Origin of the sequence: cf. Phormidesmis sp. LEGE 11477, from assembly GCF_015207105.1 — a bacterium.
In the GTDB taxonomy this organism is placed as follows: domain Bacteria; phylum Cyanobacteriota; class Cyanobacteriia; order Phormidesmidales; family Phormidesmidaceae; genus Phormidesmis.
Window position 1 is genome coordinate 1 of record NZ_JADEXO010000010.1, and the last position, 55,648, is coordinate 55,648.

At 49.3% G+C, this 55,648-nt stretch carries 58 protein-coding genes, 1 tRNA gene and 1 pseudogene (1 of these 60 cut by a window edge); 28 read left to right on the forward strand and 32 right to left on the reverse strand.

Annotation, left to right across the window (positions count from 1 at the left end; all coding sequences use genetic code 11):
• From IQ256_RS05070 to IQ256_RS05095, 6 genes are all read left to right on the forward strand, one after another.
• The coding region (locus IQ256_RS05070) for a glycosyltransferase family 4 protein (protein WP_193854474.1) at nt 1-737 on the forward strand (737 nt) is incomplete at its 5' end.
• 156 nt (nt 738-893) lie between these two features.
• Complete coding sequence (locus IQ256_RS05075) at nt 894-1,346, forward strand: PqqD family protein (RefSeq protein ID WP_193854475.1); 453 nt, start codon at nt 894-896, stop codon at nt 1,344-1,346.
• A 3-nt stretch (nt 1,347-1,349) separates the two neighbouring features.
• Nucleotides 1,350-2,039 carry a glycosyltransferase family A protein gene (locus IQ256_RS05080; RefSeq protein WP_193854476.1) on the forward strand — a complete coding sequence of 230 codons (690 nt, stop codon included), beginning with the start codon at nt 1,350-1,352 and terminating at the stop codon, nt 2,037-2,039.
• Between the two features lie 64 nt (nt 2,040-2,103).
• Nucleotides 2,104-3,129, forward strand: coding sequence for a nucleotidyltransferase family protein (locus IQ256_RS05085; RefSeq protein WP_193854477.1), 1,026 nt, complete (start codon nt 2,104-2,106; stop codon nt 3,127-3,129).
• Nucleotides 3,130-3,146: 17 nt separating this feature from the next.
• Nucleotides 3,147-4,418, forward strand: coding sequence for a serine kinase (locus IQ256_RS05090; RefSeq protein ID WP_228024588.1), 1,272 nt, complete (start codon nt 3,147-3,149; stop codon nt 4,416-4,418).
• 119 nt (nt 4,419-4,537) lie between these two features.
• Nucleotides 4,538-5,350 (forward strand): glycosyltransferase family A protein, encoded by an 813-nt coding sequence (locus IQ256_RS05095; RefSeq protein ID WP_193854478.1) that lies wholly within the window; start codon nt 4,538-4,540, stop codon nt 5,348-5,350.
• Nucleotides 5,351-5,377: 27 nt separating this feature from the next.
• Here the strand turns inward: IQ256_RS05095 and IQ256_RS05100 are convergent, their stop codons facing one another.
• Nucleotides 5,378-6,115, reverse strand: a complete 738-nt coding sequence (locus IQ256_RS05100; RefSeq protein WP_193854479.1) for an ABC transporter ATP-binding protein — start codon at nt 6,113-6,115, stop codon at nt 5,378-5,380.
• A gap of 47 nt (nt 6,116-6,162) precedes the next feature.
• Nucleotides 6,163-6,984: an ABC transporter permease gene (locus tag IQ256_RS05105; RefSeq protein ID WP_193854480.1), complete on the reverse strand. Its 822-nt coding sequence runs from the start codon at nt 6,982-6,984 to the stop codon at nt 6,163-6,165.
• A gap of 108 nt (nt 6,985-7,092) precedes the next feature.
• Between IQ256_RS05105 and IQ256_RS05110 the strand changes: the two genes are divergently transcribed.
• The gene (locus IQ256_RS05110; RefSeq protein WP_193854538.1) at nt 7,093-9,456 is read left to right on the forward strand and encodes a Tex family protein; all 2,364 of its coding nucleotides are present in this window, start codon (nt 7,093-7,095) and stop codon (nt 9,454-9,456) included.
• Between the two features lie 6 nt (nt 9,457-9,462).
• On the opposite strand, the gene IQ256_RS05115 is transcribed toward IQ256_RS05110, so the two are convergent.
• The 3 genes from IQ256_RS05115 to IQ256_RS05125 form a co-directional block, all read right to left on the reverse strand.
• Nucleotides 9,463-9,819, reverse strand: a complete 357-nt coding sequence (locus tag IQ256_RS05115; protein ID WP_193854481.1) for a phage holin family protein — start codon at nt 9,817-9,819, stop codon at nt 9,463-9,465.
• A gap of 104 nt (nt 9,820-9,923) precedes the next feature.
• Nucleotides 9,924-10,586 carry a PD-(D/E)XK nuclease family protein gene (locus IQ256_RS05120; protein WP_193854482.1) on the reverse strand — a complete coding sequence of 221 codons (663 nt, stop codon included), beginning with the start codon at nt 10,584-10,586 and terminating at the stop codon, nt 9,924-9,926.
• Nucleotides 10,587-10,597: 11 nt separating this feature from the next.
• Nucleotides 10,598-11,302: a Uma2 family endonuclease gene (locus IQ256_RS05125; RefSeq protein WP_193854483.1), complete on the reverse strand. Its 705-nt coding sequence runs from the start codon at nt 11,300-11,302 to the stop codon at nt 10,598-10,600.
• 100 nt (nt 11,303-11,402) lie between these two features.
• Between IQ256_RS05125 and rmuC the strand changes: the two genes are divergently transcribed.
• Nucleotides 11,403-12,803, forward strand: a complete 1,401-nt coding sequence (rmuC, locus tag IQ256_RS05130; protein WP_193854539.1) for a DNA recombination protein RmuC — start codon at nt 11,403-11,405, stop codon at nt 12,801-12,803.
• An 86-nt stretch (nt 12,804-12,889) separates the two neighbouring features.
• Here rmuC and IQ256_RS05135 read toward each other — a convergent pair whose 3' ends face one another.
• The gene (locus IQ256_RS05135) at nt 12,890-13,216 is read right to left on the reverse strand and encodes a hypothetical protein (RefSeq protein WP_193854484.1); all 327 of its coding nucleotides are present in this window, start codon (nt 13,214-13,216) and stop codon (nt 12,890-12,892) included.
• A 149-nt stretch (nt 13,217-13,365) separates the two neighbouring features.
• The gene (locus IQ256_RS05140; protein ID WP_193854485.1) at nt 13,366-14,415 is read right to left on the reverse strand and encodes a PstS family phosphate ABC transporter substrate-binding protein; all 1,050 of its coding nucleotides are present in this window, start codon (nt 14,413-14,415) and stop codon (nt 13,366-13,368) included.
• Between the two features lie 521 nt (nt 14,416-14,936).
• On the opposite strand from IQ256_RS05140, the gene IQ256_RS05145 reads away from it, so the two are divergent.
• Nucleotides 14,937-15,887 (forward strand): aldo/keto reductase, encoded by a 951-nt coding sequence (locus tag IQ256_RS05145; RefSeq protein WP_228024589.1) that lies wholly within the window; start codon nt 14,937-14,939, stop codon nt 15,885-15,887.
• A gap of 50 nt (nt 15,888-15,937) precedes the next feature.
• On the opposite strand, the gene IQ256_RS05150 is transcribed toward IQ256_RS05145, so the two are convergent.
• The 3 genes from IQ256_RS05150 to IQ256_RS05160 all read right to left on the reverse strand — a co-directional run bounded on the left by IQ256_RS05150 (nt 15,938) and on the right by IQ256_RS05160 (nt 19,224).
• Nucleotides 15,938-16,492 (reverse strand): RidA family protein, encoded by a 555-nt coding sequence (locus IQ256_RS05150; protein ID WP_193854486.1) that lies wholly within the window; start codon nt 16,490-16,492, stop codon nt 15,938-15,940.
• Between the two features lie 13 nt (nt 16,493-16,505).
• Nucleotides 16,506-18,035, reverse strand: coding sequence for a flavin monoamine oxidase family protein (locus tag IQ256_RS05155; protein WP_370623347.1), 1,530 nt, complete (start codon nt 18,033-18,035; stop codon nt 16,506-16,508).
• 397 nt (nt 18,036-18,432) lie between these two features.
• Entirely contained in the window at nt 18,433-19,224 is a 792-nt protein-coding gene (locus IQ256_RS05160) for a DUF1350 family protein (RefSeq protein ID WP_193854488.1), read from the reverse strand.
• A gap of 164 nt (nt 19,225-19,388) precedes the next feature.
• Here IQ256_RS05160 and IQ256_RS05165 point away from each other — a divergent pair.
• From IQ256_RS05165 to IQ256_RS05175, 3 genes and pseudogenes are all read left to right on the forward strand, one after another.
• Nucleotides 19,389-19,462 (forward strand) — tRNA-Val (locus IQ256_RS05165).
• Nucleotides 19,463-19,656: 194 nt separating this feature from the next.
• Nucleotides 19,657-20,357: pseudogene (locus IQ256_RS05170) on the forward strand (IS6 family transposase).
• A gap of 65 nt (nt 20,358-20,422) precedes the next feature.
• Entirely contained in the window at nt 20,423-20,725 is a 303-nt protein-coding gene (locus tag IQ256_RS05175) for a hypothetical protein (protein WP_193854546.1), read from the forward strand.
• Nucleotides 20,726-20,727: 2 nt separating this feature from the next.
• On the opposite strand, the gene IQ256_RS05180 is transcribed toward IQ256_RS05175, so the two are convergent.
• From IQ256_RS05180 to IQ256_RS05210, 7 genes are all read right to left on the reverse strand, one after another.
• Complete coding sequence (locus IQ256_RS05180; RefSeq protein WP_193854489.1) at nt 20,728-21,423, reverse strand: urease accessory protein UreF; 696 nt, start codon at nt 21,421-21,423, stop codon at nt 20,728-20,730.
• Nucleotides 21,424-21,439: 16 nt separating this feature from the next.
• Entirely contained in the window at nt 21,440-21,994 is a 555-nt protein-coding gene (locus IQ256_RS05185; protein ID WP_193854490.1) for an urease accessory protein UreE, read from the reverse strand.
• 15 nt (nt 21,995-22,009) lie between these two features.
• Complete coding sequence (locus tag IQ256_RS05190; protein WP_193854491.1) at nt 22,010-22,984, reverse strand: urease accessory protein UreD; 975 nt, start codon at nt 22,982-22,984, stop codon at nt 22,010-22,012.
• Nucleotides 22,981-23,595 carry an urease accessory protein UreG gene (gene ureG / locus IQ256_RS05195; RefSeq protein ID WP_193854492.1) on the reverse strand — a complete coding sequence of 205 codons (615 nt, stop codon included), beginning with the start codon at nt 23,593-23,595 and terminating at the stop codon, nt 22,981-22,983. The genes IQ256_RS05190 and ureG overlap by 4 nt, the downstream gene beginning before the upstream one ends.
• Nucleotides 23,595-23,912: an urease subunit beta gene (locus tag IQ256_RS05200; RefSeq protein WP_193854541.1), complete on the reverse strand. Its 318-nt coding sequence runs from the start codon at nt 23,910-23,912 to the stop codon at nt 23,595-23,597. The genes ureG and IQ256_RS05200 overlap by 1 nt, the downstream gene beginning before the upstream one ends.
• A gap of 66 nt (nt 23,913-23,978) precedes the next feature.
• The gene (gene ureA / locus IQ256_RS05205; protein ID WP_193854493.1) at nt 23,979-24,284 is read right to left on the reverse strand and encodes an urease subunit gamma; all 306 of its coding nucleotides are present in this window, start codon (nt 24,282-24,284) and stop codon (nt 23,979-23,981) included.
• A gap of 189 nt (nt 24,285-24,473) precedes the next feature.
• A complete protein-coding gene (locus IQ256_RS05210; RefSeq protein WP_193854494.1) occupies nt 24,474-25,454 on the reverse strand; it encodes a hypothetical protein in 981 nt (326 codons plus the stop codon).
• Between the two features lie 73 nt (nt 25,455-25,527).
• Here IQ256_RS05210 and IQ256_RS05215 point away from each other — a divergent pair, with 73 nt between their 5' ends.
• Complete coding sequence (locus tag IQ256_RS05215; RefSeq protein WP_193854495.1) at nt 25,528-25,845, forward strand: hypothetical protein; 318 nt, start codon at nt 25,528-25,530, stop codon at nt 25,843-25,845.
• 65 nt (nt 25,846-25,910) lie between these two features.
• Here the strand turns inward: IQ256_RS05215 and IQ256_RS05220 are convergent, their stop codons facing one another.
• Together IQ256_RS05220 and IQ256_RS05225 are read right to left on the reverse strand one after the other, a co-directional pair.
• On the reverse strand, nt 25,911-26,543 hold the full coding sequence (locus tag IQ256_RS05220; protein WP_193854496.1) for a hypothetical protein: 633 nt from the start codon (nt 26,541-26,543) through the stop codon (nt 25,911-25,913).
• 24 nt (nt 26,544-26,567) lie between these two features.
• Nucleotides 26,568-27,647: an alpha/beta hydrolase gene (locus IQ256_RS05225; RefSeq protein WP_193854497.1), complete on the reverse strand. Its 1,080-nt coding sequence runs from the start codon at nt 27,645-27,647 to the stop codon at nt 26,568-26,570.
• A 95-nt stretch (nt 27,648-27,742) separates the two neighbouring features.
• Here IQ256_RS05225 and IQ256_RS05230 point away from each other — a divergent pair, with 95 nt between their 5' ends.
• The 7 genes from IQ256_RS05230 to IQ256_RS05255 all read left to right on the forward strand — a co-directional run bounded on the left by IQ256_RS05230 (nt 27,743) and on the right by IQ256_RS05255 (nt 34,369).
• Nucleotides 27,743-28,123: an SDR family NAD(P)-dependent oxidoreductase gene (locus tag IQ256_RS05230; RefSeq protein WP_228024590.1), complete on the forward strand. Its 381-nt coding sequence runs from the start codon at nt 27,743-27,745 to the stop codon at nt 28,121-28,123.
• 40 nt (nt 28,124-28,163) lie between these two features.
• Nucleotides 28,164-28,334, forward strand: coding sequence for a hypothetical protein (locus IQ256_RS29445; protein WP_228024591.1), 171 nt, complete (start codon nt 28,164-28,166; stop codon nt 28,332-28,334).
• Between the two features lie 241 nt (nt 28,335-28,575).
• Complete coding sequence (locus tag IQ256_RS05235) at nt 28,576-29,712, forward strand: YbaY family lipoprotein (protein WP_193854498.1); 1,137 nt, start codon at nt 28,576-28,578, stop codon at nt 29,710-29,712.
• A 5-nt stretch (nt 29,713-29,717) separates the two neighbouring features.
• Entirely contained in the window at nt 29,718-29,888 is a 171-nt protein-coding gene (locus IQ256_RS05240) for a hypothetical protein (protein ID WP_193854499.1), read from the forward strand.
• Between the two features lie 359 nt (nt 29,889-30,247).
• Nucleotides 30,248-31,129 (forward strand): YihY/virulence factor BrkB family protein, encoded by an 882-nt coding sequence (locus IQ256_RS05245; protein WP_193854500.1) that lies wholly within the window; start codon nt 30,248-30,250, stop codon nt 31,127-31,129.
• A 22-nt stretch (nt 31,130-31,151) separates the two neighbouring features.
• Entirely contained in the window at nt 31,152-33,554 is a 2,403-nt protein-coding gene (locus tag IQ256_RS05250; RefSeq protein ID WP_193854501.1) for an FUSC family protein, read from the forward strand.
• Between the two features lie 107 nt (nt 33,555-33,661).
• A complete protein-coding gene (locus IQ256_RS05255; protein WP_193854502.1) occupies nt 33,662-34,369 on the forward strand; it encodes a phosphatase PAP2 family protein in 708 nt (235 codons plus the stop codon).
• 43 nt (nt 34,370-34,412) lie between these two features.
• Here the strand turns inward: IQ256_RS05255 and IQ256_RS05260 are convergent, their stop codons facing one another.
• Genes IQ256_RS05260 through IQ256_RS05270 form a run of 3 tightly spaced genes read right to left on the reverse strand, consistent with a single transcriptional unit; the run spans nt 34,413 to nt 37,341 of the window.
• Entirely contained in the window at nt 34,413-35,369 is a 957-nt protein-coding gene (locus tag IQ256_RS05260; RefSeq protein ID WP_193854503.1) for a YegS/Rv2252/BmrU family lipid kinase, read from the reverse strand.
• Between the two features lie 46 nt (nt 35,370-35,415).
• Nucleotides 35,416-36,270, reverse strand: a complete 855-nt coding sequence (locus tag IQ256_RS05265) for an endonuclease/exonuclease/phosphatase family protein (protein WP_193854504.1) — start codon at nt 36,268-36,270, stop codon at nt 35,416-35,418.
• Between the two features lie 39 nt (nt 36,271-36,309).
• Nucleotides 36,310-37,341, reverse strand: a complete 1,032-nt coding sequence (locus IQ256_RS05270) for an AI-2E family transporter (protein ID WP_193854505.1) — start codon at nt 37,339-37,341, stop codon at nt 36,310-36,312.
• Nucleotides 37,342-37,618: 277 nt separating this feature from the next.
• On the opposite strand from IQ256_RS05270, the gene IQ256_RS29450 reads away from it, so the two are divergent.
• The 4 genes from IQ256_RS29450 to IQ256_RS05285 all read left to right on the forward strand — a co-directional run bounded on the left by IQ256_RS29450 (nt 37,619) and on the right by IQ256_RS05285 (nt 40,957).
• Nucleotides 37,619-37,969 carry a DUF389 domain-containing protein gene (locus IQ256_RS29450; protein WP_228024592.1) on the forward strand — a complete coding sequence of 117 codons (351 nt, stop codon included), beginning with the start codon at nt 37,619-37,621 and terminating at the stop codon, nt 37,967-37,969.
• Between the two features lie 215 nt (nt 37,970-38,184).
• Nucleotides 38,185-38,451, forward strand: a complete 267-nt coding sequence (locus tag IQ256_RS29455; protein ID WP_228024593.1) for a hypothetical protein — start codon at nt 38,185-38,187, stop codon at nt 38,449-38,451.
• Nucleotides 38,452-38,589: 138 nt separating this feature from the next.
• Entirely contained in the window at nt 38,590-39,003 is a 414-nt protein-coding gene (locus tag IQ256_RS05280; protein ID WP_228024594.1) for an HdeD family acid-resistance protein, read from the forward strand.
• A gap of 4 nt (nt 39,004-39,007) precedes the next feature.
• Nucleotides 39,008-40,957, forward strand: a complete 1,950-nt coding sequence (locus IQ256_RS05285; protein ID WP_193854507.1) for a hypothetical protein — start codon at nt 39,008-39,010, stop codon at nt 40,955-40,957.
• Between the two features lie 131 nt (nt 40,958-41,088).
• Here the strand turns inward: IQ256_RS05285 and IQ256_RS05290 are convergent, their stop codons facing one another.
• The 8 genes from IQ256_RS05290 to IQ256_RS05325 form a co-directional block, all read right to left on the reverse strand.
• Nucleotides 41,089-41,607, reverse strand: coding sequence for a universal stress protein (locus IQ256_RS05290; protein WP_193854508.1), 519 nt, complete (start codon nt 41,605-41,607; stop codon nt 41,089-41,091).
• Nucleotides 41,608-41,853: 246 nt separating this feature from the next.
• Entirely contained in the window at nt 41,854-42,384 is a 531-nt protein-coding gene (locus IQ256_RS05295; RefSeq protein ID WP_193854547.1) for a hypothetical protein, read from the reverse strand.
• Between the two features lie 212 nt (nt 42,385-42,596).
• The gene (locus tag IQ256_RS05300; protein WP_193854509.1) at nt 42,597-43,247 is read right to left on the reverse strand and encodes an ABC transporter ATP-binding protein; all 651 of its coding nucleotides are present in this window, start codon (nt 43,245-43,247) and stop codon (nt 42,597-42,599) included.
• Complete coding sequence (locus tag IQ256_RS05305) at nt 43,234-44,163, reverse strand: ABC transporter ATP-binding protein (RefSeq protein WP_193854510.1); 930 nt, start codon at nt 44,161-44,163, stop codon at nt 43,234-43,236. Before IQ256_RS05305 ends, IQ256_RS05300 begins: the two co-directional genes overlap by 14 nt.
• 2 nt (nt 44,164-44,165) lie before the next feature.
• On the reverse strand, nt 44,166-45,032 hold the full coding sequence (locus tag IQ256_RS05310) for an ABC transporter permease (RefSeq protein ID WP_193854511.1): 867 nt from the start codon (nt 45,030-45,032) through the stop codon (nt 44,166-44,168).
• Nucleotides 45,029-46,042: an ABC transporter permease gene (locus IQ256_RS05315; RefSeq protein ID WP_193854512.1), complete on the reverse strand. Its 1,014-nt coding sequence runs from the start codon at nt 46,040-46,042 to the stop codon at nt 45,029-45,031. Before IQ256_RS05315 ends, IQ256_RS05310 begins: the two co-directional genes overlap by 4 nt.
• A complete protein-coding gene (locus IQ256_RS05320; RefSeq protein ID WP_228024596.1) occupies nt 46,027-47,664 on the reverse strand; it encodes an ABC transporter substrate-binding protein in 1,638 nt (545 codons plus the stop codon). Before IQ256_RS05320 ends, IQ256_RS05315 begins: the two co-directional genes overlap by 16 nt.
• A gap of 46 nt (nt 47,665-47,710) precedes the next feature.
• Nucleotides 47,711-48,085, reverse strand: a complete 375-nt coding sequence (locus IQ256_RS05325) for a metal-sensing transcriptional repressor (RefSeq protein ID WP_370623348.1) — start codon at nt 48,083-48,085, stop codon at nt 47,711-47,713.
• A gap of 406 nt (nt 48,086-48,491) precedes the next feature.
• On the opposite strand from IQ256_RS05325, the gene IQ256_RS05330 reads away from it, so the two are divergent.
• Nucleotides 48,492-49,742: a glycosyltransferase gene (locus tag IQ256_RS05330; RefSeq protein ID WP_193854513.1), complete on the forward strand. Its 1,251-nt coding sequence runs from the start codon at nt 48,492-48,494 to the stop codon at nt 49,740-49,742.
• A 153-nt stretch (nt 49,743-49,895) separates the two neighbouring features.
• Nucleotides 49,896-50,213, forward strand: coding sequence for an alpha/beta fold hydrolase (locus IQ256_RS05335; RefSeq protein WP_370623349.1), 318 nt, complete (start codon nt 49,896-49,898; stop codon nt 50,211-50,213).
• A gap of 59 nt (nt 50,214-50,272) precedes the next feature.
• Here IQ256_RS05335 and IQ256_RS05340 read toward each other — a convergent pair whose 3' ends face one another.
• On the reverse strand, nt 50,273-50,488 hold the full coding sequence (locus IQ256_RS05340) for a hypothetical protein (RefSeq protein WP_193854514.1): 216 nt from the start codon (nt 50,486-50,488) through the stop codon (nt 50,273-50,275).
• 89 nt (nt 50,489-50,577) lie between these two features.
• Between IQ256_RS05340 and IQ256_RS05345 the strand changes: the two genes are divergently transcribed.
• Nucleotides 50,578-50,895 (forward strand): hypothetical protein, encoded by a 318-nt coding sequence (locus IQ256_RS05345; protein WP_193854515.1) that lies wholly within the window; start codon nt 50,578-50,580, stop codon nt 50,893-50,895.
• 1 nt (nt 50,896) lies between these two features.
• On the opposite strand, the gene IQ256_RS05350 is transcribed toward IQ256_RS05345, so the two are convergent.
• Complete coding sequence (locus tag IQ256_RS05350; RefSeq protein WP_228024597.1) at nt 50,897-52,348, reverse strand: cytochrome P450; 1,452 nt, start codon at nt 52,346-52,348, stop codon at nt 50,897-50,899.
• 177 nt (nt 52,349-52,525) lie between these two features.
• Between IQ256_RS05350 and IQ256_RS05355 the strand changes: the two genes are divergently transcribed.
• Nucleotides 52,526-55,648, forward strand: partial view of a GAF domain-containing protein gene (locus tag IQ256_RS05355; RefSeq protein ID WP_193854516.1) — the 5' portion only. The gene runs 312 nt beyond the window's last position; only the first 3,123 of its 3,435 coding nucleotides appear in the window; the start codon lies at nt 52,526-52,528; its stop codon lies beyond the right edge, outside the window.

A 55,648-nucleotide genomic window follows, 5' to 3' on the forward strand; every position in this document is an offset into this window, starting at 1 on the left:
GTGTGTCACAGTCCAATTTACAGTTGATGCGCGATCGCTTTAATTTACCAGCCGATATCGGTGAGGTGATTTATAACGGGCGCTCAGCGGCGTATTTTGCTCAGCGTGACTGGCAGCGGCGATCGTACCTGCGAAAATCGCTGGCTATTCCGATGGAGGCTACCGTTGCTCTGACCACCGCGCGGCTGATGCCTGAAAAAGGCTATTGCCATCAAATAGAGACCATCAAGCGGCTTAGGCAAACACCGCTTTGGGGACAGCTATATTTTGTTTGGGTTGGCACAGGACAAACAGAAGCCGCGCTCAAGCAAAGTGTCGAGCAGATAGGCGCTGGGGCTCAGGTTAAATTTCTAGGAGAACGCTCGGATATTCCTGATCTGCTAGATGCAGCGGATATTTTTGTGCTGCCATCCCGTTTTGAAGGAATGCCGCTATCGATTATGGAAGCGATGGCAAAAGAGCTACCTGTTGTCGCTACGGCAATTAGCGGTATTCCAGAAGAGCTGGCACAGACTGGTGTGCTACTTAGCGATCCGAATATTGATACTGAAAAAACGGTAAGTGGACTAGTCGAGGCGTTGGAAACCTTGAGCGTTGATAGAGACCGTCGTGAAGCGTTGGGAAAGGCTGCTAAACGCCGAGCCGAGCATTTCTTTACAGAAGAAAGAATGGTCGCTAGCTATCTTCAGCTGATTCAGCAGGTCGTGCCCGAACTACCCCTGACGAATTACCCCTGACGAACTACCCCCGAGATGTCCGTAACACCGATTATTTGGAGTGATGATGGGTGCTGGTGTAAGATTGGCCTTAATTTTAGGTTCACAACAGCTTATCTTGTGATTAAGCACCACCGAGCCTCTGTTCACTATCGTTTGATAGAAAGTCAACAGCCTATGTCACTTACCAAGTTTAGAATCAACGAGCCTGACGTTGTTAGCGAAACAATTGACGGTGAAACGGTGGCGGTTAGCCTCTCGACCGGCACTTATTACAGCCTAGGTGGTGCTGCACCTGAGGCTTGGAGTCTAATTGAGCTAGGTTGCGGAGTCGAGCAGATAGTCAGTGACCTGACGCGGAAGTTTGAGGGCGATCACGATACTATTGCCAAAGATACCGATCTATTGCTCAAACAACTGTTGGCCGAGAAGCTGATAGTTGCCGAGAATGCCGCCACTGAAGCTGCCGCTTCGGAACCTCCTACAGCCGCAGAGGCATCCACACCCCTGCCGTATGAACCGCCTATTTTAGAGAAGTTCAACGATATGCAGGAGCTGCTGCTGCTAGACCCTATTCATGAAGTAGATACCGATGCTGGCTGGCCTGCTGCCAAAGCGGCTGAGGTATAGGCTATGCAGAAGGCGATAGTTAGCGTAATCATTCCGGCGTATAACAACGGCTGCTATTTAGCAGAAGCTATCGATAGCGTTCTTGCTCAAGACTATCAGCCGTTTGAGATTATTGTGGTTGACGATGGTTCAACCGATCAAACAGCGGCGATCGCACAGCGCTATGGCCCAGCAGTGACTTACGTTTTTCAAGAAAATAGCGGCACTAGTGTTGCCCGCAATCGCGGTGTTGAGCTAGCCAAAGGCAATATGCTTGCTTTTCTAGACGCAGACGATTACTGGGCTAGTGATAAGCTTTCTCAGCAGGTAGCGGTATTGAGTAGCCACCTCGAACTAGAAGCTGTCTTTGGCCTAGTGGAGCAGTTTCGCAGTGCGGAACTTACCGAGATAGAGCAACGTCAGATCAGCTGTCCACCCTCACCGATGGCAGGGTATTTACCGTCGGCCATGCTGATTACAAAAGCTGCCTTCTCTCGTATTGGATTGTTTGATCCTAGCAAGCGTATGAGCGAGTTTGTAGACTGGTACGCCCATGCTACAGAAGCCAAACTGCGATCGCATATGCTGCCTACGCTGGTTGCTTACAGACGGCTGCATTTGGGAAACAAGGGCAGGAAAACCAAGAGCAACACGCAGCTAACTCGACTATTGAAAGCTTCTATAGATAGACGACGCGCTGCTACGCGAGCTTGAGCCCGGCGTTTTAGCGACCGCGTTTTTTAAAGTTGTATACTGCTTTCGTTGTATACCGTGTGATATGTCATCAGCTTACTATCCGCTGAGCCTCAGTGAAAAACACTTGCTACAGGCGGCTCTAATGGAAGAGAACGGTGCGACTGCTGCATGGCAGCGCTGGCGTGACCAAGTGGATATAGAGCAGATCGAGACGAGTTCTTATCATGTTTTGAGCGCGCTGTATGTCAATTTGGCTCATCATCAGATTAGCGATCCGCATATGTCCCGGCTAAAAGGGATCTATCGGCGCACCTGGTATGCCAACCAGCTACGGATGAAGCCATTGAGAAATCTGCTAGCTGCCTTGCGCTCGGCTGATGTTGAGGTGCTGTTACGCAGGGACTTGGCCCTGGTGGCTAGCTGCTATTCTGATGCTGGGGCGCGCTTGATAGAGCGATTTGATCTGCAGGTATCGCTAGATGATGTGCGACTCGCGTTTGAAGTTTTGAAGCAGCAAGGCTGGCAGACAGACGCGCTGCCGCCACAAAAGGGCGATCGCCTGTGGCAGCCTATTAGGTTTAGAGATCCAGACTATTTTTCTCTGTTTTTACACAATTCTCTCTTCTGGTCATCGCCGCAGTTTTATACTGATAGACTGCTTTGGGAGAACGCGATCGCCTGCCAACTCAGCAATATTCCAGTGCGATCGCTCAGCCCAGTCGATCAGTTATTAGCGCTATCGGTAATAGTGAACCATGACTATACAAAACAGCGGCGATCGCCTGATCCGTATCCCATAGTGGTGTTGGCGGATGCGGCTGTGATGGTAAACGTCATAGTTGACTCGGCTACGGCCACAGATGACTGGATAAGACTGCTGAGTCAGGCCCAGCGATATGAGATGATTTTGCCTCTGCGCTATTTGCTAGTCGAGCTACAACAATTGTTTGAGTTAGATATCCCCGATTGGGTACTGCCTAACCTGCGTAGAATGGCAATTTCTTATCACGAGCTATTGACCTATGCGCTGTTGCCAAAAGAACGCGCTTTGAGAGCCAAAGCCGCTTTGGTGAAAATGAGGCAGCGCTGGAAAGATATAAGTCGTTGAAAAGAGATCGATAGAAGATGTCTGGGATAGAAGATGACAATAAGATGGGAATAGAAACCGGAATAGAAGCTATAGAGAGTAAGCTGAAAGTAGAGACTGTCCACTGGATGTTCCAACTGCTAGAAGTGATCGGCATTGATACGATGACCTGGCAGTTGCACAACAAAGAGATTTTTGCTCAGTTTGATGAGGATGATAGCTATCAGTGCTTTGAGCTGTTGAGAGCTGCGTTTGAACAGGCGGCTGAAAAGACCCACCTGCAAAAAAGATTCTTTCGGATAGGCGATCACAATATCTGTTTATCTTTTGCCAGCGCCGCTATGTTAGATCATATCGTTCCGGCGATCGCCCATCTAGAAACCTCACCAACTGCTGACCCTGAGCTAACGATTTGCATTTGGGATAGCGCCTCCACTAAAACGCAGTTGCCAGGGCTGCTGCCTGTTTTTATTCAAATCTTTCACTGGTACTGGCACGAGTATCTAGACGGGCGACAGAATATTAAACCGCTGTGCAACGATCGCTTTCTGGCATCGCTCAAGCTAGGTGCCAATGTTTTTAGCATGCTAGATTGGCAGACGAATACTGCCCTTTACTGGATTAAAGACGAAGCCGATCTGCCTTATTGGGACAAAAGCTCGCCGCTCCAGGTGATACTCAGTTGGTGGCTAGGCCGTCATCAGCGTCAGTATGTACATGCGGCAGCGGTAGGCATGCCTGCTGGTGGCGTTTTGATTGCGGCTAAGGGTGGCTCTGGAAAATCAACCTCGGCGCTGTCTTGCCTGAGTTCTGAGCTGAGCTATGTCGGCGACGATTACTGCCTAGTGGCCACTGAGCCTGAACCCTACGCCTACAGTCTATACTGCACAGGGAAGCTAAAGGGCGCAAAAGATTTTGAAAGACTGCCGCAGCTAGCACATATGTGTAGTAATCAGGCAGAGCTTGAGGAAGAGAAAGCTGTTTTCTTCTTCAAAGATTACTTTCCTGACAAAATTATCTCTGGCTTTCCGCTGCGCGCTATACTGGTGCCCAAAATTACCGGAAAGAAAGACACGCATATCATCAAATCATCGACAGTAGCTGGGCTGAAAGCGCTCGCGCCTAGTACGTTGTTTCAGCTTTCGGGTACAGGAAAAAATGCGATGGGCACGATGGCTGATCTGGCCAGGCAGCTACCCTGCTATGCATTAGAGCTAGGTACAGAGATTGAACAGATTCCTAAAGCTATTTCTTGCCTGTTAGAAGATTTGAATGCAGAGGCTATCAGCATCGGCGCTAATGACAGCTAGCCTGCTTCCCTTCGAAGAGAGGCATCTGTTGCTGCTTGGCGGTTTAAGCTTTGGCTCTCGAAACTATATTGCTCATAAAATAAGACGCGAAGAGTCTAATGGACACTTTACCTAGCCTTTTGAATCCCCTCCTTGTCAGCGTTGTCTTACCTGTTTATAACGGTGAAAGGTTTCTGTTGGGAGCGCTAAAGAATATTCAATCGCAACAGTATGAGCCTGTGGAGATAATTGTGGTTGATGATGGTTCGAGCGATCGCACCGCCGATATCGTCTCACAGTTTGAGAGAGAAACGAGTCAAAGAGTTCACTACTTCTATCAGAATAATAAGGGGCCGTCTGCGGCGCGTAATCAGGGTTTGAAGCTGGCCAAAGGAGAAGCGATCGCCTTTCTAGATGTAGACGATCTCTGGCCTGAGAATAAGCTCAATCGGCAGGTGGGCTATCTAGCCGCGCATCCCGATGTTGATATTGTGCAGGGACTGATCCAACGAATGCAGGCTAAGATATCGCCTGTAGATCAAATAAAAGATCGTTCAACAGATTCAACAGATCGGCCTTCGCCGCTACTGTTCGAGCCTGTCTTTGACCCTTATCCCTTTATTAATCTCGGTAGCTGCGTGTACAGGCGATCTGTTTTTGATACTGTGGGTCTGTTTGATGAGGCACTGTGGGACAACGAGGATACAGACTGGTTTACGAGGGCCTGGGAACTCAATATCCAGAAAGTGCTATTGCCGGAAGTCTCTTTGTTCTATCGTAAGCATGATGAAAATATGACGCTGGCGCAAAAGAATTTAGTTCACTATGGCCTACTTAAAATCTACAAAAGAAGGATTGATCGCCTGCGATCGCAGCCCCAATTAGCCGAATCTATTGAGGCCCAATCGGCTACCTGGACTGACTATATGGGCTTTTCAACGGTTCCTGGCTAAGTCATTCTGGGCGTTCTTCTGGCTGTTCTAGTTTTGGCTGTCTCTATAGCGGGCAGCTACTTTAGCCGGTAGATCATGAGCGACTATCTTGCCTTGATTGAGTAGAATAGCGCGATCGCACACCGTTTCAATCTGATCGGGACTTTGAGAAATCAGCACAATCGCGCAGCCACCCGCTCTCATTGCTTCAATTCTGTTCATACATTTGGTTTGAAAGCCGATATCACCTACCGATAGATGCTCGTCTACTAGCAGCAGATCAGGATCGTTATGAATCGCAATCGAGAAGGCTAGTCGCATCCTCATACCGCTGCTGTAGGTTCGCATGGGGCTATCGATAAAGTCTTCTATCTCAGCAAACTCAACAATTGTGTCAAATTTCTCTCGAACCTGTTGCTTAGAAAGCCCAGCAATTAGGCCGCTTACGTTCAAATTTTCTCGACCAGTCAGATCGTTGTGAAAGCCCGCGCCCATATCCAACAGTGCGCCAATTCGTCCGTTCACCCAAATCTTTCCTTCTTCTGCTCGGCCCACGCCCCCAATCAATCGCAGCAGGGTCGATTTGCCTGAGCCATTGCGCCCCAGCACGCCTAGCACCTCACCGGGTAATACGGCAAAGCTGACTTCTCGTAGCGCCCAGAAGCTGTCTAATGGCTGCATTTTCTTTAGCCCCGATAGAGCTACCTGCATAAAGGTTCGAGGTCTGTAGGTGTGATAGCGCCTAAAGCGCTTTCCTAAGCCTTCGACAATCAAAACTTCACTCATTACGTCTGCTCATTACGCCTGCTCATTACGCCTATAGATTTATCGTTCTACAGATCTTCTACAAATCGAAAGCTCTGATGTTGAAAGATAGCGTACCCTATTGGCAAGAGTGCTGCTGAAAGTAGTGCGATCGCACCTAGCGCCATCCAGTCAGGCTGCACGCCTTCTATAAAGACAGCCCGGTAGGCATTGATAATATGCACCATGGGATTAAGCACGACAATTGTCCGATAGGGCTCTGAAATCGAGTCAACTTCGTAGAAAATGCCAGAGAGGTAAAACAACATTTGCAAGAGGACGTTGAGCGTGTGCTGCGTATCGCGAAAAGCGACGTTGATAGCCGCGAGCACATAGGCAAAACTGGTGATTAGAGCGGCCTGAATAGTCAGAATAATCGGCAGTAGCAGCAGCACGGGCGTCAGACGAGCGCCGTCAATAATCAAGAACAATATGAGTATGGGAAAAGAAAAGAGAAAGTGAATGAGCCCGGTGGTCACCGTGACGATAGGTAGAATAGCCACCGGAAAACCCGGCTGACGGATCAGCACGTCGTTTTGAACGATGGACCCGGCTGATTCTGTGAGCGATGTTTGAAACCAAGTCCAAGCGATTAATCCACTAAAGATAAAAGAGGCATACCGAGGAATGCCACCTTCTAGGATTGAACCAAATACAATCGCGAACACAATTAGCTGCATCAGCGGTTTGATCAAAGTCCAGGCGATGCCTAGCATCGAGCGGTTGTACAGCAGCTTTAGACTTCTATCTACTAGCCCGGTAAATAGGTCAATCCGCTGATTCAGAGCGGGCTGATTAATTTTCTGGGTTCGCTGAGCTGTTTGTCGATGGTATCTTTTCGATTTAGGCATAGCCCTCTTGAATTGAGTATGCGTCCGCACGCTAGCTATACTAATAACTTTTTTTGGCCTGCCTTTTGGCGGAATGCTAAAATTCGAGCCAATGCCACTTCAAACGCTATGAACGCCGCTAAGCTGATCGCTCAAGAACTCTCAGTTCAGCTAACGCAGGTAGAGGCTGCGCTAGCTCTATTTGCTGAAGGGGCAACGGTGCCATTTATCGCTCGCTATCGAAAAGAGCGAACGGGTGAGCTAGACGAAGTTCAGCTCCGGCAAATCGCCGAAAGGTATGACTATCTGACAGAGCTGGCAGCTAGAAAGAAGACTATTTTAGAGGTGATTGCTAAGCAAGATGCCCTTACCCCAGCCTTGCAGACCCAAATCGAGCGCTGTCAAAGTAAGACGGAGCTAGAGGATCTCTATCTCCCTTACAAGCCTAAGCGCCGAACCAGAGCAACCATCGCCAGGGAAAAAGGGTTAGCACCGCTAGCAGAAGCGATCGCTCGGCTAAACCAAAGCGGTCAGTCTGTCTCGGATTTGTCGGTGATCGCACAGCCCTACCTCTGTGACGAAGTCCCCACTACTGACGATGCGCTCCAAGGCGCTGCTGATATTCTGGCAGAGACGATGGCAGAGCAGGCCACACTACGCGCTTACGTGCGTCAATTTTTCTTGCGTAAAGGCTTATTTACGTCCAAGATCAAATCGGCTCACCCAGAAGGGACGACCAAATACGAGATGTACCGCAGCTATCAGACGCCTGTGAGCAAGGTGGCCTCGCACAATCTGCTGGCACTGCTGCGAGGTGATAAAGAAGGCGTGCTGAAGCTATCGCTGAGCTTTGATGAGGCGGAGGTTTTGGACTATTTGCTCGGGAGTCAACTGCGAAGCACCGATCGAACGCTGCGTAGTTTCTATGCGGCGTGGGTCAAAGATGGCTTCAATCGACTGATGAAAACAGCCTTGACCAATGAAGTCATCGCTGAGAAGAAAGCCTGGGCGGATGAGGAATCGATTCAAACCTTTGCTGAAAATTTGCGTCATCTGCTGCTAGCTGCGCCAGCGGGCATGCAGCCGACACTGGGCATCGATCCGGGCTTTCGGACGGGCTGCAAGGTGGCGGCTATCAGTGAGACCGGGCAGTTTCTAGAATACGAGGCGATTTATCCGCATACAGGCGCAGGGCAGCGATCGCAGGCAGTTGCCACGCTGACTCGTTTGATTGCGGCCCACAGCATTCAGCTGATCGCCATTGGCAATGGCACCGCTAGTCGCGAAACCGATGAGTTTGTGGCGGAAGTGCTCGCGCCGCTAGACCAGCCGCCGATCAAAATTATGGTGAGTGAGTCGGGCGCGTCTATCTATTCGGCCAGTGAGAGTGCGATCGCAGAATTTCCCAATCTAGATATCACAGTGCGCGGCGCTATCAGCATTGGCCGTCGCCTGCAAGATCCGCTAGCTGAACTGGTCAAGCTCGATCCTAAATCTATCGGCGTTGGTCAGTATCAGCACGACGTTGATCAAAAGCGTCTGAGGCAAAAGCTAGATGATACGGTTGAAAGCTGTGTGAACTATGTCGGCGTCGATTTGAACACCGCGTCGAGAGAGCTGTTGCAATATGTGTCGGGTGTGAGTTCGAGCGTGGCGAACAATATCGTCAGCTTTAGAGATGAGGTTGGCCGGTTTCGCGATCGCAAGACCCTGCTCAAAGTCAGCAAGCTTGGCCCCAAAGCCTACGAACAAGCCGCTGGCTTTTTGCGAATTAGAGACGGCAACAACCCGCTAGACAATACTGCCGTCCACCCCGAGCGCTATCGCCTGGTAGAAACCATGGCTAAAGACTTACAGCTACCTCTAGAAGAAATTCCTCGGGCCGGAGACAAGCTTAAGCAGCTATCGCTGAAGCAATACGTCAGCGAGGAAGTCGGCGAACCGACGCTAAAAGATATTCTCAGTGAGCTAGAAAAGCCAGGTAGAGACCCTAGAGCCCAGTTCACCTACGCAAAATTTGCCAGCGGCGTGAACGAGATTAGCGATCTGCGTACTGGCATGGTGCTAGAAGGCGTAGTGACTAACGTGGCCAACTTTGGAGCGTTTGTAGATATCGGCGTTCACCAGGATGGCCTGGTGCATGTATCGCAGATGGCCGATTGCTATGTGAGCGACCCAAAAGAGATTGTGCAGGTCGGTCAGGTGGTGAAAGTTCAGGTGATGGAAATTCAAGAGAAGCTGAAGCGGATTGGCCTGAGTATGCGGTTAGACAGTCGCGGACAGGTGAGCGGGCACCAGGCGACCCAACAAAAAGCTAGCCCTGGGCAAACCGATCGCTCCGCCCAGCAGCCTAAGCCTGTTCCTACCACGAAACCTGTCCCTAAAAAGAAGCCTAGCAAAGACAGTCCTAAATCTAGCCAGCAGAACAAATCCAGTCAGCCCACTTTCAATCCAGAAGACTTAAAGAACAAATTCAATCGCCGTAGACCCTGAGAACTTCTACGACGCGCCTGGGATAATTGCTCGCACAATCACTAAAACAATTCCGTTAATAAATATGATCCCTAGAGCACCGAGCGCCGCACTGAGTATTCCTTTGCGTAGCCTAAATCCTGGGACTAGAAAGGCAGAGAGCGCGAACAGAATAGTGTTGCCGACTAACGCCACCATGCCCAGTGTTAGAAAATTGACAAACGTATTGTTGATAAACCAACTAGTCAGCGCGTTGAGCAGGCCAAACACTAGCGCCGCAAGTCCCGCTTTCCCAAAGCTATCGGCTTCAATACCTGTGGGCAGCTTAGTCAAAATGATAAAAGTGATGGTCGTGGCAATCCAGATGGCAATCAGTGAGGGCATGAGACTAGATCCTCTCAAGTTATCGGGAGTGTAACACGGGCGATCGCAGTTTGACCTATCTGATTCGCCGATGTTGATTTGCCCATGTTGCTCTGCCGATTCATCTAGCCGCGCTGCCGATAGTATTGTCTCAGCCGCTGCTGAAAGTTTCGCCAGTAGTAGAACAGATCGTCTGGGCCCAGGGTGAATATTTGAGCAGGGTGATCTTCTAGGGCGATCGCAATCATTCCTTTTTCTATCTTAATTCCCGTATCGCGATATACCCAATTCACCGCATAGCAATAGGCTGCTACCTGCATACAATAGTCGCTAATCCACTCTAGCTGCTTGGGTCTGCGTGCTGTCTTCCAATCGCATACACACAGCTCGCCCTCATACATCATCACAGCATCTGGGTAGCCCGCAAACTCTAGCGGATGCCATACCGCTCCCTCGATTAGCAGCACTTCGTCAATCTCAGCTAGCACCGGCTCAATCGAATGCCAAAAGCCGTCTAGCCCTTCTGGTAGCTGATAGGACTCTTGTTTTAGATGCGACTTGATAATCTTGTGGATTCGAGTACCCGAACGAGCTGATGTTGTTGTGATTTTTTGAGCCGCTGCTTTGCCAATACGATCTTGCCAGTCCCAGAGTCTCTTTTTCTCTTCATAGGGCTTAGTAGCCGAAAGAATCGTCGTAATACCTGGATAGCAGTTTCCTTCTATCTCGTAATGGCGCTTGCGATCGACAGAAACCTGTTTGGCTTTGTAATAGGGCAGCTCAAGCATAAAAAGACTTTCTAATCCGAAGACTGTTCCAAAGACTGAATCCACTGGCGGACATCACGAATGGTTTTGTTTTCGCTCTGAGTTTGCCGCTGGGTCAAGAACTGATTGAGCCTATCTGCACTGAGCTGAGGAATCGCCTTGCTGCGGGCCGATTCGATGTAATAGCCGCTGGTTTGACCGTCCGTCTGTCCACCTGCTTGCAAGTGGTAGATAACAACGCCATTTCGCTTGGTATATCGCCATACTTCAGGCACGCCTAGCGCCTGATAGATAATCATTCGCTGAGTAGACGGGCTAGTAATATCGACCTCGATAACGAGATCTGGTGGCAGGTTTGGTGGGATATCAGGATTCAATCCCTCTATCTGATCTGCGTTCTGAATATACAAACCTGTATCAGGTTCTGCACTTTTTTGAAGATCGCTGCGGTCTAGCGTGGTTGAACCAATACTGATCACCTCAAGGTCGAGTTCTTCTGTGAGCGTTGTGACGATGCGAGCTAGCAATCTGTTGATGATTTCGTGCAGCTTGGAAGGCATCTTGATCGTTACTATTCCTTGGTTATAGGCAATACGAGTAGAGCGATCATCGCCCATGTCTCTCAGCATTGTCTTGTAGGTTTGCCAGCCGATATTAGGTAGACAAACTGTCTGCGTCAGCTCTCCATCAAAATCATCAATTTTAAGTTCGTCAATCCGTGTGGAAATTGTTACCACAGCATACCGCCTGCTAAACCATCTCTATTCTACTGGCTTTACTATGTGTTTTTCGCCGTTAGGAGTGGTAGGCTTCGTTAGTAAACCTGTACCTGTGGCGATGCAACTTCTTCTGGGTCTCTTGGGCGGTAGTCTGCTAGGTGGCGGAATTGTTTGGTTCTTGCTAAGTACTAGGATGCAGACGATTAGAGAAAAGACAAAAAATGACCTAGTAGCTGAGCGGGCCAGTATGGTAGAGCAGCTGCGGGGAAAAGATCAGCGGCTAGAAGAACTGCGACAGGAGATCCGGGAACGCGATCGCAATCTCACCAACTATCAAACCCAACTGACCCAAGCTGCTGCCAAAACAGCCCGCCTAGAAGCTCAGCTCAGCGAAGTCCAACAGCAGAGCGCTGAAAAACTCGCTCTAATAACTACCGCTCAACAGCAGCTTAGCGACACGTTCAAGGCGCTTTCATCGGAGGCTTTGCAGGCTAATAATCAGTCTTTTTTAAAGCTGGCAGAAGCTAATTTAGGCCAGTTTCAGACGGCTGCTAAAGGAGATTTGGCACTAAAGCAACAGGCGATAGAAGAAGTCGTTCAGCCGCTGAAATCGTCTCTGACTAAGGTAGAAACCTATCTACAGACGTTAGAAAGTCAAAGAGCTGCGGCCTACTCCGGGCTCACTGAGCAGATTGGGGCACTGGCGATCAGTCAAGGCCAGCTACAAAAGGAGACGGCGAACCTGGCAAAGGCACTGCGATCGCCGACCGTACGCGGTCGCTGGGGTGAGATTCAGCTAAAGCGAGTCGTCGAGATTGCTGGGATGTCAGAGCACTGCGACTTTACTCAGCAAGTGACTCAAGTCTCTGGACTGCGACCTGACATGCTAGTGCAGCTGCCGGGTTCGCGGCAGATTGTGGTCGATGCCAAAGCGCCCTTATCCTCGTATCTGGCCTCTTTAGAAGCGGTCGATGAAACCGATCGCACTAGCAAACTACGCGATCACGCCAAGCAAGTTCGCCGCCATCTCAGTCAGCTTAGCCAAAAGTCTTACTGGGAACAGTTTCAGCCTACGCCAGAGTTTGTTGTATTGTTCTTGCCAGGAGAAATATTTTTTAGCGCGGCGTTAGAACAAGATCCAAGCTTGATAGAAGCTGGCATTGAACAGCGGGTAATTTTGGCTACGCCAACCACTTTAATTGCGCTGCTAAAGGCGGTTTCCTATGGTTGGCAGCAGGAGAAGGTGACTGAGAACGCTCAGGCCATCAGTAACCTAGGGAGAGAGCTATATGACCGGGTGCGAACCTTTGCGCGGCACATGCAAAAAATGCGAAAAGGTCTCGATTCGACAGTGGATAACTTTAATAAGGCGGTCGGATCGCTCGAAGGAAGAGTCTTGGTAAGTGCGCGGCGATTGCAAGAGCTAGGTGCAGGCGGCGGGGATGAGATTGAACAAGTGGAAGGAGTGGTGCGATCGCCCCGGCATCTGCAGTCGATAGCTTCTGAAGAGGACGCCTGAAGAGGTTGTCAGTCACGATAGTGTTTCATAGAAGGCAGTGTTTCATAGAAGGCATGCCCACGCATTCTTCACCCTCTTTCGTGGAGTTAGGGTATCGCGGAAAAGATGGCTCCAGACACTAGCAATATTGTGCCAACAGCAGCAGCTATCCACGGTGGTGAGGCAGGGGTGTTTTGAGTCACGTAGATGGTTGCATAAAGTGACGTGAGAGCAGCGGGTAGCCCAACGGCAGGAAGAGCCCAGTACGACCATCGCATACCCTTTCTAAAGGGAATGAACAGAAGTGCCGCCGTGGCAAATGCCGTTGCCAACCAACCACCACCTGCCACTTTCATCAGTGCTAGTATGAGTATCTTATACTCTGGAGCAACTTCGGCCCAATTTTGCCCAACCGCAACAGCATGATATGGCATAAACTCCGAGCGAAAAATATACACTGTAGCGAAAATAACAACAATAAAGAAGTTTATTAGATAGCAGAAAAACGCAGCTTTCAACTTCCAGCTCATACTAAGCCACCTTTTCTCTCATCTATTGACCCCTTTACGACTATCCTAGCCTCTTAAAAAGCAGCCTCTTTTTCTAGCAGTTGCTCAATCGTTAGATCAAACTGGGCTTTGCCTGCAAACACGCTGCCTACCTTACGTTCTGTGAGATGATCGAGTGCGATCGCATAGACTTCATTTGGCAGCGGCTCATAGCCGATATCATCCACTACGGTACGAGCGTTCGCCAGATAATACTCAACAAATGAGCTCAGCGCCGGGTTCTCTTCTAGCGCATCCGCTTTGACATAGATAAATAGCGGTCTGGAAAGCGGCTGATATTCGCCCGAACGAATGGTCTCTCCTGTTGGCTCGACCGGGCCGTTACCACTATCTACAGCCAGCGCGTTTAGGCTCTTCTCGGCATCCCTGTAGTAGGCAAAGCCAAAGTAGCTGAGCGCGTTTACCTCTGAGCGTACGCCTTCAACTAGCTCGTCATCGTCTTCGCTAGCGGTGTAGTCGGTGCGGCTTGCCCCCTCTTCGCCAATGACGACTTCAGTAAAATAATCGAACGTGCCCGAGTCTTCACCCGGACCATAGAGCGCGATAGGTTCGTCGGGCCAGTCCGCTCTAATTTGGTTCCAGCGGGTGATTTCGCCCTCAGCTTCAGCCTGCCAGAGGGTTTGAAGTTCTGCGAGGGTAATCTCCTCGGCCCAGGTATTTTCAGCATTGACCACAACCGTCAGCGCATCAAAAGCGACGGGTAGTTCGATGTATTCAATGCCGTTGGCTTTACAGGCTGCCATTTCTTGCAGGCTGATCGGACGAGACGCATCGCTAATATCTGTCTCACCCGCACAGAATTTCTCGAATCCTCCGCCTGTTCCTGAGAAATTGACAGAAATTTCGGGACTATCTGTCTTTGCCTGTTTGAAGCGCTCTGCCATCTCTAGCGTAATCGGATAGACCGTACTAGAGCCGTCTATGCTCAAAGGCGCGCTGCTGGCGATCGCCTCTACATCGGGAGGGGCACTGTCTGCTAATGGCGTTGTCGAAGGTGTAGAACAACTCACAGTAGCTGAAAGACCCAAAAGGAAAATAGCGAACCTGCCGTAAGATTTTCTCATAGCTGCAACACCCCTGAGTGAATGTCAACTGGATAAAGATTAACTAAAATATCATGTGCGGGAAGACCGCCTGATATTTTAAAACACTTAGTCAAATAGTCAGATCATACGATTTCGACCAAGTAATGAAGAGTATACACAAGTTTTCGAGCATAGCCGTTGGAAAAGATAGCTGAAATACCGCTGAAATAGGACTTTCAGAAGTATTGACAACAGTGGGTAGGGTATAGAAGAATACAAATTTTCTTGTATCTAAATAGTCTTCTACCTCTTTGGGAAGAACTAGGGAATAGAGTCAGCCAGGTGTCTCAATGATAACGATAAAGAAGATTTGGCTATAAAAACACTTCAGTGCTCGTCGGTATCGGGCTTGCAATTACAGGTGACTTTTCGGGTAACTAAACTGCCAAGACGAAAGTATGCCTTAGGGAAGTTGATCAATCAGCGAAGAGGCTCTAGTTTGATCGTTGCTGGACTGAGCGTCCTGTAGGAAAATCGACGAAGTATAGACAAATAAGCCTATGAAAACAGTTACGCTCAATGACGGAAATACTATGCCTGTCTTTGGCTTGGGCACTTGGAAATCGCCCAAAGGTGAAGTGAGCAAAGCAGTCGCAGAAGCGTTGAAAGTTGGCTACACCCATGTCGATGCTGCCTGGATCTATCAGAATGAGCAGGAAGTAGGAGAAGGGATCAGCGAGGCTATGAAAGCGGGTGTGATCGCCCGCGAGTCTCTTTTTGTCACCTCCAAGCTATGGAACAGCTTTCATCAGCCCGAAGCGGTCGAAAAAGGCTGCCAAGAGAGTCTAAACGCGCTTGGGCTAGACTACCTCGATCTCTACCTAATGCACTGGCCCATTGCCTTTAAGCCGGAAAAATCGCAGCACAATCAGCCTGAAGACTTTTACTCACTGGGTGAACTGCCGCTGTCTAAAACGTTTGAAGCAATGGTGCAGCTGCGCGAGAAAGGTCTGGTTAAAAGCGTGGGTGTCTCGAACTTTAGTCGCTCGAAGATAGAAAAGGTGATTGCAGAAACGGGTGTAGTGCCAGCAGTTAATCAAGTAGAGATGCATCCCTACAATCCTCAAAACGAGCTATTAGACTACTGCCGAGAAAAGGGCATTCAGGTGACGGCATATTCACCTCTAGGGTCAGGCGATCGCCCCGCTAGTATGAAGGCAAAAGACGAGCCGCCCCTGTTAGAAAACGAAGATGTGATTGCGATCGCCCGTAAAGAGAACCTCTCTCCCGCTCAGCTACTGATTGCCTGGGCCATAGATCGAGGTACGATCGCTATTCCAAAATCTACAAATGCTGAGCGAATTGCTGAAAATCTAGCTGCCGCCGAACATTCTCTCTCTGCTGAAGCGAGAACCGCATTAGATAATATCAGCATCCGCTATCGCTACGTCAGCGTCAGCAGTTGGTATTTTCCTGGCGTCACCTATGAGGGAGAAGACTTTTGGTCATAAGATCAAGGTCATCCTCATCAGCCAAAAACGCTCTGCTAGCTAGAAACGTCCTAACGGACAGCCACTACTTCGATCTCTACTAGCCAACCGGGATTTGCCAGGCCCGCTACTTGCATGGCCGATCGCGAGGGCAAGTTGGGTTGTTCTTCTGTACCAAAGAATTGAGTGTAGCCTGACATGAACCCGGCAAAGTCCATGATGCCATCCATCTCTGGATCGCCGACTAGAAACACCTGCATTTTTACCACATCGCTCATCGTTAGCTCTAGACTGGTCAAAATGCCTTGAATCTTTTCAAGAACGGTCACGGTCTGAGTTTCTGTATTTCCAAATGCTGCAATTGTGTTTCCTTCAACCGTCTCATCGACCACAGACGGCACTTGTCCACTGAGGTACACCAAGGTAGCATCTGCCGGTAGCTCGACCGCTTGAGAAATGGGAAAATCCGAACCAGGAATTGGATATCTGACCACATCCGGCATCGCCTCTGTTACTGTGTTTTGAATTGGGTCTTGAACTGTGTCTTGAGCCGACACGCCTGTAACCAAACCTAGACACAGACCCACAACCAACAGCACGCCTAAAACAACTTTTTTCCACCACATGACACTAATCCTCCTAAGAAATATGACTATAGCCTGTCTGAGCTACCTGGCTTGCCACGCCTTCTACAGCTAGCAGCGCTGACTGGATCGCGCCCTCTTGCCATCCAGTCAAATAGCTCAAATGCTCTCCCGCCAAGAAAATAGGGCCATCCGGCTGTAGCAGTATCTGATAAGCAGCCTCTCGCTGTTCATCTTCCCACTCGGCCCAGCCACCTTTGCTAAACGGAACTTTCTCCCAAGCAACTGTGACCCCCTGCGCTGCTGAAATCTCCTCGTCATAGTTAGGATGAATAGCGCTGCCTTCCTCAATCGCCTTAGCCAGGCGCTCTACAGGCGACAGTAGGCCCCACCTTTCGCCGATCGGATTATCCCAGATGTAGGCACCTACAACAATCCCGTTACTACTCTGAAAACCACTAGACGGATACCAGATTTGGGTAATGTCTTTCTCCGTCCAAGAAATACCGCCATAGATGTTGTAATCTTCTTCCCAGAAGCGGCGATTTGCTTGAAAAGCAACCTTGACCGCCTTAGCGTAGCTGCTGCCACCTGCTTCAATGGCGGCCTGTACTGCTGGTGAAAAGTCAGCATCTATCTCTGCTAGTACTGACAGCGGAAACGTGCAGATAGCATAGTCTGCCACTAGCGCCTTTTCTGTTCCATCTGAGCCGCTGTAAATAATTCTGACGCCTTCGGGCGTTCTTCTAATCTGGCTGACTTCAGCACCGTACTCAATCAGCTCTCCGATCTGGGCCGCAAAAGCCTGAGCAACTTTATCCATGCCCCCGACAGGCCTTAGCATCGTTACTGCTTGGGTATAGCCTTCGCCAAAGTGCAGCTTGTAGTCCCAAAAATCAGAACTCAGCAATGCTGCTAGACCTAGTGGCTCAAAAGCTTCTCCGACGACAGTTCCGGCTCCTGGCCCCGTAATATAGCCGCCTCGCGAGCTACCTGCGTAGCGATAGTCATTACCCAAACTTCCAAAGCTTTTGACAAAGCTGATCAGCCGCTCTTGATCTAAATCAGAGATCTCTTGATCGAGAGATTTTTGATTAATTGCCTTTGCTAACAGCTCAGCAATGTAGCCTCGGCTATCGTTAACTACCCGGCGATTGAGAACTGGTTGCCCCCCAAAAGCTTTGTCATCTTGAAAATAAGCTGCCCTGTTCTCGTTGACAATGACTTCTAGCGGAACGCCAAACTCTTTGCAATAGCCTAGTACAGCGGTGTGATGATAAGGAATACGCGCCGGGCCAGGATTGAAGTACAAACCTTCGTCAAAAGAACAGGTTTGAGAGCTTTCGATTTCGGTGAGGACATCGCCGCCTCGAATTGTTTGGCACCGACCGCCAGCGCGATCCTGGGCTTCCAAAATCTGGCAGTCAAAGCCTGCTTTCCTCAGCTCGTAGGCAGCTGTCATCCCCGCTAGCCCTGCGCCCAGGATCACCACGCGAGTGCCATTCCCTTGCTGCGCCTGCAACGCTGGCTTACTGGTAGCCCCGGCAGGAGCTAGTAAGCCCATCTCCTTCATAGTTGTGAGCACAGCAGCAGTTCCCCCTGCCCTACCCACTAGTTTGAGGAATCTACGCCTCGAAGCGGAACCTCCTGAACAAAAGGGAGGGAGCGGCATAAGCAAGATCTCCAACAAATCACCTAACTTAGAGGTTATGAGATCAGAAAATGAAAAACTGTTTACTAGACGACTGAAATTATACAGAATGTATGTGGCGTATAGCGTTCGCCCTTTGCTCCACACACTTTCTAAGATTAGAAACTCTTGCCATGAAAGAGCAAAGTAGTCAGCTAGCGTACGTAGGCGTAGCCTTCTCTATGAGCATCCATCCGATGCTAGCTATACATCACCAGGCAGTAGCGTCGCGACTATCCTCTAAACTCTGGAAGCTCAATCCTAGGTGAAATACGCTCTGACAAAGAGATAGTCACTGTTCTCCTGCGAGCCAGTACAAGATCTCTGTCTTCAACTGCTTAATGTCTCTGTAGAACTCTTGCTTTACAAACTGACCAATCGCATCGAAAGGACTAAATGAACTATTAGCTTCCCACTGAACATTTTGGGCAATCGGCGTGGTGTGCGTACCCTTTAGGATTCTAACGGTCGTCGTTTTGGGGAACCGCCTGACCAAAACGTCGCTGAGCGGACGAGTTTGGTCAATAGTATCGCTGCGAAACTTTAGCAGCAAGTTATAAGGGGTGTTGTATTGGGTGGTAATTAGATCTAAGGTTTTTTCTGGGCTAGGAACAAATTCTAAACGGGTCTCTAGCTGCAGATCAGGGACGAACTGCGTAAACTGTTCTAGCAATGGAATAGACTTGCGCGCCGGGAAGTTGTTGAACGAGACCAAGATATTGCCGGCGCGAGGCGGTTCATCTGCGGCTAAGAGCGTGCTGCCAATCAGTAGATGGACTTTGCAGCCCATGCTATGACCTAGGCCGTAGATAGGCAGATCCTGTAGCTCCGGGCGCTGTTTGCGGAGGAAAGTTAGACCTTGGTTGAAGGTCGTGAGGGTTTCCGATGCGATCGCGCCATGATCAAACGTATTCACAAACGGCGTTGCAATCACCGCATAGCCCTCGGTGTAGAGTGCCTCTAGCAGCCATCGATACGTCAGATGCGGAGCCGCCGCCACAAAAGCCCCACCCAAAAAGTGAACAATCGCCCTAGGCCGTTCAGGGACCAAAAACCAGTTGCCAGAAACCTCTTGCCAAAACATAGAAATCTAGAATGCCTTAACCCTATCAATAGCTCTATTTTAGTGACTTAGCGCCTCACCTACTGAGCGCCGACGGATCGCTAATCAAGCCTTGCCTCTATCGATCTAGCTATGGTATATTCAAGAGCCACTGTTACAGTGAAGCCTGTGTAGGCTAACCCCAAGGACGTATAGCTCAGTTGGTTAGAGCGCATCGTTGACATCGATGAGGTCCGCCGTTCGAGTCGGCGTACGTCCATTTTTTAATACCGTTTGAAAGTTGGTTTTTTTGTTAGCGCCTGTTTATGAGAAGGTAAAAGCGCCTGACTACGGCTGTTAGGCGCTGATTTAGTCTATATTGAGCGGGAGTTTCCTTTTTCTCTTTGCATGGCTCAGGGCATTGTCAAGTTGGCTAGATTTGACTGTAAGCTGCTGACTTTGGGAAGCTCGCTCATGACTAATCCTTACCATGGCCACCGCTTCCCCGCCGAAATCATCAGCTACTGTGTCTGGCTGTACTACACTTTCCCTTAAGCTTCCGTGACATCGAGAAAATGAGGCTCTATCGGGGCATCACGGTTACCTATGAAGCGATCAGAGGGTGGTGTCTCAAATTTGCTCAAGGCTATGCAAATCAGATCCGTAAGCAGCGGCCAAAGTCAGGCGATAAGTGGCATCTCGATGAAGTCGTCATCAAAATTAAGGGGGAGCAATTCTACTTGTGGCGGGCCGTTGACCAGCATGGTGTCGTGCTCGATATCCTAATGCAGCGCCGACGCAACACAGCGGCTGCATACAGATTCTTCCGCAAGCTACTCAAATCGACCGGCTTCGCCCCCAGAGTCATCATTACCGATAAGCTCAAGCGTTACGGCGCTGCCAAAAAGGATAGCTTGAAGGGTATAGAACATAGACAGCATAAGGGCTTGAACAATAGAGCCGAGAATTCTCACCGACCCACCCGAGTTAGAGAACGGCGAATGGGTCGATTCAAATCGGTGGGGCAGGCACAGCGCTTTCTGTCCGCCTTTGAACCGATACGCGGACATTTCCATCCTCACCAGCACAAACAGTCGGCTTCAGAATACAGAGAAACGATGCATCAACGGATCGAAAGTTGGCGATCTCTGACAGAGATAAGTGCGATCGCATAGTCCGATCAGAGGGTACTTCCTGAATGAAGCTGTCCTAAAATCAGCTCATCGAGCCCAACTTGACAATGCCAGTCGAAGTCATTAAAGGTTTGTCCATAGATGAAAAGCAAGAAATTCATTTGTTGCTGGAGCAGTATTTAAGAGAAGAAAGAAGAGAAGAAAGAAGAGAAGAAATATATCAGAACTATAGCTTTCCGCACTTTGCTTGCTACACCACGAAAGGCTACACCTCTTGTTCCATAGCGCAAAGTGCCATAGCGAAGTGCGAATGCATCCGCGCTTCGCTATATCAAGCCGCTTTAGCTGCGAAAGAAAGAGGTGAACTCAAGTTTTCTTCCGATGTCAGTGAGCTAATGCAGTTTCCTTAATGCTAGCTCGCAAATAATCGGCGCGAAAGCTTGGCCTGTCTCATCTGAGCTAAGTCAATTAGCGGCGTACAAGACCACATATCGTCAAGCGACTGCTGCTCGCAATCCTGGCAAATAGCGGCCATATCGGCGGCGAGCCTTAGCCTGATTTGCTGTGCCTCTAGGTGGCCTACTGCGCCTAAGCGGATCGCCGCCCCGAGCAAGCCCGTAACAAATCCGTGGGTGAACGCTAGAACTGTCGATTGCAAAGAAAGTCCGGCAACGCGAGCGACCACCGAAAAGATAATGGGCTGAAGGCAGTTTATTTCACCCTGAGCCGTGTTTGTTGCTAAAGTCTCTAGCTGCACGTGCGGCCAAGTTTTCCCAGCGACCATTAGTAGAGCGCGTCCGCTTTTTCGCTGAGTGATGCGCGTTTGTTCTATCGGTGTTTGAGCGAACAAACGCGCGTCTATCTCTCTAATAGCTTGCATGTTGTTGTTTTGGCTAGCGCGGTGCGTGTGCGCGATCGCCACCAAATCCATCGGCCCAATCTTGTTGCACAGCAGCAGCTGCACAAAGCCTTCGACATCCTCAGCCGCCTTGACCGCACCGCTTTGTACCAAACTCTCCAATCCGTGAGAAAGTGTGTAAGCCCCCGACGGGAAAAAAGAGTCGGCTAGCTGCATAAGCACCAGCTGTTGATCGAGAGAGTCAGACATATGTCTAAGGATGGATTTAATGATGGTGATGTGTGCTGTCTGTGTGGCTATCTTCGTGAAAGTCCAAAGTCTCTTGAGCAGATTTCTCAACCTGCTCTAGACGCAATCCTTTAATGTTCAATCGGGCTACGGTTTCTTTTAAAGTGGATTCTATCAGTGCTGCGTCAGCGGCTAGCTCAATGTAAAGTGTGTGCGCTTGAACAACAACTGGCCAATGACGATTGCCCAAAACGTGCCCCAAGCGGATCAGCGCTGCCGGGTCATTATGCTCACTCTCAGCAATCTTTAAGGCAATCACGGTTTGCGATTCAATGCTTACCCGAACCAGGCGATCTTCCTGAGCTGCTAGCACGTCACCCTCTTTCAGTGACCAGTCGCGACCTTTGCTAATACCGACCTGCTGACCAGACTCGGTCGATACCAAGATCCTGCCTTTAGCGCGATCGCTCCGCCCAATTGTCACCTCTAAACACAGGCCGTCTTTTTGTGATCGCAACACTCGCTGAGCCAGTTCGTCACTTTCACCAACGTTGCCTAAGTAAGTTTCAGCTAATACGGTTTCTACAGTCATGCTTTCTCTAGCGGCCTATAGCCTGTAGGGTAATGGATTCTGTTCTCTAAGCGATCGCACACAGTCCACCGACTGCCTAAAGCAAGATTGAATCTCTCGGGTGGTTTTCGCCATCACCCTTATAAACAATCCCTGGCCATCTGGTAGAACAGAGCTAGCAAGATTGAGCGAAGTGGCTTTCTGGGCGCTCTCATGGGCGATCGCATCAACCTGTTCGCTCAGCGTTTTAAGCGCTGCCGTCGTAGCAATTACCCTCGGCAGCACCAAAACTAGCGTCCCCAATACAGGCGCATTGGCAAACAAAGGACTTTGTACAAACCGATTCTCCTTGCCAGTCAAATTCATCGTTTCTGCGAACCGCAAGCGGCCATCAGGCAGTCGTATCGTCGTCTTGTTCAGATAGCGGCGAAACTGATACACTTCCCCTCTCGTCAACCGTCCGGGTAAAACCACCTCTCCCCAGCAGAGTCCAGCGTCAGGGTGCATTGTAATATCAGTCGTTTGCCGCAGCGCCGAGTCGGCAAACAAAATCAGCGGCTCGGGCAAAAACTCAAGTGTTGAACCTGCATCTAGATTAACGCTGTAGTCAACCGTCGCCTGCGCGTCCAAGTCAGGCATTCTATGCACCTTCGTCGCAGACTGATCGGCCAGATAAAGCTGACTTCCTGGCGCGAGCTGAATCCTTACGCCGATTGAATCTCTTGCTAAGAGCGCTGGCGAAGTATTGACTCGGTATAGGTAAGCTCGCTTCGACTGATCTTCTTTTAAGCTATCGTTCTCTCGCCTGAAGAGTGAAGAAACGCTTAATGGATAGGCCATATAGCATTTTTGAAGAACAGTCTGTTCAGCGACGTTGCAGCCTAGTTCTAAAGCGAGCTGCGTAGGCATTGCCTCTTTTTTAGTGGTGCGCGCTATTGCTGTTTGAGTCAAGTCCGTTTGATTGAGCGCTGTTGGTGGCAAGGTTGGCGTCAGGGTTGTTGGAATCGTCATGAGTTGAACAACAGCGTTTTTTGAATAAAATCAACCACTTCATCGAGCCCTTCAGCGGTTTTGCAGTTGGTATACACCACAGGTTTTCCCTGTCGGTATTGAGCAGATTGTGATCGCATCAAATCCAAATCCGCACCTACATAAGGCGCAATATCTATTTTGTTCACCACCGCCAAATCAGACTGCACAAACCCCGGCCCATTTTTACGGGGAATATCATCCCCCGCACCCACATCAATCACAAACATATAGGCATCGACTAACTCGTAGCTAAACGTAGACGCCAAATTATCACCGCCGCTTTCAATCAAAATTAAATCGAGCTGAGGATACAGCAGCTCCAAATCTTGAATAGCTAGCTGGTTCATCGTCGGGTCTTCACGAATAGCGGTATGCGGGCAGCTCCCGGTTTCTACTCCAACAATACGATCTGCGCCCAGAAAGCCTTTGCGCTTGAGCCTGTCAGCATCTTCTGTGGTGAGTAAATCATTAGTCACCACAGCCACTTCGACGCCGCGTGCCTGCAATAGCGGCACAATGCCCTCAATTAAGGCAGTTTTGCCACTGCCGACCGGGCCACCAATGCCAAGACGAGCGGATGATTTGGCCATTATTCTTTTAAGCTCGCTCCGTTGTATTTACCATTGAAGCCATATATTTCTTGACTGCCGCCATAGGGCACTAGCTCAACTTCTTTCTCGTCACCCGGTTCAAAGCGGACGGCGGTGCCTGCGGTGATATTCAGACGCATCTTTTTGGCGCGATCGCGATCAAACTGCAAGCCATCGTTCACTTCATAAAAATGAAAATGAGAGCCGACCTGAATCGGGCGATCGCCCACATTACTCACCACCATCGTCACAATTTCACGACCCGCATTCAGCTCAACCATCTCTGAGCCACCCGGAATAATCTGCCCTGGAACCAGGGGCACTGGCGCTACTGTGTTTTCCTTGTACATTTCTAGATTCCTTATTACAATTTAACTGGCGGTTTAACTGGCAATCGGATTTGTAACCGTTACCAGCTTTGTTCCATCCGGGAAAGTTGCCTCCACTTGCACATCGCCGACCATCTCTGGAATGCCTTCCATCACGTCATCGCGTGTTAGCCAAGTTCTGCCTTCGCTCATCAGCTCGCTGACGGTTTTGCCATCTCTCGCCCCTTCCATAATTGCCGCCGAAATATAGGCCACAGTCTCTGGGTAATTGAGCTTTACACCTCTTTCTTTTCTTCTTTCGGCCACCAGCGCAGCCGTAAAAATCAGCATCTTATCTTTTTCGTGCGGGGACAATAACATAAGTTCTTCTATCGCTAGTGTGGCTTTAATGCTATCAGTTTTTGAATAAGCCGATACGCCTTAAAGATAAGTTATGTTTGATGTGTTATCCAACCATGAGTAATACGAACAGCTCAAACTTCTTATGGTTAGATAACGATGATCCAGCTTGCTAATCAAGTCAATTTTCACGATCTTACAGAAATTGTCTTACGACAGTGCCGCATTCCGTAGCGCTTCACTCCGAGAATTCCCCATCATTGAAAAGCAACGATGCCGCTCATATGCAATCAATGGCTGCCTAGTTGTCAACGCACAGGTTCTAGCCGCCTGCTCAATATCCGCCTCTGACAGATGACCTTCCTTACCCTCCAACCAGCTAGCGTATGCCCGCAGTGCAGGGTCCAAACTATACCTAGCCCAAGGAAATCCCTGCTGAGTCAGTGCCTTCGCCGTTTTTATAAACGCATCAACCATGCTGGCGTAGCCCCAGCAGCGAACTGTACCGCCAGGTAAGCAACAAGGAGATGCGAGCCCAATCAGCTCATTCACGTAGGCCAAGAGCCGTGGGTCTGCATCATCCCAAGTATCTAGATAGATGGTGTCAAACACTTGCTCTGTAGTGGAAAGGTAGTCTTCTATTGTTGCTTCCACAATTTTGACATTTTTGTTCTGTTCTGGCCTTTTCTCCAACCAAGCACGAGTAACAATTTCAATCACCTGGGGGTCAGACTCGACAATTGTGATTGAGCCGATAGGACGCCCAAGTGCCAGCACGAACTGAGGATAGATGCCTAATCCTAAACCGCCAATCAAAACATGCCCCTTGGCGAGCTTTGCTGCTGCTAGCATCATGCAACGCTCTTCGCCTGAGTCACTCATCCAGGCTTTGGGTGGAAAAATGGCTGAGGCGATACTGCTATCAGACGCGATCGCTCTCCCATTTTCGTCTAATAGCGTGAACCGCTGAGATAGCTCAGAGGGCTTCAAGATAACTGTTTTACGGCGATACGGTTTGTATGTATGCTGCTGGCCAAAGATAGTTTCATCCTGTGTGGCTCGCACCTCGATCCAAATATCACCATCACGCGGCGTCGGAACAGGCAGCGTTAGCGAGATTTCGAGCGCCCGGCAATCAAAAACATCATCGCGCCAATCAGGATCAAAAACTACAGATGTTGACTCTTTCATGAGCGACCTCTTCTGCGCTTTTCTTACTCTTTTGTGCTTTGCTTAATAGTAATGGACTCTAGCGTTTCAGAAGATGGCCCAGTACTACCGATTTGTTAATCGCCGTCGGCAGGAAGTTTCTCAGATTTCTTTGCCGTTCAATTTTCGCTTGCCTTACGCTAAAGCGTTGGAGCGGTATGACAGCGAGGAAGTTGCGGCGATGTTTTGTTATGTTGTTCAGCACAACGCCGACTGGTCAACTGACGATGATATTGTCACTGAGGGAGACTATGGCGAAGTTTTCATTTTGAAAAAACGCAGCAGCCAAAGCAGACATACGGATGGGAAAGCTATGTTCCTGAACCCCAGCTACCTCAGCCACTGTAACTTATCAAGTTATAAGCCTGAGTAGTTACAGAGAAAGACTTATTGACAGCGCTTACTTTCGAGCTATTCAATTCGATTCTATCCGAATAGCTATTCGTCGGAAATATCGCGTACTATGCTCAACGTAGGCACTTGATCGACGCTGAGCTGCTGGGCATAGCGATCGCTCAGATAAGGCAAATACGCTTTGTCTTCCTTCAGCTCCACGTTCCAAAAAGCTAAGTTCAACGCTTCAAAATACGCTGACCCAACCTCACGATAACCGCCTAAAACAAACTCTGCCAACGCCTCAGCGCCCGGCTGCGTCAGCGGAGAAACTATGTCAGTATCTTCTCCAGACGTAAAGAAAAAATGACTGGCATCAGACATAACGGCCAGATATTTCTCTTCTGAACCTAGCCAAGAAAAGGGGTGAATTTGCTCTAAGAGACTCAGCGCAACGACATCGTCAATGGCCGAGGCCATCAGTAAGGGAACTTCTACCTTTTGTAGTTCTTCTGGGCCATAGAGCGTAGAAGCAATGCCGTTGGCCGAAATCACAGCTTTAATGCGTGGGTCTTTTAGCGAATGAGGTCGAGCTGGCAGAAAACGAGCCTGACACTGTAGATAAAGCGACGGATTGAGCGCGATCGCCATGCTCTCGCAGTTTGCTTGTAGCCGCTCAAAATTAATATTAGCCCCGGCTAGTGAATAAGCGGTAGCCGCCCCTAAGGAATGGCCCAAAAAGCCAATGCTATCGAGATCTACCTATTCGGCCCAAACAGGCGAACTAGCCACTCTCGCTTCTAGCCAATCGATCAGGTAAGAGATTTCTTCAGGGCGACTAATATACTCCGACGGATTCATTGCTGTATCGAGTTGGCCTTCGGTGTAGCTCAACCGAAATTCTAGATTGCTGCCAACATGGTTAGGCAAAAGTACAACAAATCCATGCGAGGCGAGATGCCGACCAATGTAGTGAAAGTTCTCTTTACTATCGCTATAGCCATGAGAAACAATCACCACCGGGGCAGGGGCGCTGAGTCCCTGCGGAATGTAGGTATCTACATCGAAGCTATAGCGAGGCTGAACACCCTGCGAGGTTTGTCTTTGATCCTCTCTAGAAAGCGTAACGGTGCCTGTCTCAAAAGCATACGAGCCTGGCGCGGATAGGTCTTCACTGAGCGCAACCGGGTTTGCTTCTTGGCTGCTTTGAATAGCCGCATGAGCGCGGATGGTGGCAATGATTTGGTCTTTATCATTCAGATATGAGGTGATAAACCGACGAATTGCCTGCAAATCTTGCAGACGCAAGTCAATGGTTTGGCTAGGATATTGCTTCAGTACGTCTAGCACTGTCCATTCAGCGGGTTGGCCGTTTTCTCTGGTATTAGCTGCGGCCTTGATGACGGCCCCACGGAGGGCGTGATCGCCATTCAAACTAGGATGAGGCCGAATCACCTTACCGACATCGAACAAAATATCCTGGCCCAAGTCAGAATAGCCCAGATTATCAATTTGCTGAACCGTCAGCGGAAAATTAGACTGCAGGGCCTGACGAAATCCGGCCAGCGCTTCCTCATTAGCAACTCTGGCAAACAGCCGCATATCCTCAGCGACTCCACCGGTTTGGGCAAAAGTCTCTAATGAGGCTACCGATACTGATAGGGTAATCGGCCCGCCGACTAGCAGCCTAATTTCTTCGGCAGCGACTGCCGGTTTGGGCCTAGCAATCTCAGATGCCGTGACTATAAAAAGAAAAAGACAAGGCGTTAAAATCCGGCAGAGAGATCGTATATTGGCACGGTTCGCCGCGTCAGTGCGTCTAAAACAGTTGTAGAAAATCATACGTATCAGAACACTTTATACTTAGGATTTAGAAAAATGCGTTGTTTGATTCGCGCTGTAATAGTAGGCGCAACACTTTTGATAAGGAACACGCTATGACACCCCCCAATCTTTTTGACTTGAGTGGCAAGACAGCGATCGTTAGCGGTGGCGGCAACGGCATTGGCAAAGCCTGCTGCTTAATGCTAGCCGAGTACGGCGCTAACGTTGTTGTCGCCGACTTTAAAGCAGACGATGCCCAAAAGGTAGTCGATGAGATAGAGAAGAAAGGTGGCAAGGGACTGAGCGTTTCTTGCAACGTGCTAAAAGACGATGACCTGACTGGCATGGTAGACAAGACGCTAGAGACATTTAGCGGATTGAATATTTTAGTTAACAACGTAGGCAGCGGCGGTGCCGGGCAAGAAAGCCCGGAAGATATTACCGTTGAGAAATTTGCTAGCGTCTTTGAACTCAGTGTGTTTAGCATGTGGTGACTATCGCAGCTCTGTGCGCCGCATATGAAAGAATCTGGCTATGGCTCTATTGTCAATGCTCTATTGTCAATATGTCTTCGATGAGCTCTATCAACAAGAGTCCGGCAATACGATGGCGGTTACGGTGCTGTTGAGTATCTTTGCCCATGGACTCACGGCCTTCCCAGGGGCGAACTGGTACGGCCAAAAAATGTCGAGTAAGGGCAAGTAGCGTTCCTATGCGCGAGATGAAGGCTGTATCCGAGCTGCCGGTTCGCTTGCCCTGGCGCGATCGTAGCAGCCTCTAAAAGTTGATAAAGCATGAAGAACACCTCTAAGAATATTTTGGTTACCGTTTTAGTAACTGCTGAGCGCACTATCTAAGGCGATGATAGAGTACAGATGGGTTAAAAGCTCCGTTCTTTTAAGGTTCTGTTTGACCTGCTAATACAATAGAAAAATAAGGTTTGATAATGAGTAAAGACGTGTTTTCTCCAGCAGTTGGAGCTGGGTTAGTGGCGATCGCGATCGCTAGCTTCGCACCCTTTGCGGCGTTGGCGCAATCGACAGGTTCTCTAATAGAGGCTCCTAAAATAGAGGCTCCTAGAACAGAAGAAATAGCGCAGATGCCAGAAGCAGACAATCGCGCATTGATTGTGCCAGACGATACTATTGTCTTCTCGCAGACCGATCGGTTCGCGATGAGGGTATACAAACCTGACACCATGATCCTGTTCAATCTATACAACAAGCAAACCGGCGTGACAGAAGTGCTAGGCGCACCCGCTGGGATTCAGTCTACGCAGACGGGCGTAATCTATCGCTATACGGCACGTGAGCAGACCATAGAGATTGCGATCGCCAACTCAGGTGAGCAAACCGTTACGATTAACGGCACTCCTCAGCAGGCTTCTGGAACCGTCTCTGGCACTGTTTTCTATCTTCCTAGAATTGCGCTTCCACCCAATGCAATCGTTGAAGTTAGCCTGGTAGACGTTAGCAGAGCAGATGCTCCTGCGATTACGTTATCTTCCATGAAGATGGTTGCTAACGGGCGGCAGGTGCCTCTCCCATTTGAGCTACTTTACGATGCTGGGCAAATCGATTCGCGATATACCTATGCCGTTCAATCTCGCATTACCGTAGATGGCGATTTGCAGTTTATTAACACAACTCAGTTTCCGGTTATTACCAATGGCAACCCAACAGAAGGCGTTGAAGTGCAGGTCGATCAGGTGGATCAGGAGCAGGCAACTACCGATCAGCCTTCACTCATCGGTACGGTTTGGCAGCTAGAACAGATTCGCTACAACAACGATACGCAAGTAGTCACAGATAATCCAAGTAACTACACGATTGAGTTTATGGATGACGGGCAGCTTGCTATTGGCGCTGACTGCAACCAGGCGATGGGCAGCTTTACTGAAGATAGCAGCAGCTTGTCAGTTGAACTGGGGCCGACAACGCTAGCCGCCTGCGGGCCAGAGTCAGTCGCGTCCGACTATCTTCAGGGATTGCAAAATGCTGTCATTTATTTCTTTCAAGATGGCAAGCTGTTTATAGATCTTCAGGCAGATACGGGCACGATGCAGTTTTCTCCTCAGGAGTAGGCGGCATGAGCGAGTCTATAAGAGGCTTTGGCGATCGCGCGCTTAGATTGGCAATCTCTCTATCGCTGCTGATATTTTCACTAACGCTGATAGGGAGATCGCCAGCCTACGGACAGTCTGATGTCGGTTCATCTGGGTCGCTTCCTGCCGCAATCGAAGTCTCTTATTCCAATTGATGGAGAGTATCTTATGGACGAGGCGAGCTATTACCAGATTCGGTTGCCCAAAGCGCTTTTGACCGAATTAGCAACAGATATTTACGTCCAGTGGGTAGATTTCTATCGGTAGGTGAGACAGCGCGATTTAACCAGAAAGCAAGATACAAATGATCTGCGCCTATAAAACTTTAGCGGTGCCAGCCATTGCTGTTTTATTGCTGCTTGTAGCAGTTGTTCAAACAATCACATCGGTTAAACATAAGCGCAGCTACTAAACGTTTAGCCACGATATATGCAACTTAGGACGGATGAAAGCGATCGCACTTTCCGTAAGTGTTGACACTACAATACCTAAGATTTAAGGCTACGGCTGAACAATGAAACTAAAGTCGGCTTTTGGCCTATTGAAAAGGGCTTTTAGCGGTTGGCAAAAAGATCGCGTTTCCTTGCTGGCTGCCGCGTTAGCCTACTATACGGTGCTGTCTATTGCGCCACTGATAGTGATTGCGATCGCAATTGCCGGGTCGGTTTTTGGCGCAGAGGCAGCTCAAGGCGAAATCGTGAATACGTTAGGTGGCTTGATTGGCACGCAAGGGGCGCAGGTTGTTGAATCCGTCGTCAGAAATGCGGCTCAGCCTGAGCTGAATAGTACGGCTTCAATTTTTGGTGTGATCGCTCTTCTAATTAGCGCCTCCGGCCTGTTCGTTCATCTACAGATAGCGCTAAATATCGTTTGGAACGTAAAAGCCAAGAAAAATAGAAACCTTTGGCAAGTGCTTCGTAAACGGCTGCTCTCTTTTGGCATGGTAGTAGCGATTGGCTTTTTACTACTGATCTCTTTGCTGGTTAGCACAGCGATCTCGACCCTTTCTCAGCTAGAGATGGAGTTTATTCCTAATATACCTTCGCTCTGGCAGTGGGCAGATGCTTTGATCTCGCTGGGGATTGTCATTCTACTGTTTGCCCTGATCTACAAGTATCTACCAGATGTGGATTTAGGCTGGAAAAACGTTTGGATAGGCGCAATGATTACCGCCGCGCTCTTTATCTTGGGTAAGTATCTGCTGGGGTTCTACATCAGCAGAAGCAGCATCGGATCGGCCTACGGCGCTGCGGGTTCGCTGGTGGTGATGCTCGTGTGGATATTTTACTCTACGCAGATCTTGCTGTTCGGCGCAGAGCTGACCCAAGCCTACACCTGCCGACACAGTCATCAAGTGCGACCGAGCCGTCATGCAACGATGGCTGATAAGTCTTAATCACGCTTCTATTGCCGAGCTAATGCACTCTCCTAAAAGACGATCTTTCAGCTGGCTACAGCCGTTTCAGATTAAGCCTAGCAAACCGGCCTATGCCTATGGGATACGGATGCTTGTAATTCTAGGTGGGCCAGTGGCCGCAGGCTTTCTTTTACATAATCCAGGGGCGAGCGTGCTTGCCACGATGGCGGCGCTATCGGTCGGCCTGATTGCGACTAGCGGCACCTACCTGCGGCAGATCAAAACAATGGGCGCGGCTACGATTGCGGTTACCCTAGCGCTGCTGCTGGCTAACTTAATAGGCGATCGCACTGTCCTAACGCTGGTAGTGACGTTTTTTCTCTCTTTTCTGCTGAGCTTTGCTAGCTTATGGGGCGCAGCGGTGACAGGGGTTTGTCTGACGGGGCTGTTGATGTTTGTTATTTCCCTAGCGAAGTTCTCTTCCTTTGCCGATCCGGCGGTGCTATTGGAGCAGTGTTTGCTATGCGTAGCGGGCGGACTATGGGCGATCTCAGTCGCTGCTATTTTTTGGATAGTGCGGCCCTATGCGCCTGCTGCGGCAGCGGTGGCTGAGAGCAATTCGGCGCTAAGTCAGCTGGCAAAGTCTCTTAGTTCAGATATCTATCAGACAAATAGACAGACAAATAGACAGATAAATAAAGCGTCTATACAACAAAACGCTGAGCAACAGCAGTCTATGCAGTGGGTTCACTCTCAAGATAGGGTGCTTCAAACTCTGAGCGCTGCGCGTAATATATGGACATCGGCCTGGACAACAGAGAACGCCAGCAGTTCTAGAGGCAATCGATTGCTAGTATCTATTGAAGAGGCTAGTGCTATCGATCGTTTACTCAACGCTTTAGCAAGGCTACTGATAACAACGGCTTCAGGACGCTTACTGGCTAATATTAAACCAGAGATAAAAGGCGTGATAGAACAGGTGGCGATCGCCCTTGAAGATCTATCTATTGCCCTCAAACAAAAGCAGCCTGCTAGGCAACCAGTCTCACTGTTCGCGCTAGAGCAAAGTACGCAGCGCCTAGAAAGTCAGTGGAAAAGTCTGATTCACCATATCCGCAGAAAGACCATTGAGATTCAGGCCGCCGACTACACAGAACTAGCCCATTTGAGGAAGATGGTTCTCACCTTGAACGATCTATCCGATCGAGTTGTGATCGCCACCCAACATATCACCCAAAACGCGGCTAATCATCCCACTCAGACACCAGGCCCAAGCATCGATCAAACAGATCAGTCTATTGCGACACTGGTTGCGACACGGCCAGAGCAGACTGCGTGGAGAGAGACCCTTAGCAACAATCTCACCTTCCGGTCAGTCACCTTTCGCCATGCGCTCAGGCTCGCTATTTTAATCACGCTCTCACAGCTCCTTAGCGTTTTACTCCCCATTCCTAGAGGCTACTGGATCACGCTAACCGTTCTGTTCGCCCTCAAGCCCAACTATGGCGGCACCGCTCAAACTATTGGACAGCGGGTATTGGGCACCGTGATTGGCGGCGTAGTGGGAATTATTCTAGTGATGGTGATTCATAGTCCGCTAGCGCTGATTCTGTTGCTCTTACTGTCGCTATTTGCGGCGATTGCTTTGCGCCCTTTAAGCTACAGCCTATTTATTATGATGCTGACGCTTGGGATTGTTGTGCTGTTTGAAGCGGCTGGCATAGGCAGCTGGGAAGTAGGGGTGCATCGGATTGTAGATACGCTGATTGGAGGTGCGATCGCCTTTGCTGGCATCTATCTGCTATTTCCCAACTGGGAGCAGCAGCGACTGCCCGCTCAGCTAGAATCCACGCTTCAGGCAAATCTAGCCTACTTCCAAATCACAATCAGTCAGTACCTGCACCAGTGTCAGCCAAGCGCAGAGTCAGACGCTAAAAGAATCGATCCAACGTTTACCAGCTCGCTACATCGCTTGCGCCATCAGGCTGCCCTCCAGAACTCAAACGCCGAAGCTGCCGCTCAAAGGCTCTTTAGCGAACCGCGCCATCTTCAAGGCGAGATTGAACCGGTGATGGCGCTGCTGTTCTATACCCGCAGCTTATTTAGTTCTACGGCAATGCTTGCTGAGCACCTCAAAGAGAATATCGATAGCGAGGCGTTCTGCTATATTGAGCCGCTTGCTGATGCCCTTGAGCAGGCACTGCTGACTGTGGCCAGGGCGCTAGGCCAAAAGCTGCCGCTTCAGCCGCTGCCGCCGCTAGATGACTATCTAGATGACGTTTGCGATCGCATTCAAAAGCTGCACCGCGATCGCCTCCAAGAACTAACTGCAGATCTCCCTAAGACAACGCCCACACTGCAGCAGATAAAGTCGCAAACGCCTGTTGCCACAGAGCTTAGTCAAATCGTGCGGGCTACAGAGGGCATACATAGCGTAGCGGCTAGACTGGGAAAGACACTGTAGGTGATTTCTGCCGAATAACGTATCATCTCGTAGGGGCGCAGCATGCTATGTCCCTACTTTCCCATCCTTAGGTAGATTCACATCTCGTTCATTTCATCCCAAAAACTATGCAGCAGCTCTTTAACCATCTTGCTTATCTCTGGACACAGAAAGTAAACCCAAAAATTGCTTCATTCGTGGCCTTTTTTGGCATTGCTTGGCTAGCTGCTTGTGCGTTGACTTTGTATGTGCTTGCCCATCTCTCCGACGAAATTTTAGAAAGAGAATCATTTGCCTTCGATAAACATATTCTTTTATATATTCATCAGTTTGCAAATCCAGTCTTAGATGCTGTAATGGTCGGCATTACTCGGCTAGGCGATCCAAGGACAGTTGTTCCCCTTACGGTAATCATCTTCTGTTTTCTATGGTGGCAGCGCTACCAATTAGAGGCTAAATTCTTTGCGCTCAATGCGATCGGCGGCGCAGTGCTTAGCTACGTGCTAAAGCTGGTTTTCAATAGGCCGCGCCCCCAGCTATGGCCTCAGCTAATTTCAGAAACAACCTTTAGCTATCCTAGCGGTCATGCTTTGGGATCTATGGTACTATACGGCTTTTTGTCGTACCTACTGATCACGCTGTATCCGCGATACAGTCTGATTTGGCGCTTAGTGGGTATTTTTCTAATCGTCGCCATCGGCTTCAGTCGGCTGTACTTAGGCGTTCACTGGCCTACGGATATTCTCGCTGGCTATGGCATCGGATTTCTATGGATTACGGTTTGTATTGTATTAATGCGGCTTCAGGAAAAGCAGGCTAGTGTCACTCAAGAATAAACACTCAAGAATAAACGCTCAAAAATAAACGCTAAGCGCGACGCTATTCTGTCGGCGAAAACACCAACAGGCCATTCGAAATACAGCTAACTTCAACAGGCGTTGTTCCGGCAATCTCACCGTCTATTACGACCTTCTGAGGCGGGTTAGCGTCAATCGTCAGTCGGCGGGTGCGACCGTGAAGCACATTGGGCCGATCTGTTTCAGTTTTCGCGACTGCTGCGCCCAAAAGACTCAGCAGCGTTGCGATCGCATTCACCTTACTCTCTGCAGTCGCAATCGTAATATCCAACAGTCCATCATCGATTACAACCTCTCCTTCGCCGTGGGCTAGTACAGAAGTTGGCGGTGCTGCATTCGCCACCATCACAGAGCCTGCCTCAAATGCTGGATAGGTTTTACCATTGGCTGTCACCTCAACCTCAAAATGATTCCGCTCACTCAAAGCTTGCCAGCCCGCCATTAAGTAGGCGAGCGTACCCCACTTATCTTTCTTTTCACGATCGGCCCCTTCGATCATGCTGACTTCAAACCCAATACCCATTAGCAAGACCATGGGAGTCCCGTTACAGTAAGCAGCATCAACCGATTTAGTATGATTGTCCAAAATAATCTGGCAAGCCCTACGAATCGGCATAATTCCAGAAATGCCTAAAGCTGCTGAAAAGGCATTCGCAGTCCCTCTAGGAATAATGCCTAGCGGAATTTGTTTGTTGATTAAAGCGCCCGCTACCGCAGAAACGGTGCCATCGCCGCCCGAAGCAATAATCAGGTCTGGTTTTTGAATGAGGGCGTTTTGAACTAATTTTGCCGGATTAGTTTCTTTAGTTGTTTGATGGACTCTGATGCTTAGATGCGGCACCAATAGCTCTTTGATCAGTGCCAAATCCTTCTCGGCATTGCCGTGGCCCGCTACAGGGTTGAAAATCAGGTGAGCTACCCGTCTTCTTTCTGGCTCTCTTGCAGACGGTTGAGTAGAAGAAGGAAATGTGTCAGACATGAATCTAGGATATTAGCTGCGGTAGAAGGTATGCGCTTTTCTGTACTTAACTGGCGATAATATCAAACTTAGCCACCATCGGTTTATGATCAGATGAGATCATTTCACCGAACACTTTTGCATGGTGTGGCTGAAGCGTGAGACCGCGATAGAAAATATGATCCAATGGATCTGAGCGCATAAAACGTTTGAGATCGCTGCGATAGGACAAAGAGAAATCCACAGCCTGTAGCCCAAGTCTGCGAATAACCGTCTGAAGTATCTGCATTCTCTTAGGTCGCCAGGTATTGAAGTCTCCGACTAAGATTAAAGGCCCAGAATGATCGGCGATCGCCTGCTCGATTTGATGTATCTGTTTTTGAAACTTGTGAGAGCGCACGAAGTTAATACCGTGTACATTGATCGCCCATAGCGTTTGCTGTCGCTGAGCGATTGGATACTCTGTGACCAAAACCAGTTTTCGCGTTTGTAAGAAAGGCTCATAGTACTGACTGTGCAAAGTGGCGCTATTTAGTGCCGGTGCGGTGGAAGCGGTCAGCACCCCTGCTGCATAACCCTGGTATCGGTGAATTAAGTTCGGAGTAAAATACCAGCCGAGACCTGTCGTTAGTTTGCTCTCTTCTGTGCTCCCTTCTAGGCTCTCTTTTGGCAGAGACATCAGCGAGTAAGCTTCTGGCCAAGCTAGGCGCGCTTCCTGGAAAAAACAAAGCTGAGGTCGCTGCTGGTGGAAGATTTTCAGAAATTCCTGTTGTAAAGGCAGTTTGTGGTTCTGCTTAGCGATGTTCCAATTAAGAATACACAGATCCTGGTTGGGCAGTTCGGCCTTTGAAAAGGTACCGCCTTCTACTACCTGACTCTCAGCCGGGTCTAAACCAAACAGATTTGCAAGCGATTGCAACATCACACCTACTATCGCAATATCATATCTAACAACCTAACCCTACGTATCTCCGCTCGCTGAACCCATTAGCTTGGCAACGAGCCGAGTTTGAGGAAAGGGCTCAAGCAGAAGCTTTTTGACCATGATCGTCAGCGGTAAAGCTAAAAAGGCACCGGCAGGCCCTAATATCCAGGCCCAGATTACAACAGCAAGAAAAGTCACTAAGATCGATAAGTCTAGTCCTTTAGATAAGTAGCGAGGCGCAATGACTATATCGAAGAAGTTATTGATAGCAATATAGCCTACTGCGAACAGCGCAGCCTTTGCCCAACTAAGTTCAACTAAGGCAATGAGCAGCGGCGGCGCAAGCGCGATGTAAAAGCCAATATTAGGAACAAAGTTAAAAGCAAACGAGAGCACTCCCCACAGGACTGTAAAATCTAAGCCTAGCCACCACATCAACAGCATTTGCACTAGCGCGGTTAGCGCGCCGAGCCAGCCCTTAATCATCAGATAAGAGCTAGTGCTTTGGGCAAATTCTTCAGTTCGCTGCAGCGCTTGTGGACTATCTTTGAGTCCTCTTTTGAGCAGCTTAGAAAAGCTAGAAGCCGTAGCCAACATATAAACGAAGATCAGCAGCGTCAGTCCAGTATCAGACAGTATGCCTAGTAGACTAGACGTTAGAGAAAGAGAAAGACTAACAATGCGTTCGGGCTGAAACCAACTCAACGATTGAACATCGTCTAAAGTAACGCCTTGCTCTTTTAGCCACAGCCACAAACTATTCACCTGTGCTTCAATTTGGTCGCTGTAGGCAGGCAGGAGGTTTATCAGTTCATTAACAGAGTCTACTAGAAAAAGGACAGTCAGAGCGCCTACAGCAACAACACTCAAAAGCACTAAAAGATAGGCTAGCCAGTGAGGCAACCCCTTGCCTTTTAACCAAGCCAGAATAGGGTAGGTGACCAATACTAAAAAGAGAGAGAGCAGAATGGGCGTGAGCAGGCCAGCCATGGCTTTTAGTCCAGCGACGATCAAGACCACGCTAGCGAAAGCGACTAGCGTAGAGACTATCGTTGGCTGCTTTTTCATATTGTTTCTCTAGTTGGCTTTCAACTTATGATGATTTAGTTAGTCACATTATTGGAACCAACCTATGAAACCGCACCGCTGGTTCAAGACTTTCAGGACGGAAAAACCCAATATAGATCGATTAAGGAACATGAAAACCAGCCTAGCGGAAGAGGCTGCGCTAGACCTCTACTCCCTTTCTCTGACGATAGGATCTTGCGCGATGGCGTAGCCTCTCCTGTGGAGAATCGCAACGCTAGGACTACTCTCTAACAGCGCTGCTGTGATTATCGGCGCGATGATTATTGCCCCTTTAATGCTGTCGATTAGATGCTTAGCCTTCTCAGCGTTAGCTGGTGATGAATCTTCGTTTCGCAAAGCGATAGAGACTATCTTTGTAGGGACGGTTCTATCGATAGCTTTTGCGTGGCTAATTGGTATGGTGGTGAGCCTTCCTTCGTTCGGCAGTGAGATTTTGTCGCGATCACAGCCCACTCTCATAGACTTAGGAATTGCGGTCGCAGCGGGTGCTATCAGCGGCCTTACCAAAGTAGAACCTAGAATTTCTTCGAGTCTGGCTGGAACGGCGATCGCGGTAGCTCTGATGCCGCCTCTTTATGTGGTTGGGTTGGGCCTATCTCCAAGCTGACTGGTCACTAAGTTCAGGCGCGGCGCTTTTGTACATAACCAACTTGCTCGGCATCACGCTCTCCTGCATGCTAGTGTTTCTGGCGGCAGGCTATGTTTCACTGCGGCGCGGCAACAAGGCACTCAAGAAAACGGTTCTTTTTACCAGCATATTAGTTGTTCCTCTAGGCATAGGCTACGGACATCTATGGGAAGCAGTCAGCGCTAGAGGTACTGGTGCAAGCAGTTTTAGTAAATCGTACAGAAACCTTTCAGCAGCTAGAGCTAGTGAGTATCCGAACCGACTGGAGCAGCAGACCGCCTGAGGCCGTTGTCGGAATTGCTGTTATAGGCGATCAAAAGCCGACACCAAAGCAGATAGGAATATTAGAAGATTTCGTTGAGAAGGAGACAGGACAACGGTTCTCTCTAGTTTTACAGACAAGCCAAATTAAACAAATTGTGAGAGAGGGTCGAAATCCCTCTTCAGCGCCGATTGAATAAGGACTTTTACTGTATACAAATTATCAACCAAAAGATATATGTATTTATCCGTGTATTTCAGTAGCGTTACTTTGTTGTTAATAATAATTCCTAAAAATTTGAGCTATAAAACAAGACTTTGTCATGGGGGCGCTCAGCATGAAACCTACAGGTTCGGAAAGAAGAAGAGATACCGCTAGAGAGGTCACAAATAGACAGATCAGAAGTGGCGACCTCAGATGGAAGCTGCTGCTAGGTATTCTCTACCTCGTCGCTGGTTTTGTCATTTTGACGGACATCCTTTCAGGTGTGATCGCGCTAACGTTCATCCTAGGCGCTACTATCTTCTTGCAAGGCGTTGTCAGAGTCATTTCTGCTTTTGCTATAAAACCTGCAAGCAATTGGGGTGTGCTACTATTTAGCGGAATTATAGGCATCATCTTAGGCATCTTTATTTGGTCAGAATGGCCTTTCAATGTAGGTTGGCTGCTCGGCGTTTGGGTGGGCGTTAGCCTGCTGTGTGACGGCATTTGGATGATAGCGCTGTCTTCTCGCTCAGCGTCTACATATTAGAGCTATGGATTCTGATCAGGGTTCACCCGATAGGTATACAAATCTGCGGCAAATGCTTGACTTCGTGATGGCGATTGCTCTTAGCGGTTCAGATAGCAAAAGCGTGAATGAACAGAATTACTCAGTCCACCTTGAATCGAACCTTGAATCAAGCCGTGAATCAAGCCGTGAGCTGAGTAACTACGAGCGGTTTCGTGCAATCGCCCCTAACAGACCAGAAACCTATCCCATTCGCCAATCGCTTTCACCCAAGCATTACCAGGCGATCGCTCCCTGGATGGGCCGCTTGATCTTGCCAGCCGAAGACAAAAGACAGACCGCTGGCGATGTTTTCTTAGAAGTGCATCACGCGCCAGAGAGCTTTCGGCATCTCGTCGGCGAAATAGTGACACTGTGCCTTAGCAGCGCGCCAGAAACAAAGGCATATGCCGATGCGGTCACTAAAGATGTTCATTTTAGCGCTCAGGCCAAAGCCAGCGTTAAAGCAGGCAGGATTCATCCCACTCGGCTCAATCACTGGCGGCAGGTTAGCCCCTTAGAATCGCTAGCGGGCGCTCATCCTGTAGATGATGTGATGGTTATGCTGCCCAGCTCGGTGACCGTACAGTCGAAGAGCGAGAGCGTTGCATCGCCTATCTTGTATATTGACCGCGAGCCCGTGCAAATTACAGGTCGATACTATGGGCTAGTGAAGTTTGATGAATCCTCTTTAGGCGCACCAGAACCAGAGCGCGATCTGTTCAAGGTAATCCATTTCAACTCAGCTTCAGGCCAGTTTGACGGGTTAGAAGAAACGGTAAAAGCTCCTTCTGTACCGGCGAATAGCAACGACACGCACCCGGCTACAGCCAAAGGGTTAGCAGACTCTGCTCTGAATCAAATGGGATGGTACATCTATGGCACGCAGGATGACTCGGGATTGTTTGTCGTTCAAGCGCTTGCCCCTCGTGCGCTGCTACGGGCAGAGCCTGAGCACACTATTACAGAAAAGGAAGTCGCTAAGCACTACTTTAGAAAAGAAGCTTGGCATCATCTAAAAGATAAAAAGGGTACGGTGAATTCAGTTTTACTAGCACCTCATTCTCAGCCAAAGCAGTCTCCCTGGGCTGAGGGTCAGCGGGCTTTGGTAATTCATGTTTACGGCGGGGTCGGGGGTAAAAAGGCTGAACCTGCTGCCAAAGCGCTGCTGTACTTCGGTCACTTTGCCTATGGAACGGCAGAGGTCGTGCGCGAGCCTTTAAGCGGTGAGCTGCGATTCGAGATTATTTATCACCAAATTTATACGCACAACCATGAGGGATTAATTGCCGGTAGCCTTCACTGGTCGCGCTATATGGGCGATCGCGCTTTTGGCATCCTGGGTCTGCGTCCGGTCGTCGATACCCTGATTAAGCTAGACGAGTTTACGGGCGACTATGCTGGAGATAGCTGGCGGCGATCGCCCCTAGATCGCCTCATGTACGAGCTAGAAATTATGGCCGCTCGCTATCGCATCGGTGACGGCACAGGTGCTACCTTTGTTGGACCTGCTAATAACTGCGTTCAAGATGCTAATCAGGCATTGTACTCTGCACTGCGATACATTGCTCGCTCAATTCTTACTAGTCTTAATATTGAACAGTGGAAACAACAATACCCCAAACAGGCTAGCGGGCTAGATGAGTTAGAGCAGCTAACAGAAACCCTAAAGCATCTATTGCTTCCCTGGGGAACGGCCCGCGCCGACTGGAAGACTCATGCTGATGTACTCGGCAGTACCCTAGGAGACGATTTCATTCAAAACGTCATTCGTGCAATCATCAGCTGGCGCACGCTCTTACCCCGACTAACAAGCGATGAGGTAACCGAAGCCTTTTTGAATAAGGGGGCATCAGCATGGATATTATGCACCGCTCAAGTAGGTGGAGAGAACCCCAATATTGAACCTGTTGCGCCGATGTCACTCCGATTATGACTTAGCTGCGACATCCTCCCCCAAAACGCTCAATAGCGTGTCCAGAGTATGTTCTAAATCCATCATACTTTGAGCATTTTTGCAATCGGTTGCACCTTACTAAATTGCAGCAAGGAAAGGTTGTTTGATGATTACTGTACGGCAGCAGCCATTTGGCGACTTTCGCTAGAAATCACTCGATTATGCGCTTTTGGATGCACAACGGTGACTGAGCAAGGGGCGTGACGAACCAGATAGGTACTGATGCTGCTAGGATTTGTGCGATCGCGATTGCCAGTCACAATCAAATCGATATTATTTATCCTTGCAACCTCACAGATTTTTCTTTCTGGCTCTCCTTTAGCCTGCGAGTAAGTCGCCGTAACACCAGCAGCTTCAGCCTCTGCCTGCTTTTGTTTCAGCAGCGCACCGAACTCGCTTTCAAACTGGTCCCACTCTTGCTCATAGGTTTCCTCTTTAGACGTTTCTACCACCTTGGAGAAACTATCCACTGAAGTGAGAGGATGCTTAGGGCTACCAGAAGCAAACGGATCTAGTACATGAACTAAATGCAGCTCGGCCTGGAGAGATTTGGCCATCGCTAGCGCCGTATCGAAGGCCCACTCACTAGAACCTGACTCGTCGATAGTGACTAAGATTTTATTCAACATCCAAAAAGCTCCTGATTTGAGAAAATTTTTCTGTATAGCACGTTACCAATTATAAATGGCGTTAAAAAAACTGCAAGCAAAGGTTACGAGTTTGTCGCAATTAGGCAGAACTATCATTCTTTAGACATAGCTCGCTAAAGTCGTCTATGGAAAATTACTTACGACTGCTAACATAATCGCTCACCAAAATAGCAATAAATACCGGCGGGTATATCTGCCTAATAATCGCTTCCAAGTTAGTTAAAACTAATGCGATATCACTGACGGGGACAATATCGCCATATTGTGTTGAGTCAGTAAACGCGCTGCATATTCAATCATCAAGTTAGGATTTAGAACGACGCAAGGCTCAGTCATAATCTCGTACATCCGAACTTGTTTGGTATCGCGACCAAAGGCAAAAACTTGAACCCACAACATCACCAGCAGTGACTGTTCCATAGGCATCATATGCATCATTAGGCTGAAGGCAATGATAGACATCAAAACATTTAGTGGTATACCCATAGACAACAATTCTCTAGGAACGGTGAACGGAATAGCAGGCACTAGAAATAGTGCCGCGCCTAACTGTGAGCCTGTCATCACCGCTAAAGAGGAAATACCAGATAGGATTTGCTTCGCATAGGGAGCTGCGATCACATACGTCAAAGACGCCAGCAAACAAGCACCAACGGCCAACCAGCACCCAGAAGCCGTCGCTACGCTCTCCCAACCGACTAACCCTACAACACCCACGAATCCCAACACAAATCCGACCAAGCTGGCAGACGTCATATCGGGCAGGAGTCTTTTTGCGAAACATACGGAACTGTGACGGCTAATTTGTCACTTTTGTCTCTTTCGATAGTCAATTTGTCACTTTTAAGAGACTCTTGAAACAACCTTTCAAAATAAAATGACCTCCAAAAATAGCTCTCCACAGGGGTTTAGGATTGACGACACTAATCTGTCATCACGACATTTAATTAGTCCCTATACACGAGTTCTCAAATCGTAGGTATCTTCCTCTTTAGGATCGAGTCGCGAGAGAGTGATGGGCTATCGGCTAGCCTTAAAGTTCTATCACAAAGTTTCTGAAGTAAGGACGCCTCATGACTAATGACCACTAGTCCTATCTGTTGCTTTGCTACAAACGAGAGTACGGACTGCCAGATTAGTGCTTGGGTATTGGCATCTAGCATGGCGGTCATTTCGTCGGCAATGAGGTATTGAGTAGATGGATTGAGGACACGGGCGATCGCAATTCTCTGTAGCTCACCGCCACTTAACTCATGAGGATAGCGATTGAGCCAGCCGGAATGAACACCCAAAGCTTGTAGATAAGCGGGGTCTGGAGAATAGCCCTCTCGAAGGATCTGACGAATGCGCCAACGAGGATTTACCGATAGCTCGGGATTCTGAAAGACAAGCTGCACCGGGCAGTAGCCTTTTGTGGGCAATAATTGGCCCTCAATAGTTACTGTTCCTTTCGTCGGCGATAGATAACCTGCCAGCAATTTCCCTAAAGTTGTCTTGCCATAGCCCGACGGAGCCATCAGACCCAGTACTTCGCCCGGTGCTACAATCAAACTTCTGTTTTTAACTATCCAGGGCTGCTGATTGCCGTAGCGAAACCACAGATGATTACCCTTTAGCATGAACGCACCTCACCCAGCCTTCGCGTACTTTTCTTAGTTGGGGCCGTTCAGCGTCGCAGATCTCACTTACCCAAGGGCAGCGATCGCTAAATAAGCATCCTGTTGGCAACTGCTCAGGACTCGGCTGATTGCCTGGTACTGGCATGAATTCATTTTGCGGTAGAGATCGCCATAGCGCTTGAGTGTAGGGATGGCGCAAGTTACCGCTATGAAAGTCTCGCGCAGCAGCAATTTCCACTGTTGTTCCAGCATAAAAGACGGCTACCCGATCAGCAATCTGCAAGGCAGCTTCAATATCGTGCGTGATTAAAATGACGCCACGGCCTTCTGTTGCTAACTCTCGTAGATGACTAAGCGTTTCTTTTACAACATCAGGATGAAGCCCTGGGGTGGGTTCATCAGCAATCACAAGCTGGGCTTTAGTCACTACGGCGGTAGAGACGAGCACCCGTCTGGCCATGCCTCCCGAAAGCTGGAAGGGATAGCGATCGCGCACATTCATAGGCAAATCATAACGAGTAAAGGTTCTATCTACGCCAGTCTTGGCCTCTGCTTTAGAGCATCCTGTGAGCTGTGCGACTCGTTGAACCTGAGCGCCGACTTTCATCAGCGGATCTAAATAGCCAACGGACTGAGGAATCAGCGCAATGGCCTTGCCGCGCAGTGACTGGCAACGCTTGGGCGTCAGCATTTCCCCTTGAAATCGCATCGTGCCGCTGATCGCTGCATTCTTTGGCAAAATTCCTAATAGCGCATGGGCTAAGAGACTTTTGCCCGAGCCGCTGGCACCGACCACCGCTACCACTTCACCTGACTGCACATCTAAATCTAGATCTGTGATAACGGTAAGCTGCTTGCGGCGTAGCCCCTGATTGTACTGGGTGAAGGTAACGCCTAGGTTCGAGATTGATAGCATAATCATCCCTGGCTAGTTTTAGGATCGAGAAGCGATCGCACATTCTCTCCGAGCCAGTCAAACGCTTTTACCGAAAGCAATAGCAGCAGTCCAGGCATCACCCCTAGCCACCAGTAGCCGGTAGAGAGATGACGCATCGACTCGGCCAAGATAATTCCAATCGCTGGTAGATGAGGCGATAGACCAATGCCAATAAATGACAAAGCCGCTTCATGCAAAATAGCATGTGGAAACAACAGAATAAGTCCCACTAGTAGCTGCGGCACAATATGAGGCACCATATGATGACGGGCAATCCAAAGCGATGGTTTACCCAGGCGGCGAGAGAGCTGTACGTAATCGGCACTGCTCACCTGCAGCGCTTCCGCTCGAATTACCCGCGCTAAGCTCGTCCAATGCGTAAGGGCAACGGCAATAATCACGCCTTTGGTGCCGCCGCCGACCGCAAAAGCAATTAGAATCAACAGCACAAGGTGAGGCAGGCTAAAAAAGACATCAATAACCCAGATGATGACCGCATCTACCCAACCGCCAACCGTACCGGCGACTAAGCCTAAGCCTGTGCCGATCAGGGCGCTGACGCTAGCGGCAAGCAAGCCCACCCGCAGACTTAATGAAAGGCCGTGAAGCGATCGCCTCAACATATCGCGGCCTAGCCAATCGGTGCCAAAAGGATGTCCCCATGAAGGCGGCTGATTGCGCTCGGGAAGCATAGTCCCTAGCCCTGAATCTCCTAAAATCCAAGGACTCACGATGATGGCTAAAAGAAAAATACCGCCTATAGCGATCGCCGTTAAAGTCTGCTGTCTTCTGTTGTTTTGTTGCTTTAGAGGGGGAGAGTCTGGCCGCGTAGGTGCAATCAACGTCATGTCAAGGAATCTCCCAAACGAATGCGCGGATCAATGACCGGATAGGCCAAATCCGCTAGCGTATTGCCTGTATAAACAAACAGAGCGCTAAAAAACACAATTCCTACTAGTAAGGGAATATCGCTACGCAGTGCGGCTTGTACGGTCGCTTCTCCTAGTCCGGGATAGGCAAATACCTGTTCTACTAACACGGACCCGCCAAACAGCTCGCTAAGGGAGGCAAACTGTAGCGTAATAGCTGGTAAAAGAATGTTGCGAAACCCGTGGTAGCGCACAATGTTCCATAGGCTTTCGCCCTGAGCGCGAGCAAACAGCACATAGTCGCTGTGGAGAACGTCGATTAGCTTCTGGCGCGTGTGCAAAGTAATGTTGGCAATGCCAATAATGCTGAGGGCAGCAGCCGGTAGTAGCAGATGGTGTAAGCGCTGCCAGAATGTCACATTTTGAGAGAGTACACCAGGCGGCGCAGCGCAGCAGACAGGCGCTATTTTGAACGACACGGCAAAGATAATTAGCAGTAAAAGGGCGACCCAAAATGTCGGCGCGGAGGCTAGCGTATAAGCATAGAACCGGATAAGTCGATCTGGCCAGCGGCCTTGTAGTGCGCCTGCGGTGATGCCCAAAGCTAGGCCGAGTAGTCCAGAGAAAAGCCATGCGATCGCCAGCATCTGCAAAGACGCCTGAAACCGCGAAGCAATCACTTCACTCACCGGCTGATTGAACACTAGAGACGTTCCCAAATTACCCTGCACAAGCTGTCCTAGCCAGTCGAGAAAGCGCTCTCCTATTGGCTGATCTAGCCCCCACCGCTCGGCAATCAGTACTTGTTGTTCGGGGCTAATTTGCATCATATCCGCACCGATATAAGCCTTTACTGGATCAATCGGTGAGAAGCTCAGCAGCACGAAGGTAAAAACAGCGACTGCCATCAACAACAGTCCGAGTCTCAACAGCTTTTGTGCCGCAAATATCACTATAAATAAAAGCAGAGGCTTTACTCGCATGTCCATGCCCAGTCAGCAATATTCGCAGTAATCGGCCAGCCATGGCCGTGGGGTTCTACCTGCAACTGGCCAACGTCTAGGCAGTCATCAACAAAGTAGGTATGATCTAAATTCACTAGCCACGCCCAGGCCGCATCACCTTTGGTCGTTACGCCCTGGTCGCCATCCCACTGAGCCGCTTTCCAGTAAGTTATAGCCTCTGCTTCTGAAGGCGCGCCCATCGCCAAGTCCAGCGTACTGTCAATGGCAGAATTAGCATAGTAGCCCGTGTTGTAATAGTCTCCTTGTGCTGACTGCGAATGATACAGATTGTACATTTCTGTTTGGTCGTGACTGCCCCAGCCAAATACCACCACATTGCTGTGCATCAGTGGCTCAATATCATCCCAGCTCTTCCCTTCTACGTTGGCCTGAATGCCAATAGGCTCAAGCATTTCAGCAGTAGAAAGGGCCAGCGCCTGACGAATACTGTCGTCCGCCTTATACAAGATTGTAAATTCAGCTTTCATCCCATCTTTTTCAACAATTCCATCACCGTCGCTATCGACCCAGCCGTCCTCAGATAAAATCTCTTTGGCTTTCTCTGGTTGGGCATCTTCGATGCTAGCTTTAGGCTCTTCCCAGGCCAAGCCGCTCACCGGCCCGTAAGCAGGCGACCCATACCCTTCCAAAATGCCATCAACCATAGCCTGACGATCGACCGCGTAGTTAACCGCCTGTCGAATTGCTAGGTCAGCAGTCACATCGTTACCAATCGGATCGCCATCCGGCGTTTGTTTACTATTCGTGGGTAAATAAGGAAACATCAGTCCTCGATTATCAACGCTAACAACATCTCGTAGCGTCATGCCTTCAATCTGTTGTACCGCTAGCGACTGGGGCACAGCGGCAACCTGTGCCTGCCCAGACTTAGCCGCCGCAAAAGCCCCATCTTCTTCAACAAATAAAAACACCAGTCGCTCTATGCCCGGAGCCTCACCATAGTAGTCAGGGTTGGCTTCTACAATGAGCTGTTGGCCTTCGTCCCACTGCACCAGGGTGTAAGGGCCAGAGCCGATAGGGCTGCGAGCGTAGTCTTCTCCATGGGCGTGTTCTGGTACAATTCCCAGCGTAATCAGTCGATTCACAAAGGTACTTTGAGGCTGCTTTAGCGTCAGCTCTACAGTGCTCTCATCTACAGCAGTTGCGCTCTCTAGCTGGGTGACATCCGTTAGCCCACCGCTCTCTGCGGCTTTGTTGAAGGTATAAGCCACATCTGCAGCGGTTAGCGGTTCTCCATCAGAAAAGACAGCATCTTCTCGAATCATCACCGTCCAGGTTTTACCGTCTTCACTGATGCTGTAGTCGGTAGCTAGGTCGTTGACAATATTTAAGTCTTCATCACGCTTGAGCAGCGTACTTTGAAACAGCGGTGCCCCGTATCGGCCCCAGCCTAAGGTGGGGTCATAGCCCTCTTCGCTTTCACCGCCGATGGCAAGCACGATTTGCTCAGCAGAACCAGACTGAGCAGGTAGGTTTTCAGCCGCATTGTTGTTTGTGTTTTGCTCTGCTGTGGTCGAGGCACAGTTTGTAATCGTCAAACCCATTACCAAAGCGCTAAAAAACCTAATTAAACGATCTCGTTTCATAACTATCAATTGACTAAAGTAGTACTGTAGGTGGATAGAGCATGGCCTAGATAAACCGGTCAAGGGCTGCTTTGAGCGCTTCTACTTCTGCCTCAATACTGCCTTCATCAGCAGCTCTGGTAATACACTCGCTCAAGTGTTCGTCTAACACGAAGCGAGCGACGCCGTCTAAGGCACCGCGAACCGCTGCAATTTGAGTAAGCACATCTGGGCAGGGACGATCTTCTTGCACCATGCTTTTGATACCGCGAATATGGCCTTCAATCCGCGAAAGACGGTTGACGATTCGCTTTTGAGACGCTGCGCTATGAACGTGAGCAGCGCCCTGACCATGCTGATGGACGGCAGCAGGTATTGTTTCGTTCAAGTGGCTGTTTTCATTTAGACGGGCTTCGGCTGGCTGACTTGGTAAAGGCTTCACTGAGTAATGCGTAGTGGGCGGAGTAAAAAATCGCAACTATATAAGAGGTAGCCGCAGCGTCGATTTGCCGGAGCCTTTGGCACCAATAAAGGCAATGGTTTCTGCTACTTTTATTTGTGAATTTGTGTTTACTTTTCTAAGTACGTTAACGTTCAAAGACCCCCAAAACAATCCGGGGGGAGGGGATATGAGGGCTAATTTAACCCTTGAGCTGTTTACTGACTCAGACGACTTATTCTTATTCAGCAAATTCTCTTTCGATGCCTTCGGTTCCTGCTAGAGACCACTAATATCCGCCGCTGGTTTTGCTGACTGCTAATTTTATTATCTGTCTCTAAACAGCGAAGATGAGACAATAGATTAGCGGTAGCCAAGTCAAAAGCCGTATGCAGTCTCCGTAGTCTCTATGAGTAAGCATATTCTAATTCTCACGGCTGGTTCGAGAGGGGATGTACAACCGTATGTAGCGTTGGCGAAAGGTCTACAGCGAGAAGGCTTTGAGGTTACGATAGGCACCGATTCAACCTTCTCTACGTTGATTGCTAGTCACGGTGTCGGGTTTGCGCCGATGCGGGCACCTTTTGCTCAGATGGCGCAGACCGATGAAGGAAGCGCTGCCCTTGCAGGAAAGAAGTCGTTTGATCTGAAGAGAATTAAGATAATGCTGCGGCAGATGATGGACGATGCCTGGGCGATCGCGCAGCGCATAAAACCCGATATGGTCATCTATCATCCCAAGCCATTGGCTGGCTACCACATTGCCGATAAGCTAGGGATACCTGGAATTCTGGCAGTGGCACTTCCTCTGTATTCACCTACAGGCGAGTTCTTTAATCCCATCCTGGGTGGGGGCGATCGCGGCCATCTACTCAACTGGCTGAGCCATACGCTCTTTCTCAAAGCTTCTCTATTACCGTACCGAGGCTTTATCAACCGCTGGCGAAAAGAACAGCTAAATCTTCCTCCTTTCAGTAGTGAGCTAACAATGCGAGGAAGGCCAGTCCCAATACTGTATGGCTACAGCTCTGCGGTTATGCCTGTACCCAACGATTGGAAGAATAGCTCACACGTGACCGGATACTGGTTTCTAGACTGTGACAAAGCCTGGGAGCCGCCTGCGGAACTAGCAGCGTTTCTAGCAGAAGGAGAAGCACCTGTGTACGTTGGCTTTGGCAGCATGGCTGCTCGTGATGCGCGCTATACAACAAACCTGATTCTTGAAGCTATTCAAAAAGTTAAAACGCGGGCTATCTTAGCAATAGGATGGGGTGGCCTCTTCGACCTAGAGCTGTCAGAAATTCCAGAGAATGTTTATATGCTAGAGAGCGCTCCTCATGATTGGCTATTTCCTCGATGTAGCGCAGTCGTTCATCACGGTGGCGCAGGCACAACTGGCGCTGGGCTAAGGGCGGGTAAACCTACCGTAGTTTGTCCGTTCTTTGGCGATCAGCCCTTCTGGGGAAAGCAAATTTACAAGCTAGAGGTAGGCCCGCAGCCAATTCCTCAGAAGCATCTGAGTACAGACAGTCTGACGCAGGCAATACGGGAGGCAATATCAAGCCCTAGAATGCGCCAGAATGCTGAGTCTATAGGTGAAAAGATCAGCGCTGAAGATGGCGTAGCTCAGGCCATTCAGATTGTAAAACGCCACCTGTAAGGGAGCTAGGAAGTGCGGCTCTATTGAACCTTTAAGCATCGTCTTACCGCTTGTTTAAAACTGTCGGATAGTCGTTAGAAGTAGGTTGTTTAGCAGCGGGTCTGTTTCTAATCAATTCACGTTCTAACCTGTAGTCGTGTAGGAGATAACGTAGTGACTCAAGATCAAGCCCGAATGATTGTTGCATTCTTGTCGGCTCTTGGCTTAGATCGAGTAGACGTAGTCGGTCATGATACGGGCGGCGCGGTGGCGCTGATTTTGGCGATCGAACATGCCTCTTTAGTTAATCGATTGGTCATCTCTAATTCGGTTTGGGCGATGGACGATCCTTGGCAGAAATCAGAAGACGGCGCACGGCTAGCTAGTGAGATTCCAACCGCGCGTTTCCAAGCAATTGAAGGCGCTTCCCATTGGGTGCAGCAAGACACGCCTGAACAGTTCTCAGATGCGCTTCTCACCTTTCTCAAATGAGATTGTATAGTGCTGGCTTTGCTTTGTTAAAGTCTTTAACTAAGCAAGGAGGGGAGGCGCTATCCTCCTACGGCCTCACTTAGTGCTTCTTGAATCACATCGTCAGCTACACCACGCCGCTTCAAGCTATCGATGAGTGAAGAAACGGTATTGTTCTCTAGTCGTTCTAGATCGCTGCGTAAGCCCTGTCTGTGAGTACATGCCAGTGGCTGATAACCAAAGAATCCTAGAACAGGCACGATCCGTTTGACAGCTTCGATGACATTTTCGAGCAATCGACTTTGTTCTAACGTTTGACGTAGGCTATGCGGCCTAGTCTAGCGTTAGCATCAATTCTATCTATTGCAGCTTTGAGGCAGTGCTCATGTCATCCCAATCGAATCAGTCTTTAGAAGTAAAGGAGGTCACCCTCTTTGACCGGATCTTCCGAGATAGTGAAGGCAATATCGTAGTTGCTCAGCCGCCTAATTTGCCTGTTCTCGTCGGCGTTGCTGCCGCCATTCTTCAGTCCCTACTGCCCAGCGGACAGCTACAAAGGGCCGCAGAACTCTTTGCGTTCGGTGCTTTGTTCACCTGGGCATGGCAAGAACTCTTTGACGGCGTCAACTACTTTCGCAGAGCGCTAGGGCTCATCGGGCTGGCAGCTCTGATGACGCTAGGGCTTAATTCTTTGAGTATGTGAGTCAATCTCGCTTTGAGCGCACTTTGAACCGCATAGAAGCAGGCGGTGCCATCGTCAAGCCTCGACGAGCGGGCCGCAGTGGACGAGGCCGTACCAGTGCTAGCTCAAAGTCTTGTAGTAGCGTCGCCACGCTGAGTTTAAGTTCCATCATCGCTAGGGCAGAGCCAATACAGCGCCGATGACCGCCACCAAAGGGCAGAAACTCATAAGGCGCAAACTGACGTTCTAGAAAGCGCTCTGGGCGAAATTGCTTCGGCTCTGGGTAGATGTCTGGGCGCTGGTGGACGACGTAGGTCGCAGGCATTAAGGCGGTTCCGGCTTTGAAGTGATGTCCGGCAATAGTCTGAGACGATTTTAAAACGCGGATAAATGTCGTTGGCGTAATCGGATAGATCCGTAGCGTCTCTAGGCAGAGGGCGTTCAGGTAGGGAAGCTGTAGGATAGCCATCGGATCGGGCTGGGGACCAAGCTCTGCTAGTTCAGCGCGTAGCTTGCTTTGAACCTCGGGTAGATAGTGAATCCAATACAGCAGCCAGACGGCGGCGGAGGCGGTTGTTTCGTGTCCGGCTAGTAGCAGCGTGACCAATTCGTCATGGAGTTCTGCGTCGGTCATCGCCTCTCCCTGTTCGTCTCTCGACTGAAGTAGAAGCGTCAGGATGTCGGTCTTTTCTGTTTGAACCTGCTCTGAGTTCTGGAGAAGCTGGCGGCGCTCTTGGATTTCTGCATAGATAAGCGATCGCACTTCTTCACGCAATCGAGTGAACCTTGTCCAAGGACTCCACACACCCCAGTTTTTCTGCAAGCCTGGAAAGAATAAGAAGCTGGCGCTGATGGGATAGGAAAAGAAGTCTAGCAAAGTACTTAGCTGCTGCTGTAGCTGAGAGAGCCTCTCTCCTTCTCTGAGGCCAAACACGGCCTGTAAAATCACGCCCATCGTCAGCGACTGTATGGGCGGGCGGGCTACAATCGAGCGGCCTACTTGCCAGTCAGCACTGACCTGACGAGTGATATTGCAAATTAGCGTTCCGTAGGATCGCAGGCGATCGCCATGAAAAGGCGGCATCAGTAGCTTACGCTGCCGACGGTGAGGCTCGCCATCTAGCAGCAAGATAGAGTGATTGCCCACCATTGGCTGCAGCACTCGGTTGTTACTACCAGTTTCAGCCGTGCTAGCGTCCAGCGCGAAAATCTCTCGCACCATCTCTGGCTCGCCCACATACACCAGCGGTGATTCACTATCTGCGCCAATTTGGAAGGTAGTGCCATACCGCTGAACGTTGTCGTCCATGTAGCGGGTAGGCTGCAAAATCAGGTAGAAAACCCGTAGCAGACGACGCCACCCTTTGGCTTTTGGCCCGTCAATTATAGGATTGCTTGGCTCTCCAGGCATATCTTCGGGCATTCCCAGCATCTCGCTGTTTTGAACACTCATCTTGGTGGGTTGTAGACTCATCTCGGCTTGTTCCTATCAATTCAGCTTATCTATTTGTAACGAACGTTAAATTCAGGATAAGAGCCCGAATTAGACGACGCCCTGTGATATGTAGCCGCCGCTTCGTTGCGATTAGGCTATACGGGGAATGCTAGGGATGAAAATTTGCCAAGCTTGAATCTTTTCATCCTAACGCATATGTCTCAACCTACAGCGACAGTAGTTACGCAAGAAGGACTGCTACATCGGATTGCAAATCGCATTCGTCAGTCATTGGAGCTGCAAGAGATACTAGATGCGATGGTGGTGGAGGTTCGAGACTATCTGAGAGTTGACCGGGTCAAGGTATATCAGTTCAACCCGGATGATAGTGGTGTAGTAATTGCCGAATCAATAGAAGAAAAGCGCTTGCCTTCTCTACAAGGTCTTCACTTTCCAGCAGACGATATTCCACCTTATGCGCGCGAGCTATTCCTTAAAGCGAGACAGCGATCAGTTGTTGATGTCGATCGAACCATGATTGGCATTAGTCCGCTAGAGAATCCAACGACCAGTCACTCAGAAGACAGCCCAGACATTCGCTACAGACCTTTAGATCCGTGTCACGAAGAGTACCTCACAGCGATGGGCGTCAAATCTTCTATCATTGTACCGATTGTGTTAGAAGAACTCTCTACAGGCAAAGAGCCAGCTGCCTCACCAGGTCAACTGTGGGGCCTTTTAGCCTGTCACCACAGCGAATCGCGAGCAGTGACAGAAGCAGAGCTACAGTTTATTCAAGCCGTGGTCGATCAAGTGGGGGTTGCGATCGCCCAGTCCATCTTACTCAACCGTGTCAGAGCGCAAGCGCAGCAAGAAGCTAACATCAACCGCGTCACCAAGCTACTGCAGACCAGCCCTGCTATCAAGTTACAAGCTGCCCTAGAAGAAGCTGTTGAAACTCTTAGCGGCTCTGGCGGTCGGCTATACGTGATGGCAGAGGCCGATATCACGAAAGAGATCTATATATATGGTTTACAGCCTAGCGTTATCGACGTAGAACATAATCGAACAGTCGAAGAGAACTATCTGTGGAAAAACTTCGTTCATTCTGTCACTGAAGCCAATCCAGATACTACAGGCTACAAGCCCTGGTCTGTTCAATGGATGAACGCAACATACAAACTAGGAGATAAAGGACTTACCCCCGAAGAGAACCCTGATATATGGGCCATCAACGATATCTATCGTGAACCCCTGTTTAGAACACTAGCGCCCTTTTTCGAGCCTACTTCTGTACGGGGATTACTCATCGTACCGCTTTACTACGGTGACCAGGTGGTTGGTTCTCTTAGCGTCTTCCGTGATGAGATCGATACAGAAATCACCTGGGCAGGCTGGCATAATCCAGATAGCCGACAGCTGATGGCTAGACGCTCTTTTGAAGTATGGCAACAAGAGAAAACAGGAACTTCTCAAGCTTGGACATTCGCTGAAATCAGCTACGCCAAAGCACTGAGCGAACGATTTTCAACTGCAATCAAGCAGTACAGACTCTATCAACAGGTGCAATCACTCAATGCCAATCTAGAGCAGCAAGTAGAAGAGCGCACTGAACAGCTTCAGCAGAAAACAATACAGCTACAGTCTTCAAATGCAGAACTTGAAAGCTTTATCTCAAGGCAGCAAGCACTCTCTGGTATTGTTGCGAAGATTCGTGAGTCTCTCAACATTGAAGATATTTTCCAGATTACGACCGCAGAACTCAGTCAGCTAATGAAGGCCGATAAGGTCTCGGTCTATCGCTTCAATGAAGACTGGGGGGGCGAGTTTGTCTCCAGCTTTGAAAGCGTGAGTCCACATTGGAAGGAGGTGGGTCAGTTTGGTGAGAATACCGTCTGGAACGATACCCATCTACAGGAGACAAAAGGCGGGCGCTATCGAAACGGAGAGAACTTTGTTGTGAACGATGTCACACAACAAGGCTTCTCGCAGTGCCATATCGATATCTACAACCAGTACGAGATCAAATCTTTTATCAACGTTCCTATATTTTTTGGTCAAGAGCTGTGGGGTATTCTAGCCGTCTTTCAACAGCAGCACATTCGACAGTGGAAGCCTTCTGAAGTAGATTTTGTCAGTCAGATCTCGGGGCAGCTTGGAGTCGCCTTACAGCACTCTACACTGCTTACCCGTATGCAGCATCAGGCTAGAGAACTCAAGGCATCCAACACAGAACTGTTTAGAGCCATCGATCAGCAAAAGACCCTATCTAGCATCGTTGCTAAGATTCGTGAGTCTTTAGATATCAACCAGATCTTCAAAACAACAACAAAGGAACTCACGCAGGTCCTAAAAGCAGACAGAGCTTCTGTCTATCGGTTCGACAAGGATTGGGGAGGCGAGTTCATTGCAGAGTTTGAAAGCGTTGCCCTAGAAGAGATTAACGTGGGGCAGCTAGGTATAAACACTGTTTGGGACGACACTTACCTTCAAGAGAATGAAGGCGGTCGATACCGTGATGGTAAAATTAGCGTTGTCAATAACGTGTATGACTGCGGATTTTCTCAGTGCCATTTAGATCTGTATGAACAGTTTCAAATTAAGGCATTCGTGCTGGTGCCTATCTTCGTAGAACAAAAGCTTTGGGGTTTGCTAGGCACCTACCAGCATAAGCAACCGCGCCAATGGAATGCTTCTGAGGTCGAGTTTGTAGAGCAAATAGCAGCCCAGCTCGGTGTCGCCACACAACATGCCTCTCTCGCCGCTAGCGATCAGCAAAAAAACAGCCAGCTATCCACCGCACTTGTTGAGCTTAGAGCAACTCAGACCCAGCTGATCCAAACTGAGAAGATGTCTAGTCTAGGTCAGCTAGTAGCAGGGATTGCCCATGAGATCAACAATCCCGTTAATTTCATCCACGCTAATGTGGCTCACCTAAAGGAGTACTCAACTAACCTCTTAAAAGTACTTGAGGCTTATCAACAGTCTTACCCTGACCCCTCTGAGGAGATTCAGGCGCTGCTAGAAGATGCTGATATTGACTATCTCTGTGCCGATCTGCCTAAGCTCTGTATGTCCTTATCTACGGGGACTCAGCGGATTCGTTCAATCATTACATCCCTGCGAAACTTCTCACGACTAGACGAAGCAGAGGTGAAAGCCGTCGATCTGCAAGAGGGTATCGAAGGCACCTTGCTAATCTTGCAGCATCGGCTGAAGACTAGCCGCGCAAAAGTCTCTGTTGAGATTGCTAAAGACTATGGCGAGCTTCCTTTAGTGGAATGCCATGCGAGTCAGATCAATCAAGTCTTTATGAACCTGATTACGAATGCCATCGAT

What these genes read in the sequence shown, in the direction of transcription:
- IQ256_RS05100 (WP_193854479.1), bottom strand. Translation starts at nt 6,115, where the DNA reads ATGAGTGAAGTTTTGATTGTCGAAGGCTTAGGAAAGCGCTTTAGGCGC.
- IQ256_RS05135 (WP_193854484.1), bottom strand. Translation starts at nt 13,216, where the DNA reads ATGCCATATCATGCTGTTGCGGTTGGGCAAAATTGGGCCGAAGTTGCT.
- IQ256_RS05295 (WP_193854547.1), bottom strand. Translation starts at nt 42,384, where the DNA reads ATGACGTCTGCCAGCTTGGTCGGATTTGTGTTGGGATTCGTGGGTGTT.
- IQ256_RS05240 (WP_193854499.1), top strand. Translation starts at nt 29,718, where the DNA reads ATGAGCGAGTCTATAAGAGGCTTTGGCGATCGCGCGCTTAGATTGGCA.
- IQ256_RS29445 (WP_228024591.1), top strand. Translation starts at nt 28,164, where the DNA reads ATGGCTCTATTGTCAATGCTCTATTGTCAATATGTCTTCGATGAGCTC.
- IQ256_RS05250 (WP_193854501.1), top strand. Translation starts at nt 31,152, where the DNA reads ATGCACTCTCCTAAAAGACGATCTTTCAGCTGGCTACAGCCGTTTCAG.
- IQ256_RS05260 (WP_193854503.1), bottom strand. Translation starts at nt 35,369, where the DNA reads ATGTCTGACACATTTCCTTCTTCTACTCAACCGTCTGCAAGAGAGCCA.
- IQ256_RS05290 (WP_193854508.1), bottom strand. Translation starts at nt 41,607, where the DNA reads ATGTTGAATAAAATCTTAGTCACTATCGACGAGTCAGGTTCTAGTGAG.
- IQ256_RS05150 (WP_193854486.1), bottom strand. Translation starts at nt 16,492, where the DNA reads ATGTGGTGGAAAAAAGTTGTTTTAGGCGTGCTGTTGGTTGTGGGTCTG.
- IQ256_RS05115 (WP_193854481.1), bottom strand. Translation starts at nt 9,819, where the DNA reads ATGCCCTCACTGATTGCCATCTGGATTGCCACGACCATCACTTTTATC.
- rmuC (WP_193854539.1), top strand. Translation starts at nt 11,403, where the DNA reads ATGCAACTTCTTCTGGGTCTCTTGGGCGGTAGTCTGCTAGGTGGCGGA.
- IQ256_RS05230 (WP_228024590.1), top strand. Translation starts at nt 27,743, where the DNA reads ATGACACCCCCCAATCTTTTTGACTTGAGTGGCAAGACAGCGATCGTT.
- IQ256_RS05105 (WP_193854480.1), bottom strand. Translation starts at nt 6,984, where the DNA reads ATGCCTAAATCGAAAAGATACCATCGACAAACAGCTCAGCGAACCCAG.
- IQ256_RS05285 (WP_193854507.1), top strand. Translation starts at nt 39,008, where the DNA reads ATGGATTCTGATCAGGGTTCACCCGATAGGTATACAAATCTGCGGCAA.
- IQ256_RS05120 (WP_193854482.1), bottom strand. Translation starts at nt 10,586, where the DNA reads ATGCTTGAGCTGCCCTATTACAAAGCCAAACAGGTTTCTGTCGATCGC.
- IQ256_RS05225 (WP_193854497.1), bottom strand. Translation starts at nt 27,647, where the DNA reads ATGATTTTCTACAACTGTTTTAGACGCACTGACGCGGCGAACCGTGCC.
- IQ256_RS05235 (WP_193854498.1), top strand. Translation starts at nt 28,576, where the DNA reads ATGAGTAAAGACGTGTTTTCTCCAGCAGTTGGAGCTGGGTTAGTGGCG.
- IQ256_RS29450 (WP_228024592.1), top strand. Translation starts at nt 37,619, where the DNA reads ATGATTATTGCCCCTTTAATGCTGTCGATTAGATGCTTAGCCTTCTCA.
- IQ256_RS05265 (WP_193854504.1), bottom strand. Translation starts at nt 36,270, where the DNA reads ATGTTGCAATCGCTTGCAAATCTGTTTGGTTTAGACCCGGCTGAGAGT.
- IQ256_RS05180 (WP_193854489.1), bottom strand. Translation starts at nt 21,423, where the DNA reads ATGTCTGACTCTCTCGATCAACAGCTGGTGCTTATGCAGCTAGCCGAC.
- IQ256_RS05320 (WP_228024596.1), bottom strand. Translation starts at nt 47,664, where the DNA reads ATGAAACGAGATCGTTTAATTAGGTTTTTTAGCGCTTTGGTAATGGGT.
- IQ256_RS05300 (WP_193854509.1), bottom strand. Translation starts at nt 43,247, where the DNA reads ATGCTAAAGGGTAATCATCTGTGGTTTCGCTACGGCAATCAGCAGCCC.
- IQ256_RS05310 (WP_193854511.1), bottom strand. Translation starts at nt 45,032, where the DNA reads ATGACGTTGATTGCACCTACGCGGCCAGACTCTCCCCCTCTAAAGCAA.
- IQ256_RS05270 (WP_193854505.1), bottom strand. Translation starts at nt 37,341, where the DNA reads ATGAAAAAGCAGCCAACGATAGTCTCTACGCTAGTCGCTTTCGCTAGC.
- IQ256_RS05085 (WP_193854477.1), top strand. Translation starts at nt 2,104, where the DNA reads ATGTCATCAGCTTACTATCCGCTGAGCCTCAGTGAAAAACACTTGCTA.
- IQ256_RS05110 (WP_193854538.1), top strand. Translation starts at nt 7,093, where the DNA reads ATGAACGCCGCTAAGCTGATCGCTCAAGAACTCTCAGTTCAGCTAACG.
- IQ256_RS05345 (WP_193854515.1), top strand. Translation starts at nt 50,578, where the DNA reads ATGTCATCCCAATCGAATCAGTCTTTAGAAGTAAAGGAGGTCACCCTC.
- IQ256_RS05210 (WP_193854494.1), bottom strand. Translation starts at nt 25,454, where the DNA reads ATGAAAGAGTCAACATCTGTAGTTTTTGATCCTGATTGGCGCGATGAT.
- IQ256_RS05190 (WP_193854491.1), bottom strand. Translation starts at nt 22,984, where the DNA reads ATGACGATTCCAACAACCCTGACGCCAACCTTGCCACCAACAGCGCTC.
- ureA (WP_193854493.1), bottom strand. Translation starts at nt 24,284, where the DNA reads ATGTTATTGTCCCCGCACGAAAAAGATAAGATGCTGATTTTTACGGCT.
- IQ256_RS05080 (WP_193854476.1), top strand. Translation starts at nt 1,350, where the DNA reads ATGCAGAAGGCGATAGTTAGCGTAATCATTCCGGCGTATAACAACGGC.
- IQ256_RS05330 (WP_193854513.1), top strand. Translation starts at nt 48,492, where the DNA reads ATGAGTAAGCATATTCTAATTCTCACGGCTGGTTCGAGAGGGGATGTA.
- IQ256_RS05215 (WP_193854495.1), top strand. Translation starts at nt 25,528, where the DNA reads ATGGCCCAGTACTACCGATTTGTTAATCGCCGTCGGCAGGAAGTTTCT.
- IQ256_RS05255 (WP_193854502.1), top strand. Translation starts at nt 33,662, where the DNA reads ATGCAGCAGCTCTTTAACCATCTTGCTTATCTCTGGACACAGAAAGTA.
- IQ256_RS05160 (WP_193854488.1), bottom strand. Translation starts at nt 19,224, where the DNA reads ATGTTTTGGCAAGAGGTTTCTGGCAACTGGTTTTTGGTCCCTGAACGG.
- IQ256_RS05145 (WP_228024589.1), top strand. Translation starts at nt 14,937, where the DNA reads ATGAAAACAGTTACGCTCAATGACGGAAATACTATGCCTGTCTTTGGC.
- IQ256_RS05175 (WP_193854546.1), top strand. Translation starts at nt 20,423, where the DNA reads ATGCCAGTCGAAGTCATTAAAGGTTTGTCCATAGATGAAAAGCAAGAA.
- ureG (WP_193854492.1), bottom strand. Translation starts at nt 23,595, where the DNA reads ATGGCCAAATCATCCGCTCGTCTTGGCATTGGTGGCCCGGTCGGCAGT.
- IQ256_RS05315 (WP_193854512.1), bottom strand. Translation starts at nt 46,042, where the DNA reads ATGGACATGCGAGTAAAGCCTCTGCTTTTATTTATAGTGATATTTGCG.
- IQ256_RS05280 (WP_228024594.1), top strand. Translation starts at nt 38,590, where the DNA reads ATGAAACCTACAGGTTCGGAAAGAAGAAGAGATACCGCTAGAGAGGTC.
- IQ256_RS05140 (WP_193854485.1), bottom strand. Translation starts at nt 14,415, where the DNA reads ATGAGAAAATCTTACGGCAGGTTCGCTATTTTCCTTTTGGGTCTTTCA.
- IQ256_RS05305 (WP_193854510.1), bottom strand. Translation starts at nt 44,163, where the DNA reads ATGCTATCAATCTCGAACCTAGGCGTTACCTTCACCCAGTACAATCAG.
- IQ256_RS05090 (WP_228024588.1), top strand. Translation starts at nt 3,147, where the DNA reads ATGTCTGGGATAGAAGATGACAATAAGATGGGAATAGAAACCGGAATA.
- IQ256_RS05185 (WP_193854490.1), bottom strand. Translation starts at nt 21,994, where the DNA reads ATGACTGTAGAAACCGTATTAGCTGAAACTTACTTAGGCAACGTTGGT.
- IQ256_RS05075 (WP_193854475.1), top strand. Translation starts at nt 894, where the DNA reads ATGTCACTTACCAAGTTTAGAATCAACGAGCCTGACGTTGTTAGCGAA.
- IQ256_RS05245 (WP_193854500.1), top strand. Translation starts at nt 30,248, where the DNA reads ATGAAACTAAAGTCGGCTTTTGGCCTATTGAAAAGGGCTTTTAGCGGT.
- IQ256_RS05350 (WP_228024597.1), bottom strand. Translation starts at nt 52,348, where the DNA reads ATGAGTCTACAACCCACCAAGATGAGTGTTCAAAACAGCGAGATGCTG.